The organism is Staphylococcus sp. FSL W8-1270 (assembly GCF_038007165.1).
Classification (GTDB): domain Bacteria; phylum Bacillota; class Bacilli; order Staphylococcales; family Staphylococcaceae; genus Staphylococcus; species Staphylococcus hominis.
Map to the genome: position 1 here is coordinate 1,382,563 of NZ_JBBOWQ010000001.1, position 57,671 is coordinate 1,440,233.

Genomic DNA, 57,671 nt, shown 5'->3' on the forward strand with positions numbered 1-57,671 from the left:
TTTTACTATTAAAATTATATAGTTAAACATTATATTTGAAAAGTCATTCTTTTAAAAAACACTTCTTTCTCGCATTACTCTAAGAGATGGAGAAAAGAAGTGTTGATTTAAATTATTAATGTTTTTTAGATATTTTATCTTCGCGTCCCCAAGATTCAATACCAAATAAATTAATCTCAAGGTTTTCTGGTTTAAATACCGGTTTTAAACCGGCACGTTTTTGTTGAATATAATCTTTCATAACAGCAAATGCAATATTTGAAAGACCTATAATGGAAACAAGGTTTACAATGGCCATTAATCCCATAAATAAGTCCGCTGTACTCCATACGGTTTCAGTTTTAACAACTGCGCCTATAAATACTAATACAACAACTAAGCATCTAAAAATAAATAAAATTGCTTTATTTTTAGATAGAAATTCTATATTAGATTGTCCGTAATAGTAATTACCAACTACAGAAGAAAATGCAAATAGCGTAATCGCGACAGTTAAGAAGATACCACCTGGAGAACCAAGATGTTCATTCAATGCAGATTGTGTAACTTCTACACCTTGTGGCGCTTTTTCACCAAATTTTAAGCCTGAGTAAAGTAAAATCATAATAGCTGTTGCTGTACAAACAAGCATTGTATCGAAGAAGACACCTAAAGATTGAAGTAATCCTTGTTTTACTGGATGTGGTACAGCAGCAGTAGCAGCCGCATTGGGTGCTGAACCCATACCTGCTTCGTTAGAGAATAAGCCACGTTTTATACCTTGTAAAATCGCTGTACCTACCGCGCCACCAGCGACTTGTTCCATTCCGAACGCACTTTTAATAATTGTACCAATCATTGGAATGATTTGATCAAAATTCATTAGTAAGATAAATAAAACTATACCAACATAAACGATAGCCATTATTGGAACAATTAAAGATGACAACGTTGCAATACTACGTACACCACCGAAGATAATGATTGCTGTAATGACAGCCAAAATAATACCAGTAATGACTGGACTAATATGATATTGTGTTCTTAAAGATTCAGCAATAGTATTCGATTGAACAGTGTTAAATACAAATGCAAATGTAACAGTAATTAACACAGCAAATGTGATACCAAGCCATTTTTGATTTAAACCTTTGGTTATGTAATAAGCTGGACCTCCTCGGAAGCCACCTTCTTTATCATGAACTTTGTAAACTTGTGCAAGTGTTGCTTCTATAAATGCACTCGCAGCTCCGATAAATGCGATAATCCACATCCAAAAAACTGCCCCAGGACCCCCTAACACAATTGCTGTTGCTACACCAGCAATATTTCCTGTTCCAACACGGGAACCTGCACTAATAGCAAATGCTTGAAAAGGTGAAATACCTTTCTCTCCATTTTTCAAAGTTTCTGGTTTTTCAACTAATGCTCTAAACATTTCAGGTAACATTCGTAATTGAACAAATTTAGAACTAATAGTAAAGAAGATACCTACTGTCAATAGTAAACCTATTAAATACTGTGACCAGATTAAATCATTTCCAACTTGAACAACAGATTTAAACCAATCAGGTATTAAACTATCAAAATCTCTCAATTAAATCCCTCTCATCAAAATTATTGTTATGATATACATTACAAGAGATTTATATTGTAGTATTAAAGGTCAAAATGTACATGTTTTTCATGTCATCACTTTGATATACTTATCAACAATATAAATCTCTTGTGAGTTATAAATAGTTAAATATTAAATTAATTTTATCATCTTATGAATTACTTGAAAACAAAAATTTTAAAATCATATTAATTTATTATCATTGATTTTACATTTCCAAATTCATTTGTATCAACTACAAATGAACCATTTGTATATTGTTCAGAAAGATGAATATTAGAAATTTCACCTGTTTCAGCATGTTTATCTGAATAAAGTGTATAGTATGTTTCATCTCTGACAACATATGCAGCTACAATACGATGAGGATTTTTTTTCAATTCTTTTAAAAGTGTAATACCTCTTTGTGCGCGTTTGGCATCTTGTAATATATCTTTAGCAATACGTTTTATTGCTCCTCTTTGGGTAGCCATAATTATTGAATTATTCTGATCAACAGTATCAGTCATAATAACATAATCTTCATCTTTTAAATTGATAGATTTCACACCAGCCGCTCTTAATCCTGTATCTGAAAGTTCTTCTGTAGAATACGTTAATGACATGCCTTTATGTGTAATAACAGTAATCATTTGTTCTTGAGTTATGCGAAGTACATTTACCACTTCGTCTTCATTTTTTAATTTTGTTGCAATGAGTGGCTTATTAAATCGCGTGGTTTTAAATAATGATTGATTACTCTTTTTAATCATGCCATTACGAGTTGCAATAATATAAAATGCTTTACCATCAAATGTTTTTTCGTTAAATACATCTATAATTCTCTCATTTTCTTCTAAAGGCACAATTTGCGATACATGCTGACCTAACTCTTTCCATCGCACATCTGCAATTTTATGAATTGGAATAAAGAGATATCTTCCTTTATTTGTAAATACTAAAGCTGTATCTTGAGTATTTACAGTTTGGTATTTGAGTAGACTATCTCCCTCTTTTAAACCTACTTCTGTCACACCACTTGCATTAAAGCTACGTGTAGACGTACGTTTTATATATCCATGTCTAGTCACACTTAAAACCACTTCTTCACTTGGTACAATAACTTCTTTATCAATTTTAATTTCTGATATTTCCGCTTCAATTGAAGATAAACGTGATGTTTTAAAACGTTTTCGAATCTCTGTAAGTTCTTTTTTAATAACATTTAATAATGCGTCATGGTTATCAAGAATATTTCGGTACGCTTCTATTAATTTTTGTAATTCTTCATGTTCTTCTTCAAGTGCAACAATATCAGTATTAGTTAAACGATATAATTGAAGCATCACAATGGCTTCTGCTTGTGCTTCAGTAAAGTCAAATTCTTTTACTAAATTATCTTTTGCATCTTTTTTATTTTTAGAATGACGAATCAGCGCAATCACTTCATCTAATATAGATAAAGCTTTCATAAGACCTTCTACAATATGCATGCGCTTTTCAGCATGATTTAAGTCGTATTTTGTACGATTAGCTACAACTTCAATTTGATGATTTAAATAGCTGTCAATAATTTCACGTAGACCCATTAATTTTGGACGTCCATCACTAATAGCGACCATATTGAAATTATAAGTAATTTGTAAATCAGAATTTTTATATAAATAGTTTTTAATAGACTCTGAATTAACATCTTTTTTTAATTCAATAGCAATTCTTAAACCTGTACGATCTGTTTCATCACGTACTTCAATAATACCATCTACTTTTTTATCAGCACGAAGCTCATCAATACGTTTCACAAGCGAACTTTTATTCACTTCATAAGGAATTTCTGTCACAATTAATTGTTTACGTCCATTTCTTAACGCTTCTTCATCTACTTTTGAACGAACAACAATTTTTCCTTTTCCTGTTTCATAGGCTTTCTTAATACCATCAATACCTTGAATAATACCGCCTGTCGGAAAATCAGGACCTTTGATATATTTCATTAATTGATTTACTGAAATATTAGGATTATCAATATATTTTAATGTTGCTTGAATTACTTCACCTAAATTATGTGGAGGAATATCAGTAGCATATCCTGCCGAAATACCAGTCGAACCGTTTACTAGTAGATTTGGAAATCTTGCCGGTAACACCATAGGTTCAAGTGTTGTGTCATCATAGTTTGGTATAAAGGACACTGTTTCCTTATTAATGTCACGAACCAACTCCTCAGAAAGTTGACTTAACTTCGCTTCTGTATAACGCATCGCAGCAGGTGGATCATTATCAATACTACCATTATTACCGTGCATTTCGATTAATACATGACGCAACTTCCAATCTTGGCTTAAACGTACCATTGCATCATAAACTGAAGAATCACCATGTGGATGATATTGACCAATAACATCCCCAACTGTTTTCGCACTTTTACGGAAATTTTTATCATACGTATTGCCACTACTATACATAGCAAATAAAATTCTACGTTGTACAGGTTTTAAACCATCACGCACATCCGGTAACGCACGTTCTTGAATAATATATTTACTATATCTTCCAAAGCGATCACCAATAACATCTTCAAGTGATAGGTCTTGAATTATCTCACTCAATTGACTTCCTCCTCATCATATTCTTCAGTATCAAGTATTTGAACTTCTGTATTATCTAAAATACTTTGATCTTCTTGCATGCCAAATTCAACATGATTTTCAATCCATTCACGTCTTGGTGCAACTTTATCTCCCATTAATGTTGTTACACGTTTAGAAGAACGTACTTCATCATCGATTTGGACTCTAATCAACGTTCTTGTCTCAGGATTCATTGTAGTTTCCCACAATTGCTCAGGATTCATTTCACCTAAACCTTTATAGCGCTGTAAAATAAAGCCTTTACCTAATTGTTTTTGAAGTTTGTCCAATTCATCATCTGTCCAAGCATATTCTACTTTTTTAGATTTCCCTTTACCTTTTTCTAATTTGTATAACGGAGGTAATGCAATAAAAACACGACCTGCTTGAACAAGAGGTCTCATATATTTGAAGAAAAATGTTAATAATAACACTTGAATATGGGCGCCATCTGTATCAGCATCAGTCATAATAATAACTCTATTATAATTACTATCTTCTAATTTAAAATCATTACCAACACCAGCACCAATTGTATGAATAATTGTATTAATTTCTTCATTTTTGAAAATATCTTCAAGTTTTGCTTTTTCAGTATTAATCACTTTACCTCGTAAAGGTAAAATAGCCTGGAATTTTCTATCTCTTCCAAGTTTAGCTGATCCCCCTGCTGAATCACCTTCGACAAGATATAATTCATTTTTCTCAGTATTCTTACTTTGAGCAGGCGTTAACTTTCCTGATAATAATGTATCTTTACGTTTGTTTTTCTTACCAGAACGTGCATCCTCCCGTGCCTTACGAGCCGCTTCTCTTGCCTGTTGCGCTTTAATAGCTTTCTTCACAAGTGATTTAGATAATTGTCCTTTTTCCTCTAAATAATAAGGTAATTTTTCAGAAACAACAGAATCTACTGCACTACGCGCTTCTGATGTACCAAGCTTAGATTTAGTTTGTCCCTCAAATTGCAGTAATTCTTCTGGAATACGTACAGAAATCACTGCTGTTAATCCTTCTCTAATATCATTACCATCTAAGTTTTTATCTTTATCTTTAAGTTCATTGATACGGCGTGCATAGTCATTAAATACGCGTGTCATTGCTGTTTTAAATCCTACTTCATGAGTTCCGCCGTCTTTTGTACGTACATTATTAACAAAACTTAATATACTTTCAGAATATTGATCATTATATTGAAAAGCAACATCTACTTCGATTCCATTTGCAGCACCTGTAAACGTCGTAACATCATGCAATACTTCTTTACCTTCATTGATATAACTTACAAATTCTTTAATACCTTCTTCGTAATGATAAACATCTTCACGTTCTTTTCCATCACGTAGATCTTTCAATGTAATTTTTAAGTTTTTTAATAAGAATGCAGATTCTTGTAAGCGCTCACTTAATATATCAAAATTAAATGCCGTTGTTGCTTTAAAAATACTTGAATCTGGTTTAAATGTGACTTTTGTACCTGTTTTCTTAGTTTTTCCCGCTTTCACTAAACCAGAAGTTGGAATACCACCATCCTTAAAAGATTGCTTATAAATTTGTCCATCTCGATGAATTTCAACTTCTAACCATTCACTTAAAGCATTAACTACGGAAGCACCAACACCATGAAGTCCTCCAGAAGTTTTATATCCACCTTGTCCAAATTTACCTCCAGCATGTAATACAGTAAAAATAACTTCTACAGTAGGTTTACCAGACGCATGCATACCAGTTGGCATACCTCTCCCATTATCTTCCACTGAAATACTATTATCTTTATTGATTGTTACATCAATTTCATTACCATAACCATTTAAAACTTCATCGACGGAGTTATCGACAATTTCATATACTAAATGGTGTAATCCACGTTTATCAGTCGACCCAATATACATCCCAGGACGTTTTCTAACTGCCTCAAGTCCTTCTAATACTTGAATCGAATCATCTGAATAATGATTTGTCATTTTTGTTGCCAATGCGTTCGCCTCCTACAAACGTACGTTCGTTTTTTTAACTTTACAATAGTTATTCTTATATAAAACGCATTAAAATGCAAGTATGAGTTCTATAAGATAAACATTTAACTTAATATATAAGACGTTTTTTCAATTTTTAATCGTTGTCAGGAATACTTTGTGATAAAATATACCTACATTATATAAGGGATGTGTAAACAAATTATGATGATAGTTCTCATGTTGATTTTAAGCTATCTCATTGGAGCTATTCCAAATGGTTATGTTATAGGAAAAGTTTTTTTTAAAAAAGATATTAGAGAATTTGGAAGCGGTAATACTGGTGCCACAAATAGTTTTAGAGTTTTAGGAAAACCAGCTGGATTTATCGTTACTTTTTTAGATATATTTAAAGGATTCATTACTGTATTTTTCCCATTATGGTTTTCAGTGCATGCGCAGGGACCAATTAGTACATTCTTCACACATGGATTAATTGTCGGTATTTTTGCAATAATCGGTCACGTTTATCCTATTTATCTTAAATTTAAAGGGGGTAAGGCTGTAGCCACAAGTGCCGGAGTTGTATTAGGAGTTAATCCAATCTTACTTTTAATTTTAGCGGTCATATTCTTTGGAATTTTATATTTAACAAAGTATGTGTCATTATCTAGTATTATTGCGGCAATCAGCTGTGTGATAGGTTCATTAATTATTCATGATTACATATTATTTGGAATGAGTGCTTTTGTATCAATCATTTTAATTTTTAGACACCGTTCTAATATTGTTAGAATTTTTAAAGGTGAAGAACCAAAAATCAAATGGATGTAAAATGGATGATCTTGCACCAAATGTGAAGATTCAGTTTAGTTCTATTAATTAAATATGATAAGCGGTTCATGTTTAATAGTGAGAACAATATGTTTTAATTCAAACAATTTTTGCATTATAAATATAATAATAATTAATATAAAGGATGGTTCTTACAATGAAAATCAAATTGACTAATGAAGCAGTTGAATGGTTTAAAAATGAATTAGATTTACCTGAAAAGAATAAAGTCTTACAATTTTATGTGAGGTATGGTGGAGAATTTCAACTTAAACAAGGTTTTAGCCCAGCATTTCGTGTGGAACCGAGCAATGATGTTGAGATAGGTTATCACGAAAATTATAATGATTTAATTGTTGTAGTTTCAGAAGATGACTTATGGTATTTTGAAGATCATGAAGTTCTAGTTGAAAAAGTAGACCATGAAGACGAAATTGTTTATTCTACAACTAATTAAAAAAAGACCATAAATATCTAATATTTACAGATATTTATGGTCTTATATTTATATATTCAAATCGCTACGTTGTGTGACTTCTAATTCCTTACCTTCGTTATTCAATGCTTCGACTTCACTATATACTTGATGCCATTCTGGAAAATAACGATCTAAACGAATTGGTCTGAAATCACTTGCTTTAATACATAATAGCTGAGTGGAACCTGTGGTAGCTAATTCCCCTTTTTCATTATATACTTCATAACAGTACGTTGAACGCAATCTTGAATAATGTTCTACCCATGTTTTCACTTTAACTTTTTCAGGATAAAAAATGGATTTCTTATATTGAACTTGTAAATCCACGACGGGTGAGATGATACCTTCTTTTTCCATATCTGCATAACTAAAACCTAATTTACGAATATAATCAGTACGAGCAACTTCAAACCATGTAGCATAATTCCCATGATAAATTACTCCCATTTTATCTGTTTCTTGGTATCTCGCTTCAATTTCAGTCATACTATAAATCATATTTATGTACCTCTTTCCAATTAAGTTCACTTTCAATATTAACATAAAAAGGATGATTGCTATAGAATTCCCATTTACTACTTTTATTACTGAAATAGCTCAATGACACGAATGAAGAAAAAATCCTTAGATGAGATTGCCATCTAAGGATTCAAAATACATTCAAATTTTTAAATACTTTTTCGAATAATTGTATTATTGAGCAAGTTTATTTCTTAATACCATTTGTAGAATGCCACCGTGACGATAATAGTCGATTTCAACTTGTGAATCAAAACGAACAATGACATCAAAATCAACCACTTCTCCATTTTCTTTTTTTGCATGAACTTTAATAATATCATGTGGTTGTACATCTTCGTTAATATCTACAGAGATTTCTTCTCTACCATTTAGACCAAGTGAATCAGCTGATTCTCCATCTTTAAATTGTAATGGTAATACACCCATCATAACTAAGTTAGAACGGTGAATACGTTCATAACTTTGTGCTATTACAGTTTTAACGCCCAATAAATTAGTACCTTTAGCAGCCCAGTCACGTGAAGATCCCATACCATAATCATTGCCTGCTAATACTGCTAAGCCAGTGCCATCTTCTTTATATTTCATTGCAGCATCATAAATTGGCATAATTTCATCAGTTGGCCAATATGTTGTAAAGCCACCTTCTGTACCTGGTGCTAATTGGTTTTTAATTCTAATATTCGCAAATGTACCACGCACCATAACTTCATGGTTACCACGACGAGAACCATATGAGTTAAAATCACGAATAGGCACGTCATGATTTAATAAGTATTTACCTGCTGGTGTATCTTTACCAATAGCACCTGCTGGAGAAATGTGGTCAGTTGTAACTGAGTCACCAAATTTACCCATTACACGTAAATCTTTTAATGGTTCAATGGTACCTGGTTTTTTTGATAAACCTTGGAAGAATGTTGGATTTTGAATATATGTTGAATTAGGATCGAAGTCATATAATGGAGAGTCAGTAACATCAATCTCATTCCACATTTCATTATTGTTGTATACATTTTTATATTCTTCTTTAAATAATTCAGGTGTTACAACACTATCTACTGTATCAGCAACTTCTTTAATTGAAGGCCAAATATCATTTAAGTATACATCTTGACCATCTTTACCTTTACCAAGTGGTTCATTTTGTAAATCAATATCAACTGTACCAGCTAAAGCATACGCAACGACTAATTGAGGTGAAGCAAGATAGTTCGCTTTTACTAATGGATGGATTCGACCTTCAAAGTTACGGTTACCAGATAATACAGAAGTAACTAGTAAATCTTCTTTAGCAATAGCTTTTTCAATTTCTGGCAATAGCGGTCCAGAGTTACCAATACAAGTTGTACATCCATAACCTACTAGATTAAATCCTAAATCATCAAGATATTTTTGTAATCCAGAATCACGTAAGTAACCTGTCACTACTTTTGAACCTGGTGCTAATGATGTTTTAACATATTCAGGCACTTTTAATCCTTTTTCAACTGCTTTTTTCGCAACTAAACCAGCACCTAACATAACGTAAGGATTCGATGTGTTTGTACATGAAGTAATCGCTGCAATTGCAATGTCTCCTGTTTTCATAGTTGTTTCAGAACCATCGTTAAATTGAATATTAGCTGATTTATCAAATTCGCTTTGATCCAAACCATGACCTTGGTTTCCAGCAGGAGCTGTTACAGATTTTTCGAATTCTTTTTTCATATCACTTAAGAAAATTAAATCTTGAGGACGTTTAGGACCAGATAGTGAAGCTTCAACTGTCGATAAATCTAAATGAATTACATCTGTATATTGTGGATCTTCTTTATCTGATGTAAAGAACATATTGTTTTGTTGTAAATAAGCTTTAACTAACTCAATATGCTCTTCAGAGCGGCCAGTTAATTTCATATATTTAAGTGACTCTTCATCAATTGGGAAGAAACCACAAGTTGCACCATATTCAGGAGCCATGTTAGCAATAGTCGCTCGATCAGCTAATGGTAAATCGGCAACACCAGGACCGAAGAATTCTATAAATTTACCAACTACACCTTTTTTACGTAGCTCTTGAGTTACTCGTAATGCTAAGTCAGTGGCAGTTGATCCTTGAGGTAATGAATTAGTTAAGCGTACTCCAATCACTTCAGGAATTGGGAAATATGATGGTTGACCAAGCATACCTGCTTCAGCTTCAATACCACCAACACCCCAGCCTAATACACCAATACCATTTATCATAGTAGTATGTGAATCTGTACCAACAAGTGTATCTGGGAAAGCAGTTTGTTCACCGTCCACGTCTCTTACATGAACTACCTTAGCTAAATATTCTAAGTTAACTTGGTGTACGATACCTGTTGCAGGCGGTACAGCATTATAATTATTAAATGCTTTTGTAGCCCAGTTTAAAAATTGATAACGTTCATAGTTTCTTTCAAATTCTAATTTCATATTGCGTTCTAACGCACGTGGGTTTGCATAGCTATCTACTTGTACAGAGTGATCGATGACTAAATCAACCGGTACTTCTGGATTAATTTTATTAATATCTCCACCTACATCATTCATAGCTTTACGTAATGAAGCTAAGTCGACAACCGCAGGCACCCCTGTAAAATCTTGTAAGATTACGCGAGAAGGTTTGAAAGGTACTTCTCCTTCATTACCTTCTTTACCAAAATGGGCTAATGCTTTAATATGATCATCTGTAATAACAAAGTCATCTTCTTGTCTTAATACTGATTCTAGTAGAACACGAATAGAATAAGGTAACTTACTAATTTTAGTTAAACCTTGTTCTTCAAGACTTTTTAAATCATAATATGTATATGATTTACCTCGAACTTCAAATGATTTTTTTGCTTGTTCTTTAATGTTAGAAGTCATTTGATTATCCCCCTTGAATATTAAAAATTCATAATTATACTTCTTTAATTAAATTGTATAATTATATGTTTTTTAAAACAACTATATATCACTAGAATTTGAGTGATTTGAATTTTGGTTTTATAATCAGTTAATATAAGAAATACTTATCATAGTACATTTAAACTATAAGTATTTTTTATTAAATGAGAATTTTTTTCAATAAGCTAAATGAAATAAAAAGGAAAGTAGAATAGAAATTCATTTTGAATTTTTGGCTCCAATATCAACATATATTGGATGTGGATTTTCTTTTGAAAGTCTTTATATTTCGATCTAACTATATTAAAAAACGCCTAAGACAAATAAGTTGTCTTAGGCGTTTTTTTTAATTATTGTTCTGCTTTCTCTGCATTACGTCGATTTTGACGTTTTTCTAATATATCAGATTCATAGTCTTTTTGTTGATATTCAATATATTCTTTTAGTCTATGTTTATTAGGCTGTAATGTTAATCCTAAGAATTTGCGTTCTTGGTTAGCATCTTTATAGAAACTAATCATCATTAGTATGACCACAAAGGAGAATGGTAATGCACTAATAATTGCAGCACTTTGTAGTGCGCCTAATGCTTCTGCGCCATCTCCACCACCTGCTAAGAGTAAGATGAAGGCAATAAGAGATTGTGCAATACCCCATGTTACTTTTACCACGTTAGATGGTTCTAATGAGCCATATGTTGTTTGCATACCTAATACAAATGTTGCTGAATCGGCTGATGTAATAAAGAATGAACCGATTAATATAAGTGCAACAAGTGATAAAATCATTCCTAAAGGTAAATGATTAAATACGCCAAAGAGTTGCGTTTCTGCTGACATCTTGAATAGCTCAGAATGTTTTTTACCCATTTCAATACCTAATACGCCAAACACACTGAACCATAAGAAACTTACTAGAGCCGGAACAAGTAATACACCTGAAATAAATTCACGAATTGAACGTCCTTTAGACACACGTGCAATAAATACACCTACGAATGGGCTCCAGCTTAACCACCAGCCCCAATAATATAGTGTCCAAGAAGACATCCATTCTCTTTTTTGAGAATTTAATGCTGCTGTATCAAAACTGTTGAATAAGAATGTATTGAACAAACTACCAATTGAACTTGTAAACATGTTCAAAATTAATACAGTCGGTCCAACAATTAAAGCAACAATCATTAATATTGTACCTAAACCAATATTAGCATTACTTAAATATTGAATTCCTTTACTTAGACCAGACCAAGCACTAATAATAAATAAAATTGTAACAACAACAATAATAAGTGATTGAACCCATACATTATTTGGGACACCAAATAAGTAATTTAAACCACCGTTAATTTGTAATGCACCCATACCTAATGATACAGCTACCCCTACTACTGTAGCGAATACTGAAAGTACATCAATAATCGTACCAATAGGTCCTTCTACTTTATCTCCAAGCAATGGGCGTAATGTTCTAGAAACAAGTCCTGGTTCATCTTTTCTAAATTGAGCGTATGCTAAGGCAAGAGCTACGACACCATAAACTGCCCAAGCATGAAATCCCCAATGGAAGAAAGTAGAACGAAGTGATTCAGTAAAGGCTTCTGTCGTTTTTGGACTAGCAGTTGGTGGTGCTGCAAAGTGTGACATAGGTTCTGCTGCACCATAGAATACTAAACCAATACCCATACCTGCACTAAATAGCATGGCAAACCATGAAATCGTATTAAACTCTGGTTTATCATCAGGTTTGCCAAGTTTTAATTTCCCAATTGGACTGAAAATCAAAAAGACACAGAAGAAAACAATAATAGTTGTAAGTATTAAATAATACCAACCAAGTTTATCAGTAATCCATCCACTTATTGAACTAGTAATTGAATCGAATTGTTCCGGCACAATTGCCCCAATTAGTACAATAATCGCTACGATAATCGCACTATAAATAAATACCGGCGAAAATTTCTTTCCTTTCTTACTTGATTCAGAAGAAGAATTCATAACTAATATAACTCCCTTCATCCTAATATTAAATTTTTTCAAAATGAAAAATACACAATTAATTATAAAAATAATTAATTAATTTTTCGGTAAACCACTTTAATATAATAACAAACGTTTTAATCTTAATCAAATTTCATTAATTTTAATATTTACTAATTTATTTATGTTTTGTATAGTATATTATATAAAAATTAAATAAATAGGAGATTACTATGCTAAAAGAATTTAAAGAGTTTGCATTTAAAGGAAATGTTTTAGATTTAGCAATTGCTGTAGTTATGGGGGCAGCATTTAATAAAATTGTATCATCCTTAGTAACTTATATTATCATGCCATTGATTGGTAAACTGTTCGGTTCGGTCGATTTTGCTAAAGATTGGCAGATTTGGGGCATTAAGTATGGTCTTTTCATTCAGTCAATTATTGATTTTATTATCGTTGCTTTTGCATTATTTATCTTTGTTAAGATTGCCAATACAATTATAAGAAAAGAAGAACCAGAAGAAGAAATTGATACAAATACGGTATTACTTACAGAAATTCGAGATCTTTTAAAAACAAATAAATAAATCAAAAAACATTGGAATATTAATATTCCAATGTTTTTTGTTACTTCCATTTAAATTTTGTGTAACTTTGATACTGATTTGTATTTACTTCAAGTATTAATGGGATTCGTTGTTTTAACTCACTCACATGAGAGATAATTCCTACCATCCGTCCAGATGTTTTTAAATTTAATAATGTATCAAGAGATGTTTCTAAAGTTTCTTGATCAAGTGTGCCAAATCCTTCATCGATAAACATTGATTCTAACGTTATCCCTCCAGATTCTTGTTGTACGACTTCACTTAATCCCAATGCTAGAGCCAGTGATGCTTGAAACGTTTCTCCTCCTGATAATGAACTAATATGTCTTGACTTATTAGAATATAAATCAAATACATCGATTTCTAATCCACTATATCCTTGTGATATTGATTCTCTTCGTTTAAGTTGATATCTTCGCCCGCTCATTATATCTAATCTAATATTTGCTTGATGTATAATTCTTTCTAAATAATAGATTAATACATAGTTTTCAAGCGATAATTTTTGATGATTCTTTCCTGATAAAACCTCAGATAAATTAAAAATTTGTTGCTGCTCTTTTAACTCTTCATCTAAATAGTGAATATGTTTTTCAATTTTTGCAAATTTTTCATCATTTTTCTTAATTTTATATTGTATTGATACAACATCATTAACATACTGATTATATTTTTCTTCGATATGTTCTTTTTGCATTTCAAGATTAGATATATCTTCAAGTTCTTTTTCACTTGTAAGACGTGTTAATCGTTCTATTTCAACGTTATATTTATATTGTTCCTTATCGAAGTGATTAATTCTTTTTTCAATATGCTCTATATCTTGAAGTTCATGTTTTAATTTTTTTATTTCATCTTCATTTTCTAAACCTAATCGTTTCATTTCTTTTCGGATAGTTGTTGTAAAATAATCTAATTCGTTTTGTAGTTCTTTACTCGTAGTCAAATAATTATCAACACTATTTTTTTCTAAAGCTAGCGCATTTTGATATGATTGCATATTTTTATTAGTATCATCAACATGTTGATGATACTCATCAATCTCTTTTCGAAGACTTAAGTAATAATTTTTAAAAGTTTCAATACTTGAATATCCTGTGCTTATTTCAAAATCTTGAATTAAAGTTTGATTCTGACGTTTTTGAGAAGCTAATTTCTCTAATTTAAGTTCCTGCTGATGCTTCTCTTGCTGTAACGCATGAAATTGTTGTTGTAATTTATCTAACTCTTCTAATTGTTGTTGTAATTGTATTTTTTCAGACTTTGCACATTGTAACTTTTCTTTGATTTGGTCTAAATTAATCGATTCATACTCTATCTCTCCTAAATCTGATATGTTTTGAGAGAGTAATTCACACGTCGTTTCGCTTTTACTTAAATGCTGTTTTTTTTCATTAATTTCATCAGAAAGTTTATCAAGTAATTGATGATTTTGATTAATAGTTTCAAAATCAATATGCTGATTTAAAGATTCAACTTCATTTCCACATATTGGACATGTATCGCCAATACGTAACGCTGACTTTATTTCAATAATAAAGGTTTGTTTATCATTTAAATCAATATTACGTTTATCAATGCTTTCTAACTGTTGATTGAGTGTATCAATCTCATTTTTTAAATTTTGTATCTTTTTTGAATGTTGATGATATTGTTGTTTTAGGGAAACTTGCTTTTCATACTTATCTTTTAAACTTTGTTGTTCATCTAATTGTTTTTGTAATTGATATATTTGTTCAGTCAGCTCATCAATAGCTTTATTATCCACTTTATAGCTATCAATAGATTGACTCATTTTATGTCCTTTATTAATTAACTGCTCTTGCTCTTTCATCATTTCATTATAATTATGAATAATATGTTCTTGCTCTTCAAATGCTTGTTGATATTTATCCAATTGATGATAAAAAGGCTTCGATTGTTCTAAATTCTCACTTTTTAAGTGGTATGAGTCACTCATCTTGTTTAATTGTTTATGTTCTTTTTCAAGTATGTTTATTTTATTATTTATTTGCGATATTTTATTCTCAGTCTCTATTATTTTGGTTTTTATTATTTGATACTTCTCTTCTTTCAAACGTTGTTGATCATATAAATTAAATAGCATGCCAGTATCTTTTAATCGATTTAATTTTACTTTTAATGCTTGTATGTCTTCAATCTGTTCATCTAATTGATGTTTTAATTGGTGGTATTCTTCTAATTCAATCAGTTGTTGTTCTAACTTTTTATTTAAATCAATGCGTTTTATTATAGAATGTAATTGTTCTTTTTGCTCATTTTTTATATGTAGTCTTTGTTCTTCGAGTTGATGACCTATCGTTTTGAAGTTGGGAATAGCCTGCAATAATTCTTGAGTTTTTATATGATGGATTTGTTTCAATTGAATTAATTGCTCATCATCAAATGCGTCAATATCTTCCCATAGTAATTTAATTTGATCGTATCTTTTTTCAATTTGTTTTTTCTCTTCTTTCATTTCATTTTTGAGCAAATTTTGAATTTCCTCAAAACGTATACTATTAAATAAAGTTCTTAATATCCCCTGTTTATCTGTACTATTGGATACTAAAAATTTTTTAAATTCACCTTGTGGAAGAATAAATAACTGTCTAAATTGTTCAGCATTAACGCCTAGTAATGACTTAATATATTGATTTCCAGCACTGATTTTACTTTCTCTTAATTCATATGTTTCACTTTTAGAATCATATTCATACACATCTAGTTTTCCTGGTGTTTGACTAGTGTTTCCCTCTTTAGTAAAAGCACCCTGACGAATAATTTTGAAATATTTTTCATTAAGTTGAAATTCATATTCAACCCACATAGGAGATTTTGCCTCTGCAAAATGACTTCTTAATCCCGCTTCACTTCTGCCTTCTGTAGAAGCTTTTCCAAATAACGAAAATACAATTGCATCAAAAATCATGGTTTTTCCCGAACCAGTTTTACCACTAATTAAAAAAAGCTGATCATTTTTAATTTGAGTAAAATCTATCTTTTCATGTAAGAATGGGCCAAAATTATTTAACGTTAATTTTATTGGTTTCATTTTAGACCTCCTTATTCGATACCAAAGTGATTAAATTATTTATTTTTTCTTCCTGATACTTGGTCATCTCATTATCTGTAATCATCTTATAAAATTGCTTAATAATAGTTTGGTCGTCTTGTTGTTGTATTTGTGTCTGATGTAAAGGCCCCTCATTTTCAAAAGTAATATTGCTAAGCGCAAGAGTATTGGGGAATAGTTGTTTTAAATGAATCATTGGATCACTAATATGCGACATATTTTTAAGTTTGAAATGTATATAATTATCTTTATTTTTAGGTTGAATATGTCCTTGAATCACTTCATCATACTCGCCCTCAACCACTTCAAGCTCTCTTAAAGGTTTAAGTTGCACAAATGATGTTGATAGTTCATTTTTATCTTGAACCACTAAACGTTTATATCCCTTAGGCTGGTTTATTTCTGAAAATGAATATTGTAACAGTGAACCAGAATAATCAATAATGTCATCTTTAATACTAAATGGATGATGTAAATGTCCTAATAACACTTTATCAAATACGTTAAAACATGATTTAGTAACACTTTCAACAGTCCCAATTGTTAAAGGTCTTTCTGAATCCGATGTTTTTCCTCCATTTATCGTTAAGTGACCAATTAAAATATTTATTTTCTCTTTATTCAAATTTTCTACTATATAATTAATACATTTTTCTGTTGCTTGTTGATAAGTTTGAATAGAAGCATCTTTAAAAAATTCTTTTACTTCACTAATAGTAGCAAATGGAAGTACATAGAAATGTACATCATTAAATTCGATAGGTTGATTCATATGTTTTAATTTTGTACGAATAAAGAGTTTGGAATGTTCAAACCATGAAGCTCCATAATTCAATCGTTCTTTACCATCGTGATTACCATTAGAAATAATCATAGGGATATTCATATCTATATTAATAGTATGAATAGCATTTTCAAAAAGATGAATAGTTTCTTTACTTGGATAAGTTGTATCATAAATATCCCCAGCAATCACAACTACATCAGGTTTCTCATCTTTTAAACATTGGATAAATTGTTCTAAAATAAATGATTGGTCTTCAAGAAATTGTTTTCCGTTAAGTATCTTTCCTAAATGCCAATCTCCAGTATGTATAATTTTCATAACATTCCCCTTACTTTTTAAAGCATTATACTTTAATTTTAAAAAAGAGCGAGATTGAATTCTCAATGAACTCACATACTCGCTCTATACTTCAATTCAATTTAATATCAAAAAATAATATTTTATTTAATTTTAGATAAGCTAATAATATTAATCTCTATTATGAGACTAAAGATTTTTTAACATTTTTATATTTATATAACATAGCTAAACGCCAAGGAACAATCATACTAAATGCCAATAAAAAGAACATGCCTCCGATTTCTCCTGGATCAATAGAGCTACTAATAAATATTTTTATGATTGTTCTAATAATTAAAAGTGAAATTAAAATGATTGGAAACGCTTTTGATCGTTTCATATATACCTCAGCGCCTTGAACTTCAAAATGACTTGTCCAGATAAGTACAGATGAAAATATCACACCTAAAATGATAGATTCTAAAATTTCAGCCCCAGTTAATCTAAAATATGGAATAACATACATCAAAGCCCCTGTCGACATAAAGATAGGAGGTAAAATAATTTTCTTTTCATTTACAGGGAACTTTTGTGCTTTCATACGAATAACTATGACAACAATCCCCATAAACAATGCAAATACTATGGAAAAAACTAAATATGCCAAATTTACACCTTCTTATATTCACATAACTAAAAGTTTAATACTATTATACTTCTTAAATACTTCAACTAAAAATGTTTTACAACAAAAACAAAGGATTGTAAACCCTTATGGCATACAATCCTTTAATAACTATTATTTTTTTGAACTCTTCATGTTTTGATCCATGTTTTTGTTCATCATCGTCATCATTTGATTGATTTTCTTTTGAGACGGTTTTTGTCCCATTTGCATCATCATCATACGTAACATTTCTTCATTGATAGGTGGGTTTTTTTTCAAATAGTCCATCATATATTTTCTTGCTAAGAAGAAACCACCAATTAGTCCGATGATAAGTGCTACAATGATTAATAAAATTGCTAACCAAGTTGCCATTGTTTCACCCACTTTCTATATCCTACTGAATTTTACTAAATAACTACCTTGATTTCAAGAGTTAGTTTTAGAATAACACCTCTTCGCTTTTATATTAACAAACTGTTTAACACGTATACTAATATTTATAAATAACTTCATATAAAGTGCTATGCACAAAATAAAAAAGAGCAGGAAAGAACTCATTTTGAATTCATTCCCCGCTCTCTCTATGTTGACTAAATCATAATATTAAAAAGTGCGAATTTGATTTAAAATATTTTCTTTAGTAAAGCCATATTTTTCGACAACTAAGTCTCCTGGTGCACTTGCACCAAAACCATCGATTCCAATTACTTTACCTTCAGTGCCTACATATTTATGCCAACCGAGTGGTGAAGCCATTTCAATTGCAACACGTTTAGTTAATTCTTTTGGAATAACTGATTCTTTATACTCGTCTGTTTGTTGCTCAAAAGCGAACCAGTTTGGCATAGAAACGACTCTTACACCTTTACCTTGTTTATCTAAATCTTTAGCTACTTCAATAGCTAAGCTTACTTCTGAGCCAGTTGCTAGTAATAGATATTCAGGTTTAGTTTCAGTTTCAAATACAACATATGCACCTTTTCGTACGCCTTCTTCAACCGTTTCTTCATCTACATCTAAATAAGGAAGATTTTGACGAGTTAAAACTAGAGATGTTGGTGTTTGTTTAGATTCTAATGCAACTTCCCATGCTACTCTTGTTTCATTACCGTCTGCTGGACGAATGACGTTCATATTTGGAATAGCTCTTAAACCTGCTAACTGTTCAATCGGTTCGTGTGTTGGACCATCTTCACCTACAGCAATTGAATCATGTGTAAAGATAAATGTTGCATTCAATCCCATAATTGCAGATAAGCGTAATGCTGGTTTTAAGTAATCACTAAATACGAAGAATGTAGCACCATAAGGATGTAAACCTCCATGTGCTGCCATACCGTTTACTGCAGCACCCATAGCAAATTCTCTTACACCAAACCAAACATTTTTACCTTCTGGAGTATTAGGATTGTAATCTGTAGCTTCTTTAACATTTGATTTATTAGATCCTGCTAAATCTGCAGAACCACCAAAGAATGAAGGAACAGATTTACTAATTGCTTGAATGATTTCTCCAGAATCTGCACGAGTAGCTGCATTATGATCACTACTGAATTTTGGTAATTCATCTTTATAATTTTCAGGTAATTTACCACTGATTGCCAATTTAAATTCTTCAGCTAACTCTGGATATTTTTCTGTATATGTTTCTAATTTTTCTTTCCACTCATCTTCATGCTCATTTGCACGTTTTAGCATTGTTGTTTGGAAGATTTCATATACTTCTTCTGGAACATTGAAACGTTTTTCTGGATCTAATCCATATGCTTCAAATGTAAGTTTTCTTTCATCAGTACCAAGTGGCGCTCCGTGAACACCATTTGTACCGCTAACGTTTGGCGCGCCGTAACCAATAATTGTTTTAACTTCAATTAACGTAGGACCATTTTGCTGTTTAGCTTTAGTAATCGCATTATCAATTTCTTCTAAATTGTTGCCATCTTTTACTAAAATATGGTTCCATCCATAACTTTCAAAACGTTGTTTTACATCTTCTGAGAAAGATTTGTTAAGTTCACCATCAAGTGAAATATCATTTGAATCGTATAATACAATAAGTTTATCTAATTGATTATGACCAGCAAATGAAGCTGCTTCATGAGAAATACCTTCCATTAAATCTCCATCTGAAGCCAACACGTAAGTATAATGATCTACAACGTTAATATCATCTTTATTAAATTTACCACCTAAATGCGCTTCAGCTAAAGCCATTCCCACAGACATAGCAAATCCTTGTCCTAATGGACCTGTTGTAACTTCAACACCATCTGTATGACGAAACTCAGGATGTCCAGGTGTTTTAGAACCCCATTGTCTGAACTGCTTTAATTCTTCTAATTCTAAGCTTCCAGAGACATGTAATAAACTATATAGTAAAGCAGAACCATGACCTGCAGATAATATAAATCTATCTCTGTTAAAGTAGTCTTTAGATTGTGGATTAAAGTTTAAGTGGCGAGTCCAAAGCGTGTAGGCCATTGGTGCAGCTCCCATAGGCAGACCAGGATGACCAGAATTTGCTTCTTCAATTGCATCAATACTTAATGCACGTATAGTATCAATAGCTAATTGGTCTTTTTCATTAAACATCTTACATACTTCCCTTCTAGAATTAATCATCTTTTTTATATTATAACTTAAAAATATAGTAAATGATAAGATTATAATGTTAATGATTAAAATGTTATTAACTATTGATCATTCTTTTTACTTTCTTGAATTTTTTTAAGTTTTTCCGGCGTTACATCGTTACCTTCTGGATCAATGACTTTGGTACTTTCAATTTGTTGTTTAAATCCTTCTCTAAAAGAATCTAAATATTGTTTACGCAACTTAGATTGCTCTTTTGCTTCAGCTTCTGTTAAACCTTGCTCTTTTTTCTTTTTTGCTAATTCATTAATTCTATCTATATTTAAATTATTATTTGACATGTCATCACACTTCCTATTCTTTTCTTTAATACATATAAAATACTTAATTAATATAACAAAAAGAGACATAGATAAAAAATCTAAGCATCATAAACTCTTTCTAAAATAAATGAAGTATTTTTATATAATACTTCATATTCCCATTTCTTAGAAGTAATAACTTTTTATCTATATCTCTTAAATATTTATTTAACTAAGGCGAACACTTTATAGTCTGTTTGTTCTGTATTATCGGGTATATCGTTCTTATAATCATCATTTAAAATTGCTTTTTTAGGGATCGTATGATCGGTAATTTCGTACATGTGTTCCGTATGAGCGTTCTGATATAAGTTAGTAAAAAACACCAGAAAAACGATGCAAGATACTACTAGAACAATTATATTTTTAATGATATTACTAGTATAATTACTAAGCATTTATTTTCACTCCTAGAACATTTGTTTGTATAAATACTTTAACAGAACGAGTGTTCCTAGTCAATAGTATTACGAACAAATGTTTGTTTAAAAAATCAAAAAATGCTATACTATATTAAAATAAACTTAGGGAGTGCCTATATATGAGAGAGTTAACTAAAAGACAAAGTGAGATTTATGATTATATTAAACATGTTGTTCAAATAAAAGGTTATCCACCAAGTGTAAGAGAGATTGGTGAAGCTGTTGGTCTTGCTTCAAGTTCAACTGTGCATGGTCATTTATCTAGATTAGAAGAAAAAGGATATATTAGAAGAGATCCTACTAAACCTAGAGCAATTGAAATCGTGAGTGATCAAAATAATGATATGACTAGAGAAGAAACTATCTATGTTCCTGTTATCGGTAAAGTTACAGCTGGAGTTCCAATTACAGCAGTAGAGAATATAGAAGAATACTTTCCATTACCAGAACATTTAACATCCACACACAATAGTGATGTGTTTATTTTAAATGTTATCGGTGAAAGTATGATTGAAGCGGGTATTTTAGACGGAGATAAAGTAATTGTAAGAAGCCAAACTATTGCTGAAAATGGAGATATTATCGTAGCAATGACTGAAGATGATGAAGCTACTGTAAAACGTTTTTTTAAAGAAAAAAATCGATATCGTTTACAACCAGAAAATAGTGCTATGAGTCCTATTTACTTAGATAATGTAACAGTTATCGGTAAAGTTATTGGTCTTTATAGAGAATTGTAGTTTATCTCTTGTTTGTTACGTTAAAATCTCTTATATATATGTTTAATATACAAAAAACTAGAAGTGCCTAAGCACTTCTAGTTTTATTTTTTATTTAAAATCTCTTTAACTTTATCAAGTATATCTTTTTTCTTATTTTTCTTTGTAGGCATAATATCAACTTCCTTGCAAAAAGAACATACCCCTATATATTATAAATCAAACATTATCCAGCATAGTTTTCTGTCCAAAATGGTTGTCGCTTATTATTAAAATCTACACCTACACCTAATGTATTAACGTGTGTATTTAAAATATTTTCCCGATGTCCTAGAGAATTCATAAGTCCTTCGTGAGCATAAATACTACTTTGTTGACCATAAGCTAAATTTTCAGCAGCAGCATTAAATTGTATACCATCACGTTTCATTCTATCGAAAGGTGAATGACCATTTAAATCAGTATGCTCAAAATAATTATTTTTAACCATATCTTCACTATGTTTTCTTGCAGTATTAGATATTTTTTTAGAGTAATCCAATGTATTTAATCCGTGTTGTTTTCTTTCTGCATTAACTAAATCAAAGTTTTGATATTCAAAGCTTTTTTCTAGCGTTGTAGAAGGTGCACCATATTGCTTTTGTAATCGGTTTTCCATCGATTCACTCACTTGCAACAACCCTGTTAAGTTATTTTTATTATGTTTATCGTAAAATGCAGTTGTATAAATGTGATCTTTATAAAAAACATCATATTCATCATTTTTTACAACAAAACGATTACGTCCTTTTGCAATTTTATCTACTGGCTTACCAAGACGTTGTTCAACCACTTTTTTAGGGGTATTATATTTAATTTTAGATTTAGAAGTTATAATGTTTTGATTACTAAATAAAGCATTAACTTTATTATTAATATAACTTACCATTAAAAAATTTTGATAATCATCATTATAATAAGTGTACCATTTTGTACCATATTCATTTGAAGTCACTCTTTTTGGTCGCCCTATCTTATTTTCTACTTCCTTTTGTGACATATTTAATTGAATATTATTAACTGCGAATTCTTGTTTTTTTGGAACTTTAAGCACATTATTTTTATAGCTTGTATCTTCATTTAATAAAACTTCTACTTTATCTCTTACATTATTTTGCAAATGAATAAAAAACTGGTTTTCTTCGATGGGTTTTATAATGATAAATAACAGAAATATTGCAGTAAATAAAAGGAATTTTTTAATAACATTCACCTACTAAATATATATTAATCTCTATCACCATTAAAAATTGAGTTTCTTACAATAACATAGTCAACAGTAGTTAGTGATTTTAAATCTTTGCCGCCAGCATAGGAAATTGAACTTTGAAGATCTTGTTGCATTTCAACTAAGGTATCTTTTAATGAACCTTTATGTTCCACAAACATTTTCTTCCCTTCAACATTCTTATGTTCTCCTTTTTGGAATTCGGAAGCACTACCAAAATATTCTTTATAACGTTTACCATCTAACTCAACTGTTTTGCCAGGAGATTCTTCATGCGCTGCAAATAATGAACCAATCATAACCATAGTGGCTCCAAAACGAATAGATTTCGCGATATCACCATGTGTTCTAATACCTCCATCAGCAATAATTGGTTTACGTGCAGCTTTACTACAAATGTTTAATGCAGCTAATTGCCATCCTCCTGTACCAAATCCAGTTTTAATTTTAGTAATACACACTCGTCCTGGTCCTATACCAACTTTAGTAGCATCTGCACCAGCATTTTCTAATTCTCTTACTCCCTCAGGCGTTCCTACATTACCAGCAATAACAAATGATTGAGGAATATGTTTTTTAATATGTTTAATCATATTAATAACCGAATTAGCATGACCATGGGCGATATCAATTGTAATATATTCAGGTATTAAATGCTCAGTTTTTAATTTTTCTATAAATTCAAATTCAGTTTCCTTTACACCCACTGAAATAGAAGCGAAAAGTCCTTTATTTTGCATTTTTTTTATAAAAGGTATGCGACCTGCTTCATCAAAACGATGCATAATATAAAAATAATCATTTTCTGCAAACCATTCAGCTAAAGATTCATTCATAACTGTTTGCATATTAGCAGGAACCACTGGCAACTTAAAAGTTTTAGGTCCAAATTGTACAGTTGTATCACATTCAGATCTACTATTAACAATACATTTATTTGGAATTAATTGAATATCTTCATAATCAAAAATTTTCATACTTTAAATTTCCCCTATACATTAAAAATTAAAAAGACACTGTAGACATAAATAAAATATCTGACGCTTTAAAAAATCATTTATAACGTAATCTAGAGCGAGAAATCACCTTTTCCTCGCTCTTATTATTTATATCCTTATATACTTTACAATTTTTTAAATACAATGTAAATGGACTAAAGTATTAGTTTCAGTTACCAACTAGATTTTTTCACACCAGGAATTTGACCTTTATGAGCATGTTCTCGAAATGCAATTCTAGACATTTCAAATTTTCTCATTACACCTCTTGGGCGTCCTGTAACTTTGCATCTTCTTGTTAAACGAGTTGGAGATGAATCTCTTGGCAATTTTTTTAATGCTTTATAATCTCCTTTTTCTTTCAGTTCTTTACGTAATTCATAATATTGATTTACTAATTTTTCTCTTTTTAATTCTTTAGCTATTTTAGATTTTTTAGCCATATAATATCTCCTTTTTACAAATCGTAATAATTACGTTTTATATCTTAACATACTTTTAAAAAATTACAAAGACAATTATTTTAAAATTAAAAGACTCACACATGTTATTCATCTTAAACATGTATGAGTCTATAATAGTTTATCTTTTTGTCGTATTTAAAAGATAAGGAATTATTTAGTTTCACGGTGTAGCGTGTATTTATTTAATCTTGGGCAATATTTTTTCATTTCAATACGCTCAGGGTTATTACGTTTATTTTTTGTTGTAATATAATTACGATCGCCACATTCAGTGCAAGCTAAAGTTACATTAACGCGCATCAATAACATCCTTTCTTGTTATATATAATTAGGAATTCTTACGATTTAAAATTCTATCATATCCTTTATTTTTACGCAATAAGTTTCTTTTAATTTAATCAGTTTCCTTCTACGTACCAAAAACTAATCGTTTTAAAAAATCAGAAAATTTAAAATTTTTAAAACAAATTGTTCAAAAGTTATTGAATACTTGACCTAAAACGATTAAAATGATTTGTATATTTTAAATTTTAATTTAGGAGATATTATATGGAAGATAACAATATGAAACGCGGTCTTAAGTCAAGACACATATCTATGATTGCTATCGGAGGCGCAATAGGTACTGGACTTTTTGTTGCTACAGGTAGTGTCGTTTCTCAGGCAGGACCTGGAGGAGCTATCTTAGCTTATTTATTGATAGGAATCATGCTTTATTTTTTAATGTCGTCTATTGGAGAACTTGCTACATTTTATCCTGTATCTGGTTCGTTTAGTTCATATGCTACCCGTTTCATTGATCCGTCTATCGGTTTTACAATGGGATGGTTGTATTACATTCTATGGTCTTTAGTATCAAGCGTTGATGTAATGGTAGCTTCTAATGTTTTATTTTATTGGGATGTATTTAAAATTTTCAGTCCTCTGGTATGGAGTTTAATTTTTATAACGATTATATTCCTATTAAATATCTTTACTGTTAAAGCATTTGGCGAAACAGAGTTTTGGTTATCATTAATTAAAGTAATCACAATTATTGTATTTATTGTTGTTGGTATATTAATGATTTTTGGTATTCTTGGTGGACATACATATGGATTCGAGAATTATACCAAAGGTGAAGCACCTTTTGTAGGTGGTTTATCTGGTTTCTTAGCAGTATTACTTGTAGCAGGATTTTCTGTGGGTGGTACGGAAGTTGTAGCTGTCACTGCAGGTGAATCTGATAATCCTGAAAAAACTATGCCAAGGGCTGTTAAGCAAGTATTTTGGAGAATTTTATTGTTTTATGTTTTATCTATTGTCGTCATTGCAGCTATTATTCCTTATACTGATCCTTTATTATTAAATAAAAATCAATCGGTATCTCAAAGTCCATTTACTATAGTTTTCGATCGAATCGGTATAGCATTTGCAGCATCAATTATTAATGCTGTCATTCTTACATCGTTACTATCTGCAGCGAATTCTGGAATGTATACAACAAGTAGAATGCTTTTCTCTTTGAGTGATGAAAAGCAAGCACCAAAGTTTTTAAGTAAATTAAATAATAAAACGAAATTACCGATGCGTTCAATAGTCACTACTTACATTTTAGTAGTAGCAATTATTATTCTAGCTAATTTCTATGCTAATGCAGTATTTAGCTTGTTAAATATCATTGGCTCTTTAGTAATTATTGTATGGGCAATAAGTGCATGGGCTCAAATACGTTTACGTAGAGGGATTAAACGTCAAGGCAAAGATATTAACACATTATTGCCTTACAAATCACCACTTTTCCCTCTAGGCCCTATCATTGTGTTTGCTACATTAATTTTCTTATACCTTGGTAATTCTATCGGTGATTTATTTAATGGTAATATAGGCGATTTTTTTGTTAATATCATGCCTTTAATTGTCTTAGCAATTATCTTTATCGTGCATAAATTGATTCGTAAAACTAAATTTGTAAAATTAGATCACATGGATCTTACAACCCATCATTATCATGATTAATATCATCGTTTATTTAGGAGTAGAATTAAATACAATTCTACTCCCGTTTTTATTCCTAAACACAATATGTATATTTTCTAATAGTCGTTTATTTTGTATAATGAGTATAACGATAACGACTTAGAGGTGATTGAGTATGGTAGGTCAAACAAATTTATTTGATGACGTAATAAAGAGTGATGAACGTTTTGTTATTGTCGTACAATCTTTAGAAGAAAGAAATGGACAATTACTGAAACGTACATTGCGTGAGTATCCTAGTCTAACTCATGATCAAATGGAAAACTTATTTACACACTTAAAAGATGTATTTCGAGATGAGCCATTTCACGTTAACCAATCTGCATATACAATAACAGTATATACAAATTTAGATTATGCAGCTGATCAAGTATATGCTCATGTAAAAAGAAATAAAGGTAAACATGACTGGACACATACTGCTAAATAATTAGTTATGATAATAAAAAAGAGGAAGCGAAACATGATTCAATACGAATTCATTCCGCTTCCTTTTTAATTTATATAAATGTTTTATAGCAATTCTTTAAGCGCTACTGGTATACCATTAGAATCATTATCTAATGTAACTTTATCTGCAATTTTTTTTAATTCTTCACTCGCATTTCCCATTGCTACAGCATATCCTACAACTTTAAACATTGATTGGTCATTGAGGCTATCTCCAAAACAAATCACTTCTGATAATGAAATATTTAACTTTTCGCATAAAGCTTTAATTGCATTACCTTTAGAAACATCTTTAGCCATGAATTCCAGGAAGAAAGGTTTGCTCGTCGTCACATCAATATCAGAATTAAATGTTCCATTTAATTCGTTACGTGCTTTTGAAATATTTTCTTCATAATCAACGCCCATTGTTTTAGGTACATCAGACTGAATATATGCTTTAATATCATCCACTTGTTTCATAGGTAGACCAGTTAATTCTGATTCAATTTTACGATATTCATGTTCTGTATCAAAGATAATTTGTCCGTCTTGATACGTTAATGTTAAAAAGCCTTTTTTACGACAATAGTCTGTAATTTTATCAAAATGATCTTTAGTTACACTTTTACTTACTTCAATTTCTTCTGTTTTAGCGTTAATTGTTTTACCGCCATTATAACTAATGATATAGCTTTGATAATGATCTAACTTTAATTCTTTAGCTACTGGAATCATTCCTTCAGTTGGTCTTCCAGAAGCTAAAACAATTTTATATCCTTCTTCTTGTAGTTGAATTAAATAGTCTTTGGTTTCAGGACTAACTACATTATCACTTGTCATTAAAGTGTCATCCATATCCATAACAATCATTTTATAGTTACTCATTTCTTAGTTGCTCTCCTTTCATTTTTGCTCTTATCTATTTTACAATAATTTTATGAAGGATACACAACTTCTTCAATAACACCTACATTATTAATTGTTGCATGTTCAGAATCGCAAGTTGTTATTTCTGATTTTAATGTTCTAACAAGTTCTCCACTTTTTTCTTTACGACTCAATGTCAATATCGTTGGACCTGCTCCACTAATCACTGTAGCATAAGCATCATATTTTTGGGATAGTACTTTTACTTTTTCAAATTCAGGAATCAAGTGTTGACGATAAGGTTCATGAAAACCATCTTGTGTCATCATTTTTCCGGCAAGGTCATAATTATGTTGAATTAATGCACAAATCATTGTATTGCTAATCGCACTATTTTGAACTGCCTTCTCATGAGAATAATTATCTGGAAGTACCCTACGTGAGTCTTCTGTTTTGAGTTCATATGTTGGGATAGTAAGAATTACATCTACATCAGGTATATCAATATGTGCCACATTTGTCTCTTTGGTTTCAGGATTATAATATCCTGCGAGTAATCCACCATAAATTGTAGGTGCTACATTATCAGGGTGCCCTTCTATTTCAGTAGCTAGTTGTAGTAATTCATACTTAGATAATTGAATATTACCGAAGTAGTTAGCGATATATAATGCTCCAACTAAAGCGGATGCAGATGATCCTAACCCTCTTGCTAATGGAATTTCACTTCTCATCGACACTTTTAAATTAGGTAAAGTTACATTATATTTTTCAGCTACTTGTTGTGCAACTTTATAGACATAATTACTTTTATCTTTCGGTAATGAGTCTAACTCTTCATTTAAATATTTAAATTCCCAGTTACTGCCTTCCGCTTCCTCAACATATAGGTATAAATATTTATTAATTGCCATACCAATAGAATCAAATCCTACTCCTAAGTTAGCAGTTGATGCAGGTATTTTCAGGTGAAGTGATGGCTTCATATTAAAGTGTTCCTTTAATATAATTGATAATACTTTCTTTATTGTTTGGAAGCGGTTGAATTGGATTATCTAAAATTGAGATAGCAGTGTCTGGATCTTTTAGTCCATTACCAGTTAATATTGCTACTACTTTTTTACCTTTCGGCAATTTTCCAGCACGTTGTAATTTGATTAAACCAGCAATTGAAGCATTACTTGCTGGTTCACTAAATACACCTTCTTTAGATGTCATTAATTGATATGCTTCTAAAATTTCATCATCAGTCACACTATCAATGAGGCCATTTGATTCTTCTAACGCAACAGTTGCTTTTTTCCAACTTGCTGGATTACCGATACGGATTGCTGTAGCGATTGTTTCAGGATTTTTAATGACTTTATTTTGAACAATTGGTGAGGCTCCTTCTGCTTGGAAACCAAATAATTGAGGAAGTTGACTTCCTTTTTTCTCATGATACTCTTTAAAGCCTTTCCAATAAGCAGTAATGTTTCCTGCGTTTCCTACTGGGATTGCTAGAACATCTGGAGCTTCTTCTAATTGTTCGACAATTTCAAATGCACCTGTTTTTTGTCCTTCTATTCTAAATGGATTAACAGAATTTACTAATTCAATATCATCATCATTTTGTGCAATCTCTTTAACGATTTCTAATGCTTCATCGAAGTTACCTTCAATTGAGACAATTTCTGCACCATACATGACCGCTTGCGAAAGTTTACCTAAAGCAATCTTTCCTTCGGGAATCACTACAATTGCTTTTAAACCTGCACGTGCAGCATAAGCTGCTGCTGAGGCAGAAGTGTTTCCTGTTGAAGCACAAATCACCACTTTTTTACCTTGTTCTTTCGCTTTTGTTACAGCCATTACCATTCCTCTATCTTTAAAAGAACCAGTTGGATTAGCACCCTCATATTTAACATATAAATCAATATCTAGCATTTCTGATATATTAGCACAGTGAATCAGTGGTGTATGTCCTTCATTTAAAGTAAGTTTAGGTGTATCTTCATTCACCGGTAAATAATCTTTAAATTCTTCTACTAAACCTTGCCATCTTTTCATAATTATTAAACTCCTTCAACTGGATAAATTTTTTCAATGTTGTAATTTGCTTTACTAAGTAGTGATTCAGGTGATTGGTCTAATCCGATAACCACAACTCCATAAGAACTAGAATCACGTTGTTCTATTTGAAGTGATTTGTGGAATGGTAAATCTGATTTAAGTTGATCTTTAAGTTTATCAATTGATTCATCACTATGAATGACAACATAGTAATTTAATTTTTCTCCAATAGCAATTGCGTCACCATTATCCATTAATTCTCGAGTTTTATTTGTTTTTAATTCGAAATGAGGTGGAAGTGTATGTAAATTTGATTCAAAGAAGAGTGCTACATTTAATAAATCACTCACTACTGCACTACCAGTAGCTAAGCTACCTGCTCCTTTACCATAAAACATTGTATCCCCTACAGCATCTCCAATAACGTAAATTGCATTGTATTCATTTTCTACTGCTGCAAGCTGATGTGATTTATGTATTAAGGTTGGTTCAACGGATGCATTAACTTCTCTATGATGATATGTACTTTTACCAATCAATTTAATCTTATAACCTAATTTGTCAGCTACATTAATATCAGATAATGTTGTTTTACTGATACCTTTTACTTTCACATCATTTAACTTAATTACTTGGTTAAATGATAAATAAGACGTAATCACTACTTTTCTAGCTGCATCAATACCTTCTACATCATCAGTAGGATCTGCTTCAGCAAATCCTAATCTTTGTGCTTCAGCAAGTGCATCTTCAAATGAAGTTTGTTCTCTCGTCATTTTTGAAAGAATAAAATTTGACGTACCATTTAAAATTCCCATAAATTTAGAGATATTATTAGCATTTAACCCATTATTAATCGCGTTAACAATGGGAATACCACCTGCAACACTTGCTTCAAATTTTAAGGCTACGCCTTGTTGTTCTGCTAGATTCTCTAGTAATTCTAAATGCACAGCAAGTAGATCTTTGTTTGCTGTAATGACATGTTTTTTTCTTTTTAAAGATTCTCTTAACCAATCAACAGTTGGTTCAATTCCTCCCATTACTTCTATAACGATATCAATATCATCATCGTTTAAAATTTCATTAATGTCTTCTGTTAAATGATATTGACTAATATTAATAGGTCTTTTTTTAGTGGTATCTCTTACTAAAATATGTTTAATAACAATATCTTTATTTAGAGTATCTTTAATTTGTTGTCGATTTTCTTCAATAATTTTTACTACACCTGAGCCTACTGTTCCTAACCCTAGTAACGCGACGTTTAATTCCTTCATAATTTTTATCTTCCTCCCATTTGTATTATTGAGAAGTACAATTGTTTTATTGAAAAACACTTAAATTTATTATACTATTAAATCAAATTAATTGAATAGGACTTTTAAAAGAAAAAGTGAATATGTAGATATATATTATCATGTAGTATCAGGAAATTAAATAGAATTTTCTGATTTTTTAGAAAGGTTGGTAAATTTTATGAAAGTTGCTAAGTTTGGTGGAAGTTCAGTTTCAAATGCAACACAAATTAAAAAAGTCCTAAATATTGTCAATGATGACCCAGACAGAAAAATTATTATTGTATCTGCACCTGGTAAAAGACATAAGAATGATGTTAAAACGACTGACTTACTTATTCGTTTATATGAAAAAGTAATCAATCAATTGGATTATCAAGATAAAAAAAGAGAGATTATTCAACGTTATGCAGATATTTTAGAAGAATTACATATGGAGTCTACACTCTTAGAAACAATAGATGAAACACTTGAAACAATCATTAAACAATTAAACGATAAGCATGATCGTTTATACGATGCATTGTTATCATGTGGTGAGAATTTTAATGCTCAACTTATCGCTAAATACAACGATTCACAAGGCATTAAAACAACATATCTCTCACCAAAAGATGCTGGTATCTTAGTAACTGACTTACCACAACAAGCACAAATTTTAGAAGACGCTTATGATAAAATTTATAAATTAAGAGAAATTGAAGGAAAAATTATTATCCCAGGTTTCTTTGGTGTTTCTAAACATAACTATGTTGTTACATTTCCGAGAGGCGGTTCGGATATCACAGGTGCAATCATAGCGCGTGGTATTAAAGCATCATTATATGAGAATTTTACAGATGTCTCTGGTATTTTTAAGGCAAATCCAAATGTAATTGAAAATCCTGAACTTATTGAAGAAATTACATATAGAGAAATGCGTGAGTTATCATATGCCGGCTTTAGTGTATTTCACGATGAAGCATTACAGCCTTTATATAAACATAGAATACCCGTAGTCATAAAAAACACAAATCATCCAGAGGACAAAGGAACCTTTATTCGCCATGATCGTGAAGTCACAGATAAAAATCAAATTATTGGCATTAGTTGCGATAAAGATTTCACAGTTATAAATATTAAGAAATACTTAATGAATAGACAAATAGGTTTTACAAGAAGAATTTTAGAAATATTAGAAAACTATCATATCTCTTTCGATCATATGCCATCAGGTATTGATAATATTAGTATTATAATGCGTTCTAATCAAATTAAAAATAAAGAGAATGAAGTATTAAGTGCGATTAGAAAAAAATGTGATATTGATGAATTAAGCATTGACCATGACCTTGCCATCTTAATGATTGTCGGTGAAGGAATGACTCAATCTGTCGGAACTGCTAACAAAATCACACATGCTCTAGCAGAATCAAATATCAACCTAAAAATGATTAATCAGGGTGCTTCTGAAATTTCTATGATGTTTGGTATTTCAAGAGAAAATGCAGATAAAGCTGTGTTATCAACTTATGAGTATTGCTATCATGGTGTATGCTTAAAAAATTTATGTCCTAAATAACAATTACATAAAAAAATCTGAGACATCTATTTTGTCTCAGATTTTTTATATTAAACTTTTTGTGTAAGTGCTTTTTTAATTTTATGCTCTCCCACTACCATTTTTAAAATCACAAATTGATAATAGCTTAGAGCATCTAAAACTGACTTATAATTGGCTTCTGAATTGTTTTGTTGATAATCTAGTAAATCATACATTAATACGATTTCAGGTTTGATATAATCGACATCCCAGGTTAATGAATGAAAATAAATATTATTTTTAGGTAATCGGATATTACTGTTTAGTCTAAATATCCATTCCTCATTTATAACATCATAAATAAAAATACTTAAAATAACTTTATCATTATTAACAACGTTTATATGAGAAATAGATGGAATATCTAAATTATCTTTATCCATGTTATGATTGGACGTATCATAATATTTAAATGTATAACTTGAAGGAATAACTTTTAAAACCTCTACTATTCGTTTTCTTTCTACACAAATATCGACTTTCGAAGGTAATTCAAAAAGTTCATTTAAAAATAGTTGAATAGCAACTTCACCGTGAAATTTGAATGCTGTACGGCATTGATTTTTTAATATTCCAACTAGTTCTTCTACATGATTTTGGTAATGAGACATACAACTGTCCTCCTTAAAGGAAACGCTTTCATAAGTTAATTATACAGACACAATTTAATGTTTTCAATTTTTAATTTGTGAAAAATTTGTAAATCTTCTAACTCTTCTTTAGGGTATGATATATAATTTTACACAATTTTATATTTATAATAATGAATAAATTATATCCTGTTATTATATTCTTTTTCAACTTAAATTATCATTTTTTGTTTATTGAACAATAAATATATTTTGTTTATAATTAATTATTGATTTCTATAGAAAATTAATTTAATCATTAATCTTCTAATTTACAAATATTAAACAGGAGGTGAGCTTATGACACATACGATTATTCTAATTATTATTATTGTTATTCTTATACTTGCATTTGTACTCAATCAAAGATACATGCAAGATAGAATAGATACTGAAGTTTACGCTAAAAATCAAATGGTCTCTAAAAATTCTTTACTCAGTAAAGAAAATTTAGAACTTAAAAATAAAATATTAAGTTCTAATAACGAGATTAGTCCTCATTCCAAACGTAATGCTAAACGTGAATTACAAGATATCTTAGACCGTTTTAAAGCTTCAGGAAAATTAAAATATTATAATATTATTACGACTAGTAATTTAGCTACTAAACATCCACTGTTTGAGTATGCAAGAACATTTGACTATATAGTTGTGTCTGACGTAGGTCTTATTAATATTGACGTTAAAAGTTGGAAACAAAAAACATTTTATCATTTTGATTTACCTACTTCTGATCACTTAGAGGGTGATAATCAAAGTGTAGAACAAATTGTAGGGCATTATATTAGTAAACAATATCATAGTCAATTTGATTCAAATCGTAATGAAATATATACTTTTATTGAAAAAATTCAAAACAATCGAGTTATCTATGAGTTTTATCAACATGACCCTTATGAACAAGCCGCTATTAACGCAAAAATCTTAAAAGATGGCATTGAAAAATATTTTAATCATAAAGTTCAAAGTATTGGTGTCATTTATTTTAGTGATGGTAGTGTTAATATAATTGAAGGTGCTGAAGAAAGAGAAAAATATATTGATACAGTATCCACTAAATCTTCTTTAGAATCTGTTATTAATAATGCTATTGAATTATCTAAACACCCTCTATCTGAAACTCAAGTTAATACTATTGTTGAAAACTTTCATAACTAAAAAATGAGTATGGGAGAACATTCGTCAAGAATGTTCTCCCATACTCATTTTTTAACTCCAAAGATTCACTTTATCTTTTTTAGCTTGCTGTTCATCTTTTTCAAATGTACTTCTATATTTACCATTAGGTGAGAAGTATTTTTCACGAGCTAATCCTTTTTTAACTAATTCTTCGTTATACATTGTTTTTTCATCTAACCATACATAGGCTAATGTACGACCATAACGGTCTTCTTTTTCCTTATCATATTCTAAATACACATCTTTATTATTTAAATGTTGTTTGCTGTAATTAGAAGCTTCTTTTCCATAAGGTTGAACTGATGTGTTAGGTTTAACCGTTTCTGGTGTATCAACACCAATTAAACGTACCTTAATTTGCTCACCATTTGATTTCTTAGCCACAAATGTGTCTCCATCTACAACCCGATCAACGTGGACTTTTTCTTTTCCTTTAAGTTCTATCTGTGTTGAATTAGATGAAGAATGTTGACTATCGTCTTTAAATGGCCCTGTATGATTTAAAAATTGAAATGCTAATACGCCAATAACAATGATAGCAAGAACAATTATTGTTAAATTTTTCTTTGAATTCATAGGTGCCTCCTATATTATATTTTTAATACTCAAATATAATATATAATATGTATTTAATAATCAATCAATACTTTCGACCTAAAAAGTCTACCTATATTGAATTTATTTTCAAAAAATGATTAATTGATATTCAACATGATATAATTATACATGTTAGGAGTGAAATACATGAGCGAACGTAATGAAAATTTAGTCACGATGATTGCTGTCGTAATTGCTATTATCGTTGGCGTTATTTTACAAATCGTTTATAAACTGCCTATTATTGTTTCGGTTGTTATAGCAGTATTGTTAGGCATTTTAGTTGGATTTATTGTTTATATTATTCAAAGTATTATACGTAAACGAAAAGGTAAATAAGGGAGTATCATACAATGTCACTCTCAATAAAAGATTGAATTGAAAACATTAAATATTATTCAATTCAGTCTTTTTTATACATTCCTTAAATATTTTTCTTACTTTTTATATCCAGCCTTTTTCCTTTGCTTTCTTCCAAGCATTAAATCGATTCTCTGCATTTAATTTATCAATTATATTAGACGTATAATTTCTCACTGTCCCATCTGAAAGATAAAGTTTTTCTGCAATTTCTTTACTACTTAAATTATCTCCAATTTCACGTAATACCACTTGTTCTTTATGTGTTAAGGGATTAGATTCTTTGAATAAAGTAGTCATTAATGAAGTACTATATTCCTTTTCACCATTCATGACATGTTTAATAGTTTGTATTAAATCTTCTACGGAACGTTCTTTTAATACATAAGCATCTACTTCATTTGCCACAGCTTTTTCAAAATAACCTGGTCTTTTAAATGTAGTTACAATTATTACTTTAGTATCAATTTTAAATTCTCTTATTTTAGATAATACTTCTAAACCTGTTAGCCCTGGCATTTCGATATCTAAAATTGCAATATCTGGATGATATTTTTCAATAAACTCAAATGCGTCACCCCCATTATTACAATCATTAACTACTTTCATTTGCTCGTTAAATTCAATCAGTTGAACCATCGCTTTTCTCAACATATATTGATCTTCAGCTATTATAATGCTAATCATTTAATATCCTCTCTTGGTATCATAATACGTATATGCATACCATTTTTAGATTTAATTTCTAATTTTCCTTTAAGAAGTTGAACTCTATTTTCTATACTTTTTAATTTAAAGTCTTCAGTGGTGTTACAACCTTTTCCATTATCTTGAATAATTAGGTATAGATTATTATCTTCTTGTATCATTTCACAATAAATCTTACTAGCCTTTGCATGTTTAATGACATTATTGATTGCTTCTCTCAAAATCATTGATAGTATCGATTGCTTTGTTGGAGTTAAAACATTTACCTTTCTTATATTTTTTAATTCAAATTGAATGTTTGCATCTTTTAAAACATTTTTTATGGATTGAACTTCCTCTTCAAAACTTTGAGATTTTAAATTTTCAATAATATTTCTTACCTTAATTAAGGTATCTTTAGATATCTGATTAATCGCCAATATTTCATTTTTAGCTTTTTCTTGATCTTTATCAATCAACTTATATGCCAATTCTGATTTTAAACTAAGACTTACAAATACATGACCTAGTGTATCATGTAAATCTTGCCCTATACGTTGACGTTCTTGTTCTGCAATTAATGTATTAATATACTTATTTTTCTCTTCTATTTCTTTTTTTAATGCTTCATCTTTTTTAGTTTTAAAATTTCCTAAAGTAATAATTAAAATAACTAAATAAAAGATAACTAATACAGTTATATATTGTATTTGATAAATACTTGTAATTATAAGACATAAAAATATTGCAATTATAAATGTGATAAATTCTTTTGACTTAATTGTTACTTCAAACATAAAAGGTAATGCAAATGCGCTAAAGAAAAAGAATAAGCTATTCATTGGATTAATTGCATAAACAAAATATATAATTCCTACATAATGAACCACTAATAGGCTATATATTACGTTATTGTTAAATCGATAATAATATATTACTAACATAAGATATGACACAATAAAAATAGCTAAAACAATTAAATATACAGTTTGAGAACCTCGTTTTTCATTAAAGATACTTATAATTGGAAATAACAAATATATAAGTGTTGATAGCTCTCCTAATCTAACGTTCCATTTTCTTTTTTTCATCTAACTCACTTCTTTTCTGTGATTGATCCACACTGTAATAATTAAAAATAGTATACTATATACAATTAAAATAAATAATGAAGTAATATTTAAACCTTGATTTTTAGCTAACTCTAATGCAAAATTTTTCAAATGATATGTTGGAGTAATTTTCGAAATTTTTTGTAACCAAATTGGGAATGTTTGAACTGGAAACCACAATCCTCCTAATATCGCTAATACCATATTAACTATATTGGCTATACTACTTGCCTTTTGAGTCTCATTAAATTGAGCGATTACTAATCCTAAGGTTAAAAATAAACTTGCACCTACCCATAATGAAACACCTGAAAACAACCATTGTTGTATACTCATATTTACGTGTTTATATAGATGAGCAACAGTAAAAATCAAAATAATAGCCAATAAAAATAACAATATTGTTTTTATCATTTTAGTAGTAAAATAGGTTTTACTAGATAAAGGCGTTACCATTAATCGTTTAAACCAACCTATGTTTCTTTCTTCAATAATCTCTATAGGAAATTGCATTAAACAAAAACTCATCAAGCTAAATACTGTCATACTATACATATATTCTTTATAGAACTGCTGTTTCGCTTCTTCTGGTAAGTCTAGTAAAGAAGTAAATAATAAATAAAAACCTACCGGTAATATGATTGATAAGAATGTTGTTAGTTTCTTTCGAAAAATAATTTTAAATTCTGTTTTTAATAAAGCGATATTATTCATTTTTAGTCCCTCCCCCTTTTACATCAGCAAATAAAATTGTTTCTAACAATGTTTGCTTTTCAATAGTCATGTCATTTAAATTTATATTTAATTTTTCCAAATAATATATTACTTTCTTAACATCAGATGTTTTAATTTTTAAAATAGTATCTTCAATTTTTACATCAAAATAATTTGTTAAATTCTGTAAATTATTGTCTACTGTATTTGGTACTTTAATTATTGAATATTGTTGGTTGGTTAATATATTTCTAGGTGAATCATTTAACTTAATAATGCCTTGATCAAGAAATATAACTTTATCTGCCATTCGTTCTACTTCTTCAATATAATGAGAAGTATAAAAAATAGATACATTTTCTTTTTTTAATTTCCCTATCATTGTCCAGAAATGTTCTCGCATTTCAACATCCATAGCTGCAGTAGGTTCATCTAAAATGAGAAGCTTTGGTTTTCCTATTAAACATAACCCAAAATCTAATATTCGTTGTTGTCCACCAGATAAGTGATTTGCATACAGATTCAATTGGCTATCATTCAATTTTGTAATTTTTTTAAATTCATCTATCGAAATTGCATCCTTGTATAGTTGACAAAATAATTTATATAATTCTTTTACTTTTATTAATCTAGGAAAAGACGTTTTTTGAAATAATACACCAATATGATTTAAATTTAATAAATGATCTATATCTATAATTTCTCCCGTTTCTGCTTTCAAATGATTAATTAAAATATTAATTAAAGTTGATTTTCCGGCTCCATTTTTTCCTATTAATGCAGTACTCATACCCTTTTCTATATTTAGTGATATATTTTTCAATACTGTTTTTCCATTATATTTTTTGGATAAATGTCGAATTTGAATCATAATTCATCACTTCCTTTTGTTAATATAAATAATTTATCAACAAACAAGTTATAATTTCAGATAAAAATGTCACTATTTTCAAATGACATTTGTCACATTAATAAAACCGACAAAGCACAATGCTTTGTCGGTTTTATTATTTTTACAAGATTGGTGATAATAATTTGGCAATATCTTCTTTGAATTTAATTGATAATGGTCGTTTTTTATATTTCTCAAGTGTAAGTTGTTTAGATTTTTTTATATCTTCTTTATACGCCTCTTTTAACTTCTTAGCTAATTGTTCATCATATACGAATGCATTAACTTCAAAGTTCAATACAAAGCTTCTGTAGTCCATATTAGATGAACCTACACTACTGACTTCATCATCAATCATTAACATTTTAGAATGTATAAATCCATTTTGATACGTATACACTTTTACTCCATATTCAAGCAATTCAGCAACATTTGAAAATGTAGACCAGTAGACAAATGGATGATCCGGTTTACATGGAATCATTATGTTAACATCAACACCAGTATTTGCTGCCATTTTCAATGCATTAATGTAAGATCGATCTGGTATAAAGTAAGGTGTTTGAATATAAATAGATTTTTTCGCACTCATAATCATTTTGGTATATCCAAACTCAATTTGGTGTAATTCATATGCAGGTCCACTTGAACCAATTTGAATGGCTGAATGACCATCCTGTACTTTCTTTTTAGGAAAATACTTATCATCATATTCAAATTGTGGACGATGTGCTTGAGAGTTCCAATCAAGAATAAACCTAATTTGAAGTGCATTTACAACATCACCTTGTACTCTTAAATGCGTATCTCTCCAGTATCCTAGTTTACCTAAACCTAAATAATCGTCACCTACATTAAATCCACCAATATACCCGATTTGACCATCAATAACAATAATCTTACGATGGTTACGATTATTCATTCTAAAGTTAATAATTGGTAGTTTAGATGCAAAAAATGCTCCTACCTCTCCACCTAATGATTCAAAATGTTTAAATTTGTGACGTTTTAAATTTTTTGAACCCACATCATCGTAAAGTAATTTAACTTCTAAACCTTCTTTTAACTTTGTTTCTAGGGCATCGATAATTCGTTTTCCTAGACCATCGATTTCAAATCCAAAGTACTCTAAATGTATGTAATCTTTCGCATTATAAATATCTTCGAGTACTTTGTCATATAATTCATGACCATCAATAAATAAATCAATTTTATTGTCTTCAGTAATAAAAGCATCTTGTTTCTTTAATAGCATTCTTGCCATATCTTGATGATTTTGTAGCTGCTTATTTTCTGTATGATAGTTGTAATGATCAATTTTATGAGCTTGTTCATCAATCAAATCTTTATAAACATCTAGCTCTTTACCATTATTTTTCTCCATTTTTCTTTTTGAAACAGTTCTACCGAAAAATAGATAAAGAATAAATCCAAGCACTGGTAATACAAATAATACAAATATCCAGGCCCATGTTGAAGATGCACTACGTCTGTTACGCTCTAAAAAAATTAAAATAAAAGCCAACACTAAATTGCCTAAAAATCCAAGCACTAAAATTATATTCAATATTGTGCCAATTTTAGGGCCAAAAAGACTTATCATAATTCTAAACTCCTACTTCTCAAATTCAACTTTTATTTATCGGCTAATATTAAAAAGGCACTTAATATTTCTTCATTGTTAGGAAATTGGCGTTCTTCAATTTTATCAATTGAAACATTTAATAATTCATAGCGACGACCTTCTTCACTTGCTAAATATTGATTAATTTCATTTTCCAATTCTTCAATTGTTTGTTCTTGAATTCTTTTAAATTTTACTTTACTCATTTATAACACTCCATTTCATATATTTGTTTAAATCATAGTCTTTTTACATGTGTTTATCAACTAAATTGCAATGATAATAGGACGTCTTTTAAAAGCGTTTACATATTTATTTTTATTCTCTTAAATTCACATTACTAAAAAGGTAGTGTATACTAAATACATTCTATTCAAATTTTCAGAATAATCAGTTTAGAATAAGCATAAGGAAGTTAGGGAGGAATTCGATGATATCTTTTGAAAATGACTACCTAGAAGGTGCACATCCAAAAGTTTTACAACGTTTTATTGATACAAATTATATTCAAGCTTCGGGTTATGGGGATGACCAATTTTCAAAACAAGCCGCTGATCAAATTCGAAAAACGATTCAATGTCCTGAAGCCACTGTTCGCTTTTTAATTGGTGGTACACAAACAAATCAAGTTGTTATTAATACTGTATTAGAGCCATATGAAGGGGTTATTTCAGCAGATACAGGTCATGTGGCAGTACATGAAGGGGGCGCTATAGAATTTAGTGGTCATAAAGTATTAGCAGTACCATCTCATGAAGGTAAGATTTCACCTAAAGAAGTAAATACCTATCTTGAAACTTTTTATAATGATTTCAAACGTGAACATATGGTATTTCCTGGTATGGTGTATATTTCTCATCCTACTGAATATGGAACGCTTTATAGTAAAGAAGAACTCAAAAATTTATCAGAAGTCTGTAAGGAACATCATATTCCATTATTTATGGATGGCGCCCGATTAGGTTATGGTTTGATGAGTAATGAAACAGATGTCACAATTGAAGATATTGCTAATTACTGTGATATTTTTTATATTGGTGGTACAAAGATTGGTGCACTATGTGGTGAAGCGATTGTATTTACAAACAATAATGAACCTAAACACTTCACTACACGTATTAAACAGCATGGTGCCCTACTAGCTAAGGGGCGTTTAGTTGGTATTCAATTTTTAGAATTATTTACTAATAACTTGTATTTTGATATTAGTCGACATGCTATTAATATGGCGAATAAAATGAAGCAAGGATTTATCAATAAAGGATATAAAGTATATTTTGATTCTCCTACTAATCAACAGTTTTTCGTATTAAATGATGATAAGATTAAAGATCTTCAGAGTAAAGTGAAATTTGCAATTTGGGAAAAATACGATGATACACATCGCGTTGTTAGATTCGCAACAAGTTGGGCCACAACTGAGGAAAATGTTGACAAACTTTTAGAATTAATTTAATTATAAACTTATTTAATATAGACCTTAAGGTGACATACTTCGGGTCTATATTTTTATGTTTACATAATATTTTTATAATTCATATAGGTTTTATTGATATATTTAATAAAAATAGGAGCTATATATTATGAAAAAATATTTAGTGGTAGACGAACATGAAAAAACAAAAAAAGCTAAACAATCTATAATTAAACTAGAAAATTTTAAGAAGTATATAAAGACTGTTTTTTTTTAACTTACTTGACCAAAACTTGACCAAAACTTGACCAATTCACTACTTTTGAAGAAAGTGGTCAAGTAAAAATAGATTATTTTCAAATAAAAAAGAAGCTAAGGCAAATGCCTTAACTCCTTATGTCCCTAAGTCTTTCCCCTTTTTGCTTAGCGATTAGTATTGTTTCATATATTGATCGCGTTCCCATTCAGAAACTTGAGTTCTGTAATAGTCCCATTCGATAGATTTAGAATTAATAAATTGATTATAGATGTGATTGCCTAATGCTTTTTTAACTGTATCGTTTTCACGCATTGCTTTTAATGCAGTGTAAAGTGTAGATGGTAAATCTTGAATACCTACTGCTTCACGTTCTTCACGATTCATTTCATAGATATTTTGGTTTACTGGTTCTGGTACTTTAGTTTTGTTTTTAATACCGTCTAAACCAGCTTGTAAGATCGCAGCTAAAGCCATATATGGGTTAGCAGCAGGGTCAACTGAACGTACTTCAATACGAGTTGATAGACCTCTTGAAGTAGGTACACGTACTAATGGAGAACGGTTTTTACCACTCCAAGCAATGTAACATGGTGCTTCGTAACCAGGTACTAAACGCTTATATGAATTGACTAATGGGTTACATACTGCCGTAAATCCACGTGCATTATTTAAGATACCTGCAGTAAAGTGATAAGCATCTTCAGTTAATTGATCTTTGCCGTTTGGATCAAAGAATGCATTTTCTTTACCTTTGAATAAAGATACGTTGAAGTGCATACCACTTCCATTTACACCAAATAATGGTTTTGGCATAAATGTCGCATGTAAATTATGTTTACGTGCAATTGTTTTAACAACTAATTTAAATGTTTGAATGTTGTCACATGCTGAAATTGCATCTGCATATTTGAAGTCAATTTCGTGTTGACCTGGTGCTACTTCATGATGACTTGCTTCGATATCAAAGCCCATATCTTCTAATTCAAGGACGATGTCACGACGACAATTTTCACCTAAGTCAGTTGGTGCTAAGTCGAAGTAACCGCCATTATCATTTAATTCTAATGTTGGTTCACCTTTTTCATCCAATTTGAATAAGAAGAATTCTGGTTCAGGCCCTAAGTTGAAATCTGTATAACCTAAGTCTTCCATTTCTTTTAATATACGTTTTAAGTTCGTACGTGGGTCCCCAGCAAATGGTTCACCATCAGTTGTATAAACATCACAAATTAAACGTGCTACTTTGCCTTGACCTGCTGTCCAAGGGAAGATAACCCAAGTATCTAAATCTGGGTATAAATACATATCTGATTCTTCAATACGTACGAAACCTTCGATTGAAGATCCGTCAAACATCATTTCATTATCTAACACTTTTTCTAATTGGCTTACTGGAACTTCAACATTTTTAATTGTACCTAAGATATCAGTGAATTGTAATCTTAAATATCTTACGTTTTCCTCTTTTGCAAATTTGCGAATATCCTCTTTTGTAAAAGTATGTTTTGGCATGGTAGACATCCTCCAAGTTATTAATTAATAAATCGTGATAAATCGCCACGGTTTATCGGTAAAGCTTCACTGCGCGGTTTCTGAGTTGCATCTACAATCATTCTTTTTCTCGTCTCTTGTTCATCAGTAGTTAAGTGCCCTTGATTATTTGTAATTATTTGTTTAATACCTTTTAAATTAAAACCTTTTTCAATTAACGTTTTAATTTCTAACAGTCTCTCTAAGTCATTCATCGAGAATAACCTTTTATTTCCTTCGGTACGTTCGGGCTTAATGAGTTCATGTGTTTCATAATAACGTATTTGTCTTGCTGTGAGTTCTGTCAATTTACAAACAACACTCATAGAGAACACGGCCATATTACGTCTTATTGTATCGTTAGACACTATAACCTCACCTCTACTTTTGAACTTGTCTATAATTTAGCATAGATTAATATGAAATACAAAAATATGTTAGGTTTTCTGACATGAAAATTAAATATTTCTTACATATAAACGTAAAAGCCCATAGATACAGTTATCTACAGGCTTTTTACTATTTAAAAATTATTTTTCAAGACATCAATACGATAGCGTATTCTTATTGTTAAGTTTTAAAAATTTAAGTTTCATTAATGGTTATCTTCCATATTTGCTTCAAAGTCATCAAGTAATGCTCGAGCTTCATCCACAGTTTCTGTACTCATTAATTGATGCCGTAATTCACTTGCACCTCTAATACCTCGCACATAAATTTTAAAGAAACGTCGTAAACTTTTAAATTGTTGTGTTTCTTCATTTGAATACTTTTCAAATAACTCTAAATGTAATCTAAATAAATCCAAGAGTTCTTTACTTGTATGTTCGCGTGGCTCTTTCTCAAATGCAAAAGGATTATGGAAAATGCCTCTTCCTATCATAACTCCATCAATACCATATTTCGTCGCAAGTTCCATACCTTTTTGTCTATCTGGAATATCACCATTGATAGTTAATAATGTTTGAGGCGCCACTTCATCGCGCATTTCTTTAATGGCTTCAATTAATTCCCAATGTGCATCGACTTTGCTCATTTCTTTACGTGTACGAAGATGGATAGATAAGTTTGCAATGTCTTGCTTAAACACATGTCTTAACCATTCTTTCCATTCCTCTATATTATAATAACCTAGACGTGTTTTAACACTAACAGGTAGTCCACCTGCCTTGGCTGCTTGAATAATTTCAGCTGCTCTTTCTGGTCGTAAAATTAACCCAGACCCTTTACCTTTTTTGGCAACATTTGCGACAGGACAGCCCATATTTAAATCAATACCTTTAAAGCCCATATCTGCTAAACCAAAACTCATTTCTTTAAATTGCTCTGGCTTATCACCCCATATATGAGCAACCATAGGCTGTTCATCTTCACTGAATGTTAAACGTCCTCGTACACTATGTATCCCTTCTGGATGACAAAAACTCTCCGTATTTGTAAATTCAGTAAAAAATACATCTGGTCTCGCTGCTTCACTTACTACATGTCGAAAAACAATGTCTGTCACGTCTTCCATCGGCGCTAAAATGAAAAATGGACGTGGTAATTCATTCCAAAAATTTTCTTTCATAATTGATTTAAACCTTCTTATTCATTAGTATCTCGTATAATTAACCATGATATATTATCATAAAATAAATCCATATACAAAAGGAAATTCACTCTCATTATGTTTATTACTATCTATTTTTGAATATTGTGTTATACTACTTAAATTAAATTCTGTTCTTTTAAATTCATAACCGCACGTGTTACTGCAATTTTAACATGTTCATAAGTTAGACCACCTTGCACATATGCCTCATAAGGCGGACGAATCGGACCATCTGCTGATAATTCAATAGAGGATCCTTGCACAAACGTTCCTGCTGCCATGATGACATCATCTTCATAACCAGGCATATAACTAGGTTCAGGACTAAAGTGTGCATTAATTGGTGAAGCATGTTGAATACTTTGACAAAATGCAATCATCTGTTCTTTTGTATCAAATTGAACGGTTTGAATTAAGTCTGTACGCTTAGCATCGTACTTGGGAACTGTGTTCATATTCATTTTTTCAAGAAGTAAACTTGTAAATAGTGAGCCTTTTAAGCTTTGACTCACTACATGCGGTGCTAAAAAGAATCCTTGATACATTTCTTGCAATGAAAATAATGAAGCACCCGCTTCTTTACCAATACCAGGTGCAGTTAAACGATAACCACATCGTTCGATTAAATCTTTTCGTCCTGCAATGTAACCACCAATTTTTGCTAATCCACCACCAGGATTTTTTATTAATGACCCTGCAATTAAATCTGCACCCACTTCTATTGGTTCTCGACGCTCTACAAACTCTCCGTAGCAATTATCCACAAAAATAATTACATTTGGATATCGTTGTTTAATTTGAGAAATAGCAGTTTCTATTTCATCTACTGTAATTGAAGGTCGTTGTCCATACCCTTTTGAACGTTGAATAGCAATAACTTTCGTTTGTTTCGAAATAGTATTTAAAACAGTTTCAACATCAATCATTCCATCTTTTAATGCAACTTCTTTATATGTCACGCCATGCTCTTTGAGACTTTCAATACCATTACCATTAACACCAATCACTTCAAGTAAGGTGTCATAGGGACTACCTGTAATGTACATCAGTTCATCGCCATATTTGAGTGTACTTTGCAATGCTAATGTAATTGCATGAGTACCCGAAATAATTTGAGGTCTAACAATTGCATCTTCTGCTTTAAACGTATGAGCATATATCTCTTCTAAATGATCACGTCCAAAATCATCATAACCATATCCTGTAGAACCTACTAAATCATTCTCGCTCGCTTTAACATGATGAAATGCATTAAGAACCTTTTCCTGATTGATATAAGCAGTTTCTTCAATTTCTTTAAATAAGGGTGTTAACGTTTCTTCTACTTTAGAAACGATGTGTTGAATATCTGACATGCAATTTATCTTCCTTTATATATAATTATTTTCTATATCCTTTAACGATATAGCTTTCATTATTTTCATCAAATTTCATTTCTTCGATAAGTGTATGTTGTTTTAAAAAATATAATCTATCTGCATCTTCACTAGATACAGTTTCTACGTAATATGACAAAGTCGCTTTTATTTGATCAAACAGTAACTGCTTCACTTTTAATTTATCTTCACTATTACGACTTGATACAAATACAGACGGATGGCCTGATACCGGTACATCAGTTTCTTCAGAACATTGATCTTTTTTATTAAAAATGATTGCTTGTGGAAGGTCATCCATATCTAAGTCTTTTACCAATTGATTAACCGTATCATATTGAGCACGATATTCTGGATGACTTGCATCAACGACATGTAGAAGTAAATCAGCACTTTTCGCTTCTTCTAATGTCGACTTAAATGCTGCTACTAACGTTGTAGGCAACTTTTGAATGAAGCCTACGGTATCAGAAATAATTAAATTAAACCCATTGTTAATTTGTATTTGTCGTGTTTTAGGGTCAAGTGTGGCAAATAGTAAATCTTTTTCAAAAGTCGTTTCGTTTGCTAAAACATTAAACCAAGAAGATTTTCCAGCGTTAGTGTAGCCAATAAGTGCAATTTGAAACACTTGATTTTGTTCGCGTTGATTACGATATCTTTCACGATGTTCGACCACTGTTTTAAGTTGAAGTTTAATTTCATTCATACGTGTTCTAATATGACGTCTATCCATTTCTAATTTTGTTTCACCAGGACCACGCGTACCAATTCCCCCGCCTAAACGAGATAAACTTTTTCCATGCCCTTGTAATCTAGGAAGTAAGTAATCGAGTTGAGCTAATTCAACTTGTAATTTACCTTCTCTACTACGCGCTCTTAAAGCAAAAATTTCAAGAATGAGCTGTGTTCTATCGATAATTTTAATGCCCAAATTATCATTTAATGTTTTTGATTGTGCTGTTGTTAATTCATCATTTGTCACAACAACATCGATGTCATGAAATTCTATAAAAGCTTTAATTTCATCAATCTTACCTTTGCCAACATAATATTTATAATCAAATTGATCTTTATTTTGAGTGACTTGTCCTTTAACATCTAATTGACAAGTCAACGCTAAAGCTTCTAATTCTTCCATTGTAGATTCAAAATTATATTGATGATCACTTTGAGCATGTACACCAACTAATACAGCAGTTTCTAACTTTTTCTTTGTATCATAAGTGTGTTGCTGAGCCATGATATACATCTCCTTTTCTAACATGTCTTACATATTCTATCATAGAGCAAGTTTAAAGACTAACGACTAAAACTATGTTAAATTAAAGCTAAATTGAAAGGGTGATAGTATGGAAAATATTTATGATTTTGAAGTTCAAAAATCTAATGGTGAAAATTATAAATTAGATGTATATAAAGGCGATGTTATGCTTATCGTTAATACAGCGAGTGAATGTGGATTTACACCACAATTTGAAGGATTACAAGAACTATATAATAAATATAAGGACCAAGGATTTATTGTTTTAGGTTTCCCATGCAATCAGTTTGGAGGTCAAGAACCTGGTTCTGGTGCTGAAGCAAATCAAAATTGTAAAATTAACTACGGTGTCACATTCCCTATTCATGAAAAAATTGACGTTAAAGGCGATAACCAGCATCCATTGTTCCGTTATTTAACAAGTCAAGCTAAAGGCATGTTTAGTGAAAAAATTAAATGGAATTTCACTAAGTTTTTAGTTGACCGTGAAGGTAATATTGTTCAACGCTTCTCACCTCAGAAAAAACCTGCTCAAATTGAAAAAGATATTGAAAAACTTCTATAAATTAAATAAAAGCTTCAATATAGATGACTATGTCATCTATATTGAAGCTTTGTTTTATTACAAACATTTCCTTTATTTGTTCAAAAGTGCAAAAATTGATGAGAATTTTGCAAGCTACGTATACATTTCGACCGTGGACTACGCTCTAAAATTCAGTAACTTGGCACTTTAATTACAACTTATTCTTCACCTTCGCCTGTAGCTTCTGAATCAGTAGATTCTGTATCCACAGTGAAAGTGCTGATCGCATGTTTGTAAATCAAATGTTGTTTGCCTTGAGAAACTAAGCTAATCATGTATTTATCAAAGTCTTCAATAACACCTTTCATTTGAAAACCATTTAAGAAAAATACAGTAATTTCCGTTTGTTCTGCTTTAAAGTTCTCTAGTGCTTGATCTTGGATGTTTTGGTTTGCAATCATGTTTAGAACTCCTTTTATTTATTTGGGTTGTAATCTCATCTAACATCATTTGAAGTGACATTGTCTCTCTATCAAACCATTGAACATTCATTTTGTTTTTAAACCATGTGAGTTGTCTTTTCGCATATTGCCTTGAATGTTGTTTTAATAATTCTACAGCTGGTTCTAATTCCATTTCTCCTTTTATAACAGGGACAAGTTCTTTGTAACCAATTGCTTGCATACTCTGACTAGATTCAAAACCTTGTTCAACTAGTGCTTTCACTTCATTAAATAATCCGTGGCCCAACATAATATCAACACGTTTATTTATTCTTGTATATAATGTTTTGCGCGACATTTCAATCCCTACTAATAATGTATCATAATTTTCTGTATATTGTTGAACTTTCTTTCGAGAACTTAAAAGTTTTTTTGTTTTTAAGTAATATTCAATCGCTCTAAGTACTCTTTTTCTATTATTTGGATGAATATCTTTAGCTGATGTTTCATCAAACGATGCTAAGTAACGATGTAAGTCATCATTATTCAATTGATTTAATGCATCTAATTTTTCTTTTACTCTTAATTCTTTTTCTACTGATACATTTTCATCATCAAATGGATAATCGTAAATTAAAGACTGAATATATAAACCTGTACCTCCTGCAATAATAGGTACTTTACCTCTTTTTGTAATATCTTCAATAAGCACTTCTGCTCTTTTTTTAAATTCGTATGCAGAAAATGATTCATCAGGATTTAAGATATCTATTAAATAATGGGGTATCCCTTCCATTTCTGTTTCTGTTACCTTTGCAGTACCTATATTCATTTGACGGTATACTTGCATCGAATCGCCACTAATGATTTCTCCATTCATTTTTTTAGCTAATTCGATACTCAATTCTGTTTTACCCGAAGCTGTCGGTCCTACAATAACTACTAGAAAAGGTTTTTTTGATGCTTGCAATGATTACGCCTCACTCTGATTATTTTTCAATACTTGTTTTTGAATCCAATCAAACATATGATTCCATATCATTTGTTGATCAACTTCAAATAATATTTCATGTCTTCTATTTGCATAAAGTTGTACCGTAATATGTTTAATACCAGCTTTTTTAAATTTTCTGGCCAAGGATTTAACACCTCTGCCATACTCTCCAAAAGGATCATTTTTTCCTGAAATCATCAATATTGGTAACTGTTTATTCATTTTTTTTAATTGAGTATAATTTGCAGTACGTGTCATATGTTTTACTGTTTCATAAATTAATTGGTTTGAAACTAAAAAGCCGGTATACTCATCGTTTACAAATTTATCAACTTCTGTAGATTGTGATGAAAGCCAGTCACTTTCAGTTCGTGGTTGATCAATCTTTTTGTTAAATGATTTGTAAACGAGTTGATTGACCCATTTTAAACGATTGCGCTTCCCAGTAAAAATAGAAATTAATTTCAAACTGATTCTTGCAGGAATTCCTTTCCATTTCGGATATTGTCCTGTTCCAGTTAATATCAATCCATTAGCAAAATTTGGATAAGTTTCAACAAATAAACGTGCAATAATAGATCCCATTGAATGGCCTAATACAATATAGGGTAATCCTTTCTCACTATCATATAATGTTTGTGCAATTTCAAACGCATCTTGAACAACTTGATTCATACTGTCGTAATGTCCACGTTCTTTCTCATCAATCTCTTTCCCATGTCCTCTATGATTATGTCTAATCACATCATAGCCTTGATGCGTTAAAGCATTAACAAGTGTTTCGTATCGATCCATATGTTCAGCCATACCATGAAATATATGTATAATACCATAAGTCGCTATGTTTGCTTTATCTACTTTAACTTCTAAAGTTGTTCCATCTTCTACAGTTATTTTATAAGCACTTTGCCCCATAGATATGCCTCCAATCTCTTTCTTTAATGGTATGTTAACAACGTACTATTCCTACTAATATACCTATACTCTTTAATGTTATCAAATAGTTTGTTACTTTTTAATAGGTTATATATACTTTAAATTTAAAAATTTTATCAAAATATAAAAAACTGAGATTGAGTACTTTTACCCAATCTCAGTTGCTATACTATTTTAACTATATTTATTTTTCTGCAGGTTGATGATTACCATGTGTTGCTTCTTCAATAGCTTCATCAACTTCTTTAGAAAATTCATTTTTCTGTTCAGCAGTATAATTTAATAATTTATCTAATTCATCAATAATTGCTTGTTTATATTGTTTAACTGTATTGATGTCAAAGTATAATTTACCAGTACGACGAATTAAGAAATCAGTTGGTTTATATACCATTTCGTTTTGTACACTATAAACTAATTGAACGTATAATTCTAATGGCATATTTAAATCTTTTTCATTCGTTAATTGTGCAATTGCGAATAATTTATCTACATTTGAACCGTATTTTGAAGCTAAATTATGTGCCACATCTGTGCTTAATCCAAGTGCTTTACCTTCTTGAACTTTACGATTTACGTAATTTTCAAAGTTTTTACTACCACCAACATCTCCACCAGAAATAGGTGTATTTTTAGTTTTGCTATCCGCAAATTTTAGACTATATTCTTGTTTTAAACGCTTAGCTAATAAATCAACAATTTCTAATGCCATATGACGATATCCAGTTAATTTACCACCAGCAATGGTTAATAATCCTGATTTACCTTCCCAAATTTCATCTTTACGTGAAATTTCTGAAGGATCTTTTCCATCTTCTAAAATTAATGGACGTACGCCAGCCCAAGTTGATTCAATATCAGCATCAGTAACATGTACATCAGGGAACATATAATTGATTGCATCAATTAAATAGTCTCTATCTTCTTGATTAGTTAAAGGTTTTGTTTTTTCATTATTATAGAATGTATCAGTAGTACCTACATATGCTTTACCTTCACGAGGAATAGCAAAAATCATACGACCATCTTTTTCAGTATCAAAGTAAACCGCTTGACGTAATGGGAATTTTGATTGATCGATAACTACGTGAACACCTTTTGTTAAACGTAATTGTTTATTGTTACGTGTATAATCTTTCTTTCTCACTTCGTCTACCCATGGACCAGCAGCATTGATTACTTTTTTAGCATTGATTTGATACTCTTCACCTGTAAGCATATCTTTTACTTTAATACCACTTACTTTATTTTTAGCATCGTATACGAAGTCAGTAGATTTAGTGTGATTAATGACTTCAGCGCCTTTTTCAGCAGCACGTTTCATCACTTCAATTGTTAAGCGAGCATCATCAGTACGATATTCTACGTAGTATCCGCCACCTTTTAAACCATCTTTTTTCACAAGAGGTTCTTTATTTAAAGTAGCTTGTTTTGATAACATTTTTTTACGTTCATGACGTTTAACGCCTGCTAAACGATCATACATTGTTAACCCGATGTTAGTTGTGAATTTACCAAATGTCCCCCCTTTATGCATCGGTAATAACATCCATTCAGGAGTTGTTACGTGGGGACCATTTTCATAAACTATTGCACGTTCTTTACCTGTTTCAGCAACAACTTTGATTTGTGCTTGTTTCAAGTAACGTAAACCACCATGTACTAATTTAGTTGAGCGAGAACTTGTACCTTGCGCAAAGTCTTGCATTTCTACTAAAGCTACTTTCATACCACGTTGTGTAGCATCTAATGCAATACCTGCACCAGTAATTCCTCCACCAATAACTACAACGTCAAATTCTTTATTTCTTAAATTCTTTTTAATTAAGTTCCTGTTAAAAGTAGATAATGCCATAATATACCCTCCAAAATTTATATTAAAAAAAGAGAGACCTATACACACAGAAGCATACTGCATGATAACAGGTCTCTCAAATCTCGACTAATGTATTAACTTAATTACATCATAACATATTCTTTGTAACTAAGCCATAATTAAAAATTAATCTTCTAATTTAAAGACTTGAGTAGCTTCTACTGCTTTCTTCCAACCTTTATATAACTTAGTTCTTGTTTCTTCAGACATTTCTGGATTAAATTCTGTTTCTAATTTCCATCTATCAGCAATGTCTTTTTTATCTTCCCAAAAGTCTACAGCCAAACCTGCTAGATAAGCAGCTCCAAGTGCTGTTGTTTCTTGAACTTCCGGACGTTCAACTGATGTATCAACAATATCTGCTTGGAATTGCATTATAAAGTTATTTTTTACTGCGCCACCATCAACACGTAAATTATTTACTTCAATTCCTGAATCTTTAGACATTGCTTCCATAACATCGCGTGTTTGATAACATAAAGATTCTAATGTTGCACGAATGAAATGTTCTTTTTCAGTACCACGAGTTAATCCGAAAATCGCACCACGTGCTTCAGAATCCCAATATGGTGTACCAAGTCCTACGAATGCAGGAACAAAGTAGACATTATCAGTAGAATTAACACGTGTTGCATAGTTTTCAGTTTGCGGTGCAGAATTAATAATTCTTAGACCGTCACGTAACCATTGAATTGCTGATCCAGATACGAAAATTGATCCTTCAAGTGCATAGTTTACTTTACCGTCAAGACCATAAGCAATTGTAGTTAACAATCCACTTTCAGACGTTACAGGTTCTTCACCAGTGTTCATTAACATGAATCCGCCAGTACCATACGTATTTTTCACATCTCCACGTTCGAAACAAGCTTGACCAAACAATGCTGCTTGTTGGTCACCAGCAATACCAGCAATTGGTACTTCTTGACCAAAGAAATGATAATCTTTAGTATGTGCATAGATTTCACTAGATTCTTTAACTTCTGGAAGTATTGCTTTAGGAATATCTAGTAATTCTAATAATTCATCATCCCATTTAAGTTCATGAATGTTATACATTAATGTACGACTAGCATTTGAATAGTCTGTAATATGTGCTTCTCCACCAGAAAGTTTCCACACTAACCAAGTATCGATAGTTCCGAATAATAAATCCCCATTTTCTGCTTTTTCTCTTGCACCTTTAACATTATCTAATATCCATCTTACTTTTGTTCCAGAGAAGTAAGGGTCTAATAATAAACCTGTTTTATTACGAAATGTTTTTTCGTGACCTTGTTCTTTTAATTCATTACAAATATGTTGTGTTTGACGAGATTGCCAAACAATTGCATGATAAATTGGACGGCCTGTTTTCTTATCCCAAATGACCGTAGTTTCACGTTGGTTAGTAATACCAATACCTTTAATTTGTTCAGGGTCAATTTCATTTTCATTTATCACTTCAGCCATTACTGCTAATACTGATGTCCATATTTCATTGGCGTCATGCTCTACCCAACCAGATTTAGGAAAGTATTGTTTAAATTCTCTTTGCGCAACGCCTTGAATTTCTCCTTCTTTATCAAATAAAATTGCTCTAGAGCTAGTTGTGCCCTGGTCTATTGACATGATGTATTGTTCCATAATTTTTCTCCTTCTTTCATTCTGACTGTATGTGTTAAGTATCCTTTGAATCACATAGTCAATATATTATATGATTTAAAACTAAATTTTTACTTTTAATAAATTGATTCAATATCTTTATTGTTATTTGATTTATTAAGAGATAAACCAATAAGTAATGTAACAATTACAACTACAATGCTAACACCACTCATAAAAGTAAATTCATTTTTATAAAAAACTTGATAAATTACAGCACCTAGCATACCGCCAGCAATTGGTCCTAGTACTGGTACAATAGCATACCACCAATTAGATCCTCCTTTACCAGCAATTGGTAAAATCGCATGTGCAATTCTTGGTCCTAAGTCACGAGCTGGATTAATGGCATAACCTGTAGGCCCACCTAAACTTAAACCTATTGCAATAATTAAACTACCCACAATTAATGGGTTTAATCCATCTGCAATTTTATTTACCCCAATAAATAAAATCCCTAAACTTAAAATAGCAGTTCCAATAATTTCACTTAAAAAGTTAGCAAAATAATTTTTAATAGCAGGTGCAGTAGAGAATACGCCTAATTTTGCACCTTGATCTTTAGTTGCTTTCCAATGTGGTAAATACATTAACCAAACAAGTGTAGCTCCTACAATTCCTCCTAACATTTGACAAACAATATATCCTGGTACTTTTATCCAACTAAAACTTCCCTCAACTGCTAAAGCAATTGACACAGCTGGATTTAAATGGGCTCCAGAAAATTGTCCTACTGCATAAACTCCCATAGTTACAGCTAAGCCCCATCCAGCGGCAATAACGATCCAATCAGATTCTTGTCCAGCGCTACGTTTTAAATTTACATTTGCACATACGCCTCCACCGAACAAAATAAGAATGGCCGTGCCTAAAAACTCTGCTAAATAAGCATTCATGTTTTAACCTCCTACAAGGCAAAGAGACTTCTACAAACTATATAATTAGGGTTGCAGAAATCTCTTCATCTCTCATTCAAATATTAACTTGTATAAATCATACAAAATAATTGTAAGCGTTGTCAATGATTTTTGTAAAAAAATTGTCACAATTTATTTTATAGATTAAAAGAGCGTATTATAATTATTTTTTATCAATACATAAAAAAACCTGAGACATCAATTTTGTCTCAGGTTAAAAATATAATTTCTACCATAATTTTCTGTTACTTGTGGTTACATAACTTGCACCACTATTAATTGCATCATTCACTTCTTTTTCTTCTTCGATTAGCCCACCTGCTATAATTTTAGCAGTCGTTGCTTCTCTTACATTTTCAACAATTTTATGAGCAATACCTGGTAGTACTTCAACATAATCTGGGTCCACTTTCTTTATGAGTTGTATACTACGATTGAGTGCTTGACTATCAATAATAAAAACTCTAAAAATAGTAAGTACATTTAATGATTTTGCTTTTTGAATAACTTTTGTTTTTGTTGAAACAATCCCTTTTGGTTTATAAGTTTGAATGATATATTCACATGCATATTCATCATGTGCCATTCCTTTAATTAAATCAATATGAATATATGCTTCAATGTCATGTTTTTTAAGTAACTCTATAATGCTTCTTAAATGACCTACATGCATATCTAAAAGGACACACACTTTATAATCCGTTTGAATTAATTTCTCTAAATCTTTCATATTTCGAATTGCTGGTAGTACGTGTTCTTTCATTTCTATGCATCCCTTCTACATTACTCGTTTAAATAATTTCTCTAATTCATAATTTGAAAAGTTAATAATAATTGGTCTACCATGAGGACAAGTAAATGGATCTTCCGCTTCTCTTAATTGATCAATTAAATCTGCCATTTCATTCTTTTTTAAATAATGATTTGCTTTAATTGACTTCTTACAACTCATCATAATAGCTGCGTCTTCACGCATTTTTTTAACGTCAATTTTTTTATGATTTAATACGAGTTCAATCATATCTTTAATAATTTCCTCTGCTTCCACTTTAGGAAACCATACTGGATAACTATTTACAATATAGTCATATCCACCAAAATGTTCTAAATGGACCCCTACTTTATCAAGTTCTTCTCGATATTGATCAATAATTAATTGCTCGTCTTTTGAGAAGTGAAATGTTAAAGGAATTAACAAATCTTGTACTTCATTTGATACTTCGCCTATCTTTTCTCTGAAATATTCGTATTTAATACGTTCTTGTGCAGCATGTTGATCTATCATAAACATTCCATTTTCATTTTGAGCAATAATATAGGTACCGTGTACTTGGCCAACTACTTCCATATATGGCACACGTCGAGACGGTGTTGAACTTACTTTACCTTTAATATCTTGTTCTTCTTGATTTGTAACATTCTCTTGAAAGTCATCATTTTCATCATAATTATAAATATTGGTTTCATCATGTCGAGTGTTATCGATTGAAGATTCGGCACGATCTAAACTATTTAAAATATCTTTTTGAATGTCGAAGTAATCTTTATCCATACTACGTTTATTATTATAGACACTAGAATTTTCGTTATCTTCTCTAGTGTAAGAATCATCAGAGGTATGTGCTTCATCATATTGATGACTTATTGTTGAAAAGATATTGTTAGTCGAAATGTTGGGGTCATTTTTATTTTCTAATTGTTTTGTCTCATTTGAAATATTTTGTTGTTTTTGTTC

General features: G+C 30.6%; 53 protein-coding genes (1 of these 53 running past the window's edge). 11 read left to right on the forward strand and 42 right to left on the reverse strand.

Annotated features, from left to right (window positions below; translation table 11 throughout):
- Positions 1-115: 115 nt before the first annotated feature.
- The 3 genes from NSU06_RS07010 to parE form a co-directional block, all read right to left on the reverse strand.
- Entirely contained in the window at positions 116-1,576 is a 1,461-nt protein-coding gene (locus NSU06_RS07010; protein ID WP_017174677.1) for an alanine/glycine:cation symporter family protein, read from the reverse strand.
- 209 nt (positions 1,577-1,785) lie between these two features.
- Positions 1,786-4,185, reverse strand: coding sequence for a DNA topoisomerase IV subunit A (parC, locus tag NSU06_RS07015; RefSeq protein WP_019835481.1), 2,400 nt, complete (start codon positions 4,183-4,185; stop codon positions 1,786-1,788).
- On the reverse strand, positions 4,182-6,170 hold the full coding sequence (gene parE / locus NSU06_RS07020; RefSeq protein WP_037541070.1) for a DNA topoisomerase IV subunit B: 1,989 nt from the start codon (positions 6,168-6,170) through the stop codon (positions 4,182-4,184). The genes parC and parE overlap by 4 nt, the downstream gene beginning before the upstream one ends.
- 216 nt (positions 6,171-6,386) lie before the next feature.
- Between parE and plsY the strand changes: the two genes are divergently transcribed.
- Positions 6,387-6,995: a glycerol-3-phosphate 1-O-acyltransferase PlsY gene (gene plsY / locus NSU06_RS07025; protein WP_048762424.1), complete on the forward strand. Its 609-nt coding sequence runs from the start codon at positions 6,387-6,389 to the stop codon at positions 6,993-6,995.
- A 157-nt stretch (positions 6,996-7,152) separates the two neighbouring features.
- Positions 7,153-7,452, forward strand: a complete 300-nt coding sequence (locus NSU06_RS07030) for a HesB/YadR/YfhF family protein (RefSeq protein ID WP_061544427.1) — start codon at positions 7,153-7,155, stop codon at positions 7,450-7,452.
- A 48-nt stretch (positions 7,453-7,500) separates the two neighbouring features.
- Here NSU06_RS07030 and menI read toward each other — a convergent pair whose 3' ends face one another.
- The 3 genes from menI to NSU06_RS07045 form a co-directional block, all read right to left on the reverse strand.
- The gene (menI, locus tag NSU06_RS07035) at positions 7,501-7,971 is read right to left on the reverse strand and encodes a 1,4-dihydroxy-2-naphthoyl-CoA hydrolase MenI (RefSeq protein WP_017174672.1); all 471 of its coding nucleotides are present in this window, start codon (positions 7,969-7,971) and stop codon (positions 7,501-7,503) included.
- A 195-nt stretch (positions 7,972-8,166) separates the two neighbouring features.
- Positions 8,167-10,872 (reverse strand): aconitate hydratase AcnA, encoded by a 2,706-nt coding sequence (acnA, locus tag NSU06_RS07040; protein ID WP_340779673.1) that lies wholly within the window; start codon positions 10,870-10,872, stop codon positions 8,167-8,169.
- Positions 10,873-11,243: 371 nt separating this feature from the next.
- Positions 11,244-12,890: a glycine betaine uptake BCCT transporter gene (locus tag NSU06_RS07045; RefSeq protein ID WP_017174670.1), complete on the reverse strand. Its 1,647-nt coding sequence runs from the start codon at positions 12,888-12,890 to the stop codon at positions 11,244-11,246.
- A gap of 215 nt (positions 12,891-13,105) precedes the next feature.
- Between NSU06_RS07045 and mscL the strand changes: the two genes are divergently transcribed.
- Entirely contained in the window at positions 13,106-13,462 is a 357-nt protein-coding gene (gene mscL, locus NSU06_RS07050) for a large conductance mechanosensitive channel protein MscL (RefSeq protein ID WP_017174669.1), read from the forward strand.
- A 40-nt stretch (positions 13,463-13,502) separates the two neighbouring features.
- Here mscL and sbcC read toward each other — a convergent pair whose 3' ends face one another.
- From sbcC to sosA, 7 genes are all read right to left on the reverse strand, one after another.
- Positions 13,503-16,538 (reverse strand): exonuclease subunit SbcC, encoded by a 3,036-nt coding sequence (sbcC, locus tag NSU06_RS07055; protein WP_145438584.1) that lies wholly within the window; start codon positions 16,536-16,538, stop codon positions 13,503-13,505.
- 1 nt (position 16,539) lies between these two features.
- Positions 16,540-17,664 carry an exonuclease subunit SbcD gene (gene sbcD, locus NSU06_RS07060; RefSeq protein ID WP_017174667.1) on the reverse strand — a complete coding sequence of 375 codons (1,125 nt, stop codon included), beginning with the start codon at positions 17,662-17,664 and terminating at the stop codon, positions 16,540-16,542.
- Between the two features lie 160 nt (positions 17,665-17,824).
- Complete coding sequence (locus NSU06_RS07065; RefSeq protein ID WP_002449105.1) at positions 17,825-18,292, reverse strand: CcdC family protein; 468 nt, start codon at positions 18,290-18,292, stop codon at positions 17,825-17,827.
- 132 nt (positions 18,293-18,424) lie between these two features.
- The gene (locus NSU06_RS07070) at positions 18,425-18,667 is read right to left on the reverse strand and encodes a YneF family protein (protein WP_048762473.1); all 243 of its coding nucleotides are present in this window, start codon (positions 18,665-18,667) and stop codon (positions 18,425-18,427) included.
- A gap of 231 nt (positions 18,668-18,898) precedes the next feature.
- Positions 18,899-20,887, reverse strand: coding sequence for a transketolase (gene tkt / locus NSU06_RS07075; protein ID WP_017174666.1), 1,989 nt, complete (start codon positions 20,885-20,887; stop codon positions 18,899-18,901).
- 101 nt (positions 20,888-20,988) lie between these two features.
- Positions 20,989-21,228: a DUF896 domain-containing protein gene (locus tag NSU06_RS07080; protein ID WP_017174665.1), complete on the reverse strand. Its 240-nt coding sequence runs from the start codon at positions 21,226-21,228 to the stop codon at positions 20,989-20,991.
- 185 nt (positions 21,229-21,413) lie between these two features.
- Entirely contained in the window at positions 21,414-21,647 is a 234-nt protein-coding gene (sosA, locus tag NSU06_RS07085) for a DNA damage-induced cell division inhibitor SosA (protein ID WP_017174664.1), read from the reverse strand.
- 143 nt (positions 21,648-21,790) lie between these two features.
- Between sosA and lexA the strand changes: the two genes are divergently transcribed.
- Positions 21,791-22,411: a transcriptional repressor LexA gene (gene lexA / locus NSU06_RS07090; protein ID WP_002449099.1), complete on the forward strand. Its 621-nt coding sequence runs from the start codon at positions 21,791-21,793 to the stop codon at positions 22,409-22,411.
- Positions 22,412-22,616: 205 nt separating this feature from the next.
- On the opposite strand, the gene NSU06_RS07095 is transcribed toward lexA, so the two are convergent.
- The 4 genes from NSU06_RS07095 to rpmG form a co-directional block, all read right to left on the reverse strand.
- Positions 22,617-23,642, reverse strand: a complete 1,026-nt coding sequence (locus NSU06_RS07095) for a CAP domain-containing protein (protein WP_019835491.1) — start codon at positions 23,640-23,642, stop codon at positions 22,617-22,619.
- A gap of 14 nt (positions 23,643-23,656) precedes the next feature.
- Positions 23,657-24,634: a GMP reductase gene (guaC, locus tag NSU06_RS07100; protein ID WP_017174662.1), complete on the reverse strand. Its 978-nt coding sequence runs from the start codon at positions 24,632-24,634 to the stop codon at positions 23,657-23,659.
- A gap of 194 nt (positions 24,635-24,828) precedes the next feature.
- Positions 24,829-25,098 (reverse strand): 30S ribosomal protein S14, encoded by a 270-nt coding sequence (gene rpsN, locus NSU06_RS07105; RefSeq protein WP_002449108.1) that lies wholly within the window; start codon positions 25,096-25,098, stop codon positions 24,829-24,831.
- 171 nt (positions 25,099-25,269) lie between these two features.
- A complete protein-coding gene (gene rpmG, locus NSU06_RS07110; RefSeq protein WP_001265708.1) occupies positions 25,270-25,419 on the reverse strand; it encodes a 50S ribosomal protein L33 in 150 nt (49 codons plus the stop codon).
- A gap of 249 nt (positions 25,420-25,668) precedes the next feature.
- On the opposite strand from rpmG, the gene NSU06_RS07115 reads away from it, so the two are divergent.
- Both NSU06_RS07115 and NSU06_RS07120 read left to right on the forward strand, forming a co-directional pair.
- The gene (locus NSU06_RS07115) at positions 25,669-27,117 is read left to right on the forward strand and encodes an amino acid permease (RefSeq protein ID WP_019835492.1); all 1,449 of its coding nucleotides are present in this window, start codon (positions 25,669-25,671) and stop codon (positions 27,115-27,117) included.
- A 136-nt stretch (positions 27,118-27,253) separates the two neighbouring features.
- Complete coding sequence (locus NSU06_RS07120) at positions 27,254-27,568, forward strand: hypothetical protein (protein WP_017174660.1); 315 nt, start codon at positions 27,254-27,256, stop codon at positions 27,566-27,568.
- An 83-nt stretch (positions 27,569-27,651) separates the two neighbouring features.
- Here the strand turns inward: NSU06_RS07120 and NSU06_RS07125 are convergent, their stop codons facing one another.
- The 4 genes from NSU06_RS07125 to NSU06_RS07140 are packed head-to-tail and all read right to left on the reverse strand — an operon-like array spanning position 27,652 to position 31,769.
- A complete protein-coding gene (locus NSU06_RS07125) occupies positions 27,652-28,455 on the reverse strand; it encodes a Cof-type HAD-IIB family hydrolase (RefSeq protein ID WP_017174659.1) in 804 nt (267 codons plus the stop codon).
- Between the two features lie 50 nt (positions 28,456-28,505).
- A complete protein-coding gene (thrB, locus tag NSU06_RS07130) occupies positions 28,506-29,423 on the reverse strand; it encodes a homoserine kinase (protein WP_017174658.1) in 918 nt (305 codons plus the stop codon).
- Between the two features lies 1 nt (position 29,424).
- Positions 29,425-30,486, reverse strand: coding sequence for a threonine synthase (gene thrC, locus NSU06_RS07135; protein WP_017174657.1), 1,062 nt, complete (start codon positions 30,484-30,486; stop codon positions 29,425-29,427).
- A 5-nt stretch (positions 30,487-30,491) separates the two neighbouring features.
- Entirely contained in the window at positions 30,492-31,769 is a 1,278-nt protein-coding gene (locus NSU06_RS07140) for a homoserine dehydrogenase (RefSeq protein ID WP_017174656.1), read from the reverse strand.
- Positions 31,770-31,968: 199 nt separating this feature from the next.
- On the opposite strand from NSU06_RS07140, the gene NSU06_RS07145 reads away from it, so the two are divergent.
- Positions 31,969-33,348 (forward strand): aspartate kinase, encoded by a 1,380-nt coding sequence (locus tag NSU06_RS07145; RefSeq protein ID WP_019835493.1) that lies wholly within the window; start codon positions 31,969-31,971, stop codon positions 33,346-33,348.
- Between the two features lie 50 nt (positions 33,349-33,398).
- Here NSU06_RS07145 and NSU06_RS07150 read toward each other — a convergent pair whose 3' ends face one another.
- Positions 33,399-33,980: a hypothetical protein gene (locus NSU06_RS07150; protein WP_049382341.1), complete on the reverse strand. Its 582-nt coding sequence runs from the start codon at positions 33,978-33,980 to the stop codon at positions 33,399-33,401.
- Positions 33,981-34,298: 318 nt separating this feature from the next.
- Here NSU06_RS07150 and NSU06_RS07155 point away from each other — a divergent pair, with 318 nt between their 5' ends.
- Positions 34,299-35,156 carry a hypothetical protein gene (locus NSU06_RS07155; RefSeq protein WP_049382340.1) on the forward strand — a complete coding sequence of 286 codons (858 nt, stop codon included), beginning with the start codon at positions 34,299-34,301 and terminating at the stop codon, positions 35,154-35,156.
- Positions 35,157-35,207: 51 nt separating this feature from the next.
- Here NSU06_RS07155 and nucI read toward each other — a convergent pair whose 3' ends face one another.
- Positions 35,208-35,753, reverse strand: a complete 546-nt coding sequence (gene nucI, locus NSU06_RS07160; protein WP_061544293.1) for a thermonuclease NucI — start codon at positions 35,751-35,753, stop codon at positions 35,208-35,210.
- A gap of 168 nt (positions 35,754-35,921) precedes the next feature.
- Here nucI and NSU06_RS07165 point away from each other — a divergent pair, with 168 nt between their 5' ends.
- A complete protein-coding gene (locus NSU06_RS07165; RefSeq protein WP_017174651.1) occupies positions 35,922-36,113 on the forward strand; it encodes a hypothetical protein in 192 nt (63 codons plus the stop codon).
- Positions 36,114-36,218: 105 nt separating this feature from the next.
- On the opposite strand, the gene NSU06_RS07170 is transcribed toward NSU06_RS07165, so the two are convergent.
- The 6 genes from NSU06_RS07170 to NSU06_RS07195 all read right to left on the reverse strand — a co-directional run bounded on the left by NSU06_RS07170 (position 36,219) and on the right by NSU06_RS07195 (position 41,369).
- Positions 36,219-36,821: a response regulator transcription factor gene (locus tag NSU06_RS07170; protein ID WP_017174650.1), complete on the reverse strand. Its 603-nt coding sequence runs from the start codon at positions 36,819-36,821 to the stop codon at positions 36,219-36,221.
- Positions 36,818-37,912, reverse strand: a complete 1,095-nt coding sequence (locus tag NSU06_RS07175; protein ID WP_070436723.1) for a sensor histidine kinase — start codon at positions 37,910-37,912, stop codon at positions 36,818-36,820. The genes NSU06_RS07170 and NSU06_RS07175 overlap by 4 nt, the downstream gene beginning before the upstream one ends.
- The gene (locus NSU06_RS07180; RefSeq protein ID WP_145424087.1) at positions 37,913-38,647 is read right to left on the reverse strand and encodes an ABC transporter permease; all 735 of its coding nucleotides are present in this window, start codon (positions 38,645-38,647) and stop codon (positions 37,913-37,915) included.
- A complete protein-coding gene (locus NSU06_RS07185) occupies positions 38,640-39,518 on the reverse strand; it encodes an ABC transporter ATP-binding protein (RefSeq protein ID WP_049379236.1) in 879 nt (292 codons plus the stop codon). The genes NSU06_RS07180 and NSU06_RS07185 overlap by 8 nt, the downstream gene beginning before the upstream one ends.
- A 142-nt stretch (positions 39,519-39,660) precedes the next feature.
- The gene (cls, locus tag NSU06_RS07190) at positions 39,661-41,142 is read right to left on the reverse strand and encodes a cardiolipin synthase (protein ID WP_019835596.1); all 1,482 of its coding nucleotides are present in this window, start codon (positions 41,140-41,142) and stop codon (positions 39,661-39,663) included.
- Positions 41,143-41,174: 32 nt separating this feature from the next.
- Entirely contained in the window at positions 41,175-41,369 is a 195-nt protein-coding gene (locus NSU06_RS07195) for a hypothetical protein (protein WP_017174645.1), read from the reverse strand.
- A 224-nt stretch (positions 41,370-41,593) separates the two neighbouring features.
- Between NSU06_RS07195 and NSU06_RS07200 the strand changes: the two genes are divergently transcribed.
- The gene (locus NSU06_RS07200; protein ID WP_048681125.1) at positions 41,594-42,619 is read left to right on the forward strand and encodes a threonine aldolase family protein; all 1,026 of its coding nucleotides are present in this window, start codon (positions 41,594-41,596) and stop codon (positions 42,617-42,619) included.
- Between the two features lie 388 nt (positions 42,620-43,007).
- Here NSU06_RS07200 and glnA read toward each other — a convergent pair whose 3' ends face one another.
- The 5 genes from glnA to hflX all read right to left on the reverse strand — a co-directional run bounded on the left by glnA (position 43,008) and on the right by hflX (position 48,579).
- Positions 43,008-44,348: a type I glutamate--ammonia ligase gene (gene glnA / locus NSU06_RS07205; protein ID WP_017174642.1), complete on the reverse strand. Its 1,341-nt coding sequence runs from the start codon at positions 44,346-44,348 to the stop codon at positions 43,008-43,010.
- Positions 44,349-44,368: 20 nt separating this feature from the next.
- The gene (locus NSU06_RS07210) at positions 44,369-44,737 is read right to left on the reverse strand and encodes a MerR family transcriptional regulator (RefSeq protein ID WP_025987220.1); all 369 of its coding nucleotides are present in this window, start codon (positions 44,735-44,737) and stop codon (positions 44,369-44,371) included.
- 224 nt (positions 44,738-44,961) lie between these two features.
- Positions 44,962-45,936, reverse strand: a complete 975-nt coding sequence (locus tag NSU06_RS07215) for a tRNA dihydrouridine synthase (RefSeq protein WP_049379239.1) — start codon at positions 45,934-45,936, stop codon at positions 44,962-44,964.
- A gap of 140 nt (positions 45,937-46,076) precedes the next feature.
- Positions 46,077-47,315 (reverse strand): methionine gamma-lyase family protein, encoded by a 1,239-nt coding sequence (locus NSU06_RS07220; protein WP_049420067.1) that lies wholly within the window; start codon positions 47,313-47,315, stop codon positions 46,077-46,079.
- Between the two features lie 25 nt (positions 47,316-47,340).
- On the reverse strand, positions 47,341-48,579 hold the full coding sequence (hflX, locus tag NSU06_RS07225) for a GTPase HflX (RefSeq protein ID WP_037541003.1): 1,239 nt from the start codon (positions 48,577-48,579) through the stop codon (positions 47,341-47,343).
- 109 nt (positions 48,580-48,688) lie between these two features.
- On the opposite strand from hflX, the gene NSU06_RS07230 reads away from it, so the two are divergent.
- Positions 48,689-49,165 carry a glutathione peroxidase gene (locus NSU06_RS07230; protein WP_311052368.1) on the forward strand — a complete coding sequence of 159 codons (477 nt, stop codon included), beginning with the start codon at positions 48,689-48,691 and terminating at the stop codon, positions 49,163-49,165.
- Positions 49,166-49,344: 179 nt separating this feature from the next.
- Here the strand turns inward: NSU06_RS07230 and hfq are convergent, their stop codons facing one another.
- From hfq to mutL, 8 genes are all read right to left on the reverse strand, one after another.
- Positions 49,345-49,587 (reverse strand): RNA chaperone Hfq, encoded by a 243-nt coding sequence (hfq, locus tag NSU06_RS07235; protein ID WP_002448741.1) that lies wholly within the window; start codon positions 49,585-49,587, stop codon positions 49,345-49,347.
- Positions 49,541-50,539 (reverse strand): tRNA (adenosine(37)-N6)-dimethylallyltransferase MiaA, encoded by a 999-nt coding sequence (gene miaA / locus NSU06_RS07240; RefSeq protein WP_054105468.1) that lies wholly within the window; start codon positions 50,537-50,539, stop codon positions 49,541-49,543. Before miaA ends, hfq begins: the two co-directional genes overlap by 47 nt.
- Positions 50,540-50,542: 3 nt before the next feature.
- Positions 50,543-51,478 (reverse strand): alpha/beta hydrolase, encoded by a 936-nt coding sequence (locus NSU06_RS07245; RefSeq protein WP_049420543.1) that lies wholly within the window; start codon positions 51,476-51,478, stop codon positions 50,543-50,545.
- A 205-nt stretch (positions 51,479-51,683) separates the two neighbouring features.
- Positions 51,684-53,354, reverse strand: a complete 1,671-nt coding sequence (locus NSU06_RS07250; protein WP_017174637.1) for a glycerol-3-phosphate dehydrogenase/oxidase — start codon at positions 53,352-53,354, stop codon at positions 51,684-51,686.
- Positions 53,355-53,501: 147 nt separating this feature from the next.
- Positions 53,502-55,001, reverse strand: a complete 1,500-nt coding sequence (glpK, locus tag NSU06_RS07255; protein ID WP_017174636.1) for a glycerol kinase GlpK — start codon at positions 54,999-55,001, stop codon at positions 53,502-53,504.
- A gap of 95 nt (positions 55,002-55,096) precedes the next feature.
- On the reverse strand, positions 55,097-55,915 hold the full coding sequence (locus tag NSU06_RS07260; protein WP_017174635.1) for an MIP/aquaporin family protein: 819 nt from the start codon (positions 55,913-55,915) through the stop codon (positions 55,097-55,099).
- 250 nt (positions 55,916-56,165) lie between these two features.
- Positions 56,166-56,699, reverse strand: coding sequence for a glycerol-3-phosphate responsive antiterminator (locus tag NSU06_RS07265; RefSeq protein ID WP_017174634.1), 534 nt, complete (start codon positions 56,697-56,699; stop codon positions 56,166-56,168).
- Positions 56,700-56,714: 15 nt separating this feature from the next.
- A protein-coding gene (gene mutL / locus NSU06_RS07270) for a DNA mismatch repair endonuclease MutL (RefSeq protein ID WP_049379243.1) crosses the window boundary here: on the reverse strand, positions 56,715-57,671 show its end. The gene runs 1,068 nt beyond the window's last position; the window shows 957 of its 2,025 coding nt (coding positions 1,069-2,025); the start codon falls outside the window, past its right edge — the gene reads right to left on this strand; its stop codon occupies positions 56,715-56,717.

What these genes read in the sequence shown, in the direction of transcription:
- parE (WP_037541070.1), bottom strand. Translation starts at nt 6,170, where the DNA reads ATGACAAATCATTATTCAGATGATTCGATTCAAGTATTAGAAGGACTT.
- plsY (WP_048762424.1), top strand. Translation starts at nt 6,387, where the DNA reads ATGATGATAGTTCTCATGTTGATTTTAAGCTATCTCATTGGAGCTATT.
- NSU06_RS07030 (WP_061544427.1), top strand. Translation starts at nt 7,153, where the DNA reads ATGAAAATCAAATTGACTAATGAAGCAGTTGAATGGTTTAAAAATGAA.
- menI (WP_017174672.1), bottom strand. Translation starts at nt 7,971, where the DNA reads ATGATTTATAGTATGACTGAAATTGAAGCGAGATACCAAGAAACAGAT.
- acnA (WP_340779673.1), bottom strand. Translation starts at nt 10,872, where the DNA reads ATGACTTCTAACATTAAAGAACAAGCAAAAAAATCATTTGAAGTTCGA.
- NSU06_RS07045 (WP_017174670.1), bottom strand. Translation starts at nt 12,890, where the DNA reads ATGAATTCTTCTTCTGAATCAAGTAAGAAAGGAAAGAAATTTTCGCCG.
- mscL (WP_017174669.1), top strand. Translation starts at nt 13,106, where the DNA reads ATGCTAAAAGAATTTAAAGAGTTTGCATTTAAAGGAAATGTTTTAGAT.
- sbcC (WP_145438584.1), bottom strand. Translation starts at nt 16,538, where the DNA reads ATGAAACCAATAAAATTAACGTTAAATAATTTTGGCCCATTCTTACAT.
- sbcD (WP_017174667.1), bottom strand. Translation starts at nt 17,664, where the DNA reads ATGAAAATTATACATACTGGAGATTGGCATTTAGGAAAGATACTTAAC.
- NSU06_RS07070 (WP_048762473.1), bottom strand. Translation starts at nt 18,667, where the DNA reads ATGGCAACTTGGTTAGCAATTTTATTAATCATTGTAGCACTTATCATC.
- tkt (WP_017174666.1), bottom strand. Translation starts at nt 20,887, where the DNA reads ATGTTTAATGAAAAAGACCAATTAGCTATTGATACTATACGTGCATTA.
- NSU06_RS07080 (WP_017174665.1), bottom strand. Translation starts at nt 21,228, where the DNA reads ATGTCAAATAATAATTTAAATATAGATAGAATTAATGAATTAGCAAAA.
- sosA (WP_017174664.1), bottom strand. Translation starts at nt 21,647, where the DNA reads ATGCTTAGTAATTATACTAGTAATATCATTAAAAATATAATTGTTCTA.
- lexA (WP_002449099.1), top strand. Translation starts at nt 21,791, where the DNA reads ATGAGAGAGTTAACTAAAAGACAAAGTGAGATTTATGATTATATTAAA.
- guaC (WP_017174662.1), bottom strand. Translation starts at nt 24,634, where the DNA reads ATGAAAATTTTTGATTATGAAGATATTCAATTAATTCCAAATAAATGT.
- rpsN (WP_002449108.1), bottom strand. Translation starts at nt 25,098, where the DNA reads ATGGCTAAAAAATCTAAAATAGCTAAAGAATTAAAAAGAGAAAAATTA.
- rpmG (WP_001265708.1), bottom strand. Translation starts at nt 25,419, where the DNA reads ATGCGCGTTAATGTAACTTTAGCTTGCACTGAATGTGGCGATCGTAAT.
- NSU06_RS07115 (WP_019835492.1), top strand. Translation starts at nt 25,669, where the DNA reads ATGGAAGATAACAATATGAAACGCGGTCTTAAGTCAAGACACATATCT.
- NSU06_RS07120 (WP_017174660.1), top strand. Translation starts at nt 27,254, where the DNA reads ATGGTAGGTCAAACAAATTTATTTGATGACGTAATAAAGAGTGATGAA.
- NSU06_RS07125 (WP_017174659.1), bottom strand. Translation starts at nt 28,455, where the DNA reads ATGAGTAACTATAAAATGATTGTTATGGATATGGATGACACTTTAATG.
- thrB (WP_017174658.1), bottom strand. Translation starts at nt 29,423, where the DNA reads ATGAAGCCATCACTTCACCTGAAAATACCTGCATCAACTGCTAACTTA.
- thrC (WP_017174657.1), bottom strand. Translation starts at nt 30,486, where the DNA reads ATGAAAAGATGGCAAGGTTTAGTAGAAGAATTTAAAGATTATTTACCG.
- NSU06_RS07140 (WP_017174656.1), bottom strand. Translation starts at nt 31,769, where the DNA reads ATGAAGGAATTAAACGTCGCGTTACTAGGGTTAGGAACAGTAGGCTCA.
- NSU06_RS07145 (WP_019835493.1), top strand. Translation starts at nt 31,969, where the DNA reads ATGAAAGTTGCTAAGTTTGGTGGAAGTTCAGTTTCAAATGCAACACAA.
- NSU06_RS07150 (WP_049382341.1), bottom strand. Translation starts at nt 33,980, where the DNA reads ATGTCTCATTACCAAAATCATGTAGAAGAACTAGTTGGAATATTAAAA.
- NSU06_RS07155 (WP_049382340.1), top strand. Translation starts at nt 34,299, where the DNA reads ATGACACATACGATTATTCTAATTATTATTATTGTTATTCTTATACTT.
- nucI (WP_061544293.1), bottom strand. Translation starts at nt 35,753, where the DNA reads ATGAATTCAAAGAAAAATTTAACAATAATTGTTCTTGCTATCATTGTT.
- NSU06_RS07165 (WP_017174651.1), top strand. Translation starts at nt 35,922, where the DNA reads ATGAGCGAACGTAATGAAAATTTAGTCACGATGATTGCTGTCGTAATT.
- NSU06_RS07170 (WP_017174650.1), bottom strand. Translation starts at nt 36,821, where the DNA reads ATGATTAGCATTATAATAGCTGAAGATCAATATATGTTGAGAAAAGCG.
- NSU06_RS07175 (WP_070436723.1), bottom strand. Translation starts at nt 37,912, where the DNA reads ATGAAAAAAAGAAAATGGAACGTTAGATTAGGAGAGCTATCAACACTT.
- NSU06_RS07180 (WP_145424087.1), bottom strand. Translation starts at nt 38,647, where the DNA reads ATGAATAATATCGCTTTATTAAAAACAGAATTTAAAATTATTTTTCGA.
- NSU06_RS07185 (WP_049379236.1), bottom strand. Translation starts at nt 39,518, where the DNA reads ATGATTCAAATTCGACATTTATCCAAAAAATATAATGGAAAAACAGTA.
- cls (WP_019835596.1), bottom strand. Translation starts at nt 41,142, where the DNA reads ATGATAAGTCTTTTTGGCCCTAAAATTGGCACAATATTGAATATAATT.
- NSU06_RS07195 (WP_017174645.1), bottom strand. Translation starts at nt 41,369, where the DNA reads ATGAGTAAAGTAAAATTTAAAAGAATTCAAGAACAAACAATTGAAGAA.
- NSU06_RS07200 (WP_048681125.1), top strand. Translation starts at nt 41,594, where the DNA reads ATGATATCTTTTGAAAATGACTACCTAGAAGGTGCACATCCAAAAGTT.
- glnA (WP_017174642.1), bottom strand. Translation starts at nt 44,348, where the DNA reads ATGCCAAAACATACTTTTACAAAAGAGGATATTCGCAAATTTGCAAAA.
- NSU06_RS07215 (WP_049379239.1), bottom strand. Translation starts at nt 45,936, where the DNA reads ATGAAAGAAAATTTTTGGAATGAATTACCACGTCCATTTTTCATTTTA.
- NSU06_RS07220 (WP_049420067.1), bottom strand. Translation starts at nt 47,315, where the DNA reads ATGTCAGATATTCAACACATCGTTTCTAAAGTAGAAGAAACGTTAACA.
- hflX (WP_037541003.1), bottom strand. Translation starts at nt 48,579, where the DNA reads ATGGCTCAGCAACACACTTATGATACAAAGAAAAAGTTAGAAACTGCT.
- NSU06_RS07230 (WP_311052368.1), top strand. Translation starts at nt 48,689, where the DNA reads ATGGAAAATATTTATGATTTTGAAGTTCAAAAATCTAATGGTGAAAAT.
- hfq (WP_002448741.1), bottom strand. Translation starts at nt 49,587, where the DNA reads ATGATTGCAAACCAAAACATCCAAGATCAAGCACTAGAGAACTTTAAA.
- NSU06_RS07245 (WP_049420543.1), bottom strand. Translation starts at nt 51,478, where the DNA reads ATGGGGCAAAGTGCTTATAAAATAACTGTAGAAGATGGAACAACTTTA.
- NSU06_RS07250 (WP_017174637.1), bottom strand. Translation starts at nt 53,354, where the DNA reads ATGGCATTATCTACTTTTAACAGGAACTTAATTAAAAAGAATTTAAGA.
- glpK (WP_017174636.1), bottom strand. Translation starts at nt 55,001, where the DNA reads ATGGAACAATACATCATGTCAATAGACCAGGGCACAACTAGCTCTAGA.
- NSU06_RS07260 (WP_017174635.1), bottom strand. Translation starts at nt 55,915, where the DNA reads ATGAATGCTTATTTAGCAGAGTTTTTAGGCACGGCCATTCTTATTTTG.
- NSU06_RS07265 (WP_017174634.1), bottom strand. Translation starts at nt 56,699, where the DNA reads ATGAAAGAACACGTACTACCAGCAATTCGAAATATGAAAGATTTAGAG.